General features: G+C 66.8%; 51 protein-coding genes and 1 tRNA gene (1 of these 52 running past the window's edge). 22 read left to right on the top strand and 30 right to left on the bottom strand.

The window, feature by feature from the left end:
• The 4 genes from AOZ53_RS19490 to AOZ53_RS19475 form a co-directional block, all read left to right on the top strand.
• Positions 1-91, top strand: the final stretch of a protein-coding gene (locus AOZ53_RS19490; RefSeq protein ID WP_054429115.1) for a cytochrome C assembly family protein. It extends 752 nt beyond the left edge of the window; only the last 91 of its 843 coding nucleotides appear in the window; its start codon lies off the left edge, out of view; its stop codon occupies positions 89-91.
• A gap of 1 nt (position 92) precedes the next feature.
• On the top strand, positions 93-359 hold the full coding sequence (locus AOZ53_RS19485) for a PP0621 family protein (protein WP_054429116.1): 267 nt from the start codon (positions 93-95) through the stop codon (positions 357-359).
• 107 nt (positions 360-466) lie between these two features.
• Positions 467-1,045, top strand: a complete 579-nt coding sequence (ampD, locus tag AOZ53_RS19480; protein ID WP_054429117.1) for a 1,6-anhydro-N-acetylmuramyl-L-alanine amidase AmpD — start codon at positions 467-469, stop codon at positions 1,043-1,045.
• 17 nt (positions 1,046-1,062) lie between these two features.
• Positions 1,063-1,683, top strand: coding sequence for a glutathione S-transferase family protein (locus AOZ53_RS19475; RefSeq protein WP_054488983.1), 621 nt, complete (start codon positions 1,063-1,065; stop codon positions 1,681-1,683).
• A gap of 58 nt (positions 1,684-1,741) precedes the next feature.
• Here AOZ53_RS19475 and AOZ53_RS19470 read toward each other — a convergent pair whose 3' ends face one another.
• From AOZ53_RS19470 to AOZ53_RS19445, 6 genes are all read right to left on the bottom strand, one after another.
• Complete coding sequence (locus tag AOZ53_RS19470; RefSeq protein WP_054475699.1) at positions 1,742-2,293, bottom strand: hypothetical protein; 552 nt, start codon at positions 2,291-2,293, stop codon at positions 1,742-1,744.
• 43 nt (positions 2,294-2,336) lie between these two features.
• Positions 2,337-2,873, bottom strand: coding sequence for a hypothetical protein (locus tag AOZ53_RS19465; protein ID WP_054488981.1), 537 nt, complete (start codon positions 2,871-2,873; stop codon positions 2,337-2,339).
• 38 nt (positions 2,874-2,911) lie between these two features.
• Positions 2,912-4,933: a hypothetical protein gene (locus AOZ53_RS19460; RefSeq protein WP_156333442.1), complete on the bottom strand. Its 2,022-nt coding sequence runs from the start codon at positions 4,931-4,933 to the stop codon at positions 2,912-2,914.
• 189 nt (positions 4,934-5,122) lie between these two features.
• Positions 5,123-6,082, bottom strand: coding sequence for a tripartite tricarboxylate transporter substrate binding protein (locus AOZ53_RS19455; RefSeq protein ID WP_054429121.1), 960 nt, complete (start codon positions 6,080-6,082; stop codon positions 5,123-5,125).
• 107 nt (positions 6,083-6,189) lie between these two features.
• On the bottom strand, positions 6,190-7,221 hold the full coding sequence (locus tag AOZ53_RS19450) for an NAD-dependent epimerase/dehydratase family protein (protein WP_054488979.1): 1,032 nt from the start codon (positions 7,219-7,221) through the stop codon (positions 6,190-6,192).
• Positions 7,222-7,226: 5 nt separating this feature from the next.
• The gene (locus AOZ53_RS19445) at positions 7,227-8,702 is read right to left on the bottom strand and encodes an aldehyde dehydrogenase (protein ID WP_054488977.1); all 1,476 of its coding nucleotides are present in this window, start codon (positions 8,700-8,702) and stop codon (positions 7,227-7,229) included.
• 96 nt (positions 8,703-8,798) lie between these two features.
• Between AOZ53_RS19445 and AOZ53_RS19440 the strand changes: the two genes are divergently transcribed.
• Positions 8,799-9,734 (top strand): LysR family transcriptional regulator, encoded by a 936-nt coding sequence (locus AOZ53_RS19440; RefSeq protein WP_082385687.1) that lies wholly within the window; start codon positions 8,799-8,801, stop codon positions 9,732-9,734.
• 30 nt (positions 9,735-9,764) lie between these two features.
• Here the strand turns inward: AOZ53_RS19440 and AOZ53_RS19435 are convergent, their stop codons facing one another.
• The 10 genes from AOZ53_RS19435 to AOZ53_RS19390 form a co-directional block, all read right to left on the bottom strand.
• Positions 9,765-11,123 (bottom strand): TolC family outer membrane protein, encoded by a 1,359-nt coding sequence (locus tag AOZ53_RS19435; protein ID WP_054488975.1) that lies wholly within the window; start codon positions 11,121-11,123, stop codon positions 9,765-9,767.
• Positions 11,120-12,472: an HlyD family type I secretion periplasmic adaptor subunit gene (locus AOZ53_RS19430; RefSeq protein WP_054488973.1), complete on the bottom strand. Its 1,353-nt coding sequence runs from the start codon at positions 12,470-12,472 to the stop codon at positions 11,120-11,122. Before AOZ53_RS19430 ends, AOZ53_RS19435 begins: the two co-directional genes overlap by 4 nt.
• Complete coding sequence (locus tag AOZ53_RS19425) at positions 12,469-14,358, bottom strand: type I secretion system permease/ATPase (RefSeq protein WP_054488971.1); 1,890 nt, start codon at positions 14,356-14,358, stop codon at positions 12,469-12,471. Before AOZ53_RS19425 ends, AOZ53_RS19430 begins: the two co-directional genes overlap by 4 nt.
• 131 nt (positions 14,359-14,489) lie before the next feature.
• Positions 14,490-15,098: a heme acquisition protein HasA gene (locus tag AOZ53_RS19420; protein WP_054429128.1), complete on the bottom strand. Its 609-nt coding sequence runs from the start codon at positions 15,096-15,098 to the stop codon at positions 14,490-14,492.
• A gap of 138 nt (positions 15,099-15,236) precedes the next feature.
• The gene (locus AOZ53_RS19415; protein WP_231690646.1) at positions 15,237-18,461 is read right to left on the bottom strand and encodes a TonB-dependent hemoglobin/transferrin/lactoferrin family receptor; all 3,225 of its coding nucleotides are present in this window, start codon (positions 18,459-18,461) and stop codon (positions 15,237-15,239) included.
• Between the two features lie 197 nt (positions 18,462-18,658).
• On the bottom strand, positions 18,659-20,014 hold the full coding sequence (locus AOZ53_RS19410; RefSeq protein WP_054488967.1) for a type II toxin-antitoxin system HipA family toxin: 1,356 nt from the start codon (positions 20,012-20,014) through the stop codon (positions 18,659-18,661).
• 3 nt (positions 20,015-20,017) lie between these two features.
• On the bottom strand, positions 20,018-20,278 hold the full coding sequence (locus AOZ53_RS19405) for a helix-turn-helix domain-containing protein (protein ID WP_054488965.1): 261 nt from the start codon (positions 20,276-20,278) through the stop codon (positions 20,018-20,020).
• Positions 20,279-20,413: 135 nt separating this feature from the next.
• Complete coding sequence (locus AOZ53_RS19400) at positions 20,414-21,433, bottom strand: FecR family protein (RefSeq protein WP_054488963.1); 1,020 nt, start codon at positions 21,431-21,433, stop codon at positions 20,414-20,416.
• 85 nt (positions 21,434-21,518) lie between these two features.
• Complete coding sequence (locus AOZ53_RS19395; protein ID WP_054429131.1) at positions 21,519-22,028, bottom strand: RNA polymerase sigma factor; 510 nt, start codon at positions 22,026-22,028, stop codon at positions 21,519-21,521.
• 212 nt (positions 22,029-22,240) lie between these two features.
• On the bottom strand, positions 22,241-23,071 hold the full coding sequence (locus AOZ53_RS19390) for an IclR family transcriptional regulator (protein WP_054488961.1): 831 nt from the start codon (positions 23,069-23,071) through the stop codon (positions 22,241-22,243).
• Positions 23,072-23,336: 265 nt separating this feature from the next.
• Here AOZ53_RS19390 and AOZ53_RS19385 point away from each other — a divergent pair, with 265 nt between their 5' ends.
• From AOZ53_RS19385 to AOZ53_RS19350, 8 genes are all read left to right on the top strand, one after another.
• A complete protein-coding gene (locus tag AOZ53_RS19385) occupies positions 23,337-24,353 on the top strand; it encodes a 2-dehydro-3-deoxygalactonokinase (protein WP_054429133.1) in 1,017 nt (338 codons plus the stop codon).
• Complete coding sequence (locus AOZ53_RS19380; RefSeq protein WP_054488959.1) at positions 24,350-25,003, top strand: 2-dehydro-3-deoxy-6-phosphogalactonate aldolase; 654 nt, start codon at positions 24,350-24,352, stop codon at positions 25,001-25,003. Before AOZ53_RS19385 ends, AOZ53_RS19380 begins: the two co-directional genes overlap by 4 nt.
• Positions 25,000-26,148 (top strand): galactonate dehydratase, encoded by a 1,149-nt coding sequence (gene dgoD / locus AOZ53_RS19375; protein ID WP_006391563.1) that lies wholly within the window; start codon positions 25,000-25,002, stop codon positions 26,146-26,148. The genes AOZ53_RS19380 and dgoD overlap by 4 nt, the downstream gene beginning before the upstream one ends.
• A gap of 32 nt (positions 26,149-26,180) precedes the next feature.
• Positions 26,181-27,491, top strand: a complete 1,311-nt coding sequence (locus AOZ53_RS19370) for an MFS transporter (protein WP_054488957.1) — start codon at positions 26,181-26,183, stop codon at positions 27,489-27,491.
• 234 nt (positions 27,492-27,725) lie between these two features.
• On the top strand, positions 27,726-28,436 hold the full coding sequence (locus AOZ53_RS19365; protein WP_054488955.1) for an ABC transporter ATP-binding protein: 711 nt from the start codon (positions 27,726-27,728) through the stop codon (positions 28,434-28,436).
• Positions 28,433-29,821 carry an ABC transporter permease subunit gene (locus AOZ53_RS19360; protein ID WP_054488953.1) on the top strand — a complete coding sequence of 463 codons (1,389 nt, stop codon included), beginning with the start codon at positions 28,433-28,435 and terminating at the stop codon, positions 29,819-29,821. Before AOZ53_RS19365 ends, AOZ53_RS19360 begins: the two co-directional genes overlap by 4 nt.
• A gap of 10 nt (positions 29,822-29,831) precedes the next feature.
• Positions 29,832-31,292, top strand: coding sequence for an ABC transporter permease subunit (locus AOZ53_RS19355; protein ID WP_054488951.1), 1,461 nt, complete (start codon positions 29,832-29,834; stop codon positions 31,290-31,292).
• A gap of 40 nt (positions 31,293-31,332) precedes the next feature.
• Entirely contained in the window at positions 31,333-33,516 is a 2,184-nt protein-coding gene (locus tag AOZ53_RS19350) for a TonB-dependent receptor (RefSeq protein ID WP_054488949.1), read from the top strand.
• Here AOZ53_RS19350 and AOZ53_RS19345 read toward each other — a convergent pair whose 3' ends face one another.
• The 3 genes from AOZ53_RS19345 to AOZ53_RS19335 form a co-directional block, all read right to left on the bottom strand.
• The gene (locus tag AOZ53_RS19345; protein ID WP_054429140.1) at positions 33,517-34,716 is read right to left on the bottom strand and encodes an MFS transporter; all 1,200 of its coding nucleotides are present in this window, start codon (positions 34,714-34,716) and stop codon (positions 33,517-33,519) included.
• A 389-nt stretch (positions 34,717-35,105) separates the two neighbouring features.
• The gene (htpG, locus tag AOZ53_RS19340) at positions 35,106-36,995 is read right to left on the bottom strand and encodes a molecular chaperone HtpG (protein WP_054488947.1); all 1,890 of its coding nucleotides are present in this window, start codon (positions 36,993-36,995) and stop codon (positions 35,106-35,108) included.
• 184 nt (positions 36,996-37,179) lie between these two features.
• Positions 37,180-38,622, bottom strand: coding sequence for a DKNYY domain-containing protein (locus tag AOZ53_RS19335; protein WP_231690645.1), 1,443 nt, complete (start codon positions 38,620-38,622; stop codon positions 37,180-37,182).
• A 112-nt stretch (positions 38,623-38,734) separates the two neighbouring features.
• Between AOZ53_RS19335 and AOZ53_RS19330 the strand changes: the two genes are divergently transcribed.
• The 3 genes from AOZ53_RS19330 to AOZ53_RS19320 all read left to right on the top strand — a co-directional run bounded on the left by AOZ53_RS19330 (position 38,735) and on the right by AOZ53_RS19320 (position 41,003).
• Positions 38,735-40,126 carry a nucleobase:cation symporter-2 family protein gene (locus tag AOZ53_RS19330; protein ID WP_054488945.1) on the top strand — a complete coding sequence of 464 codons (1,392 nt, stop codon included), beginning with the start codon at positions 38,735-38,737 and terminating at the stop codon, positions 40,124-40,126.
• Between the two features lie 118 nt (positions 40,127-40,244).
• Positions 40,245-40,329, top strand: a tRNA-Leu gene (locus tag AOZ53_RS19325).
• Between the two features lie 206 nt (positions 40,330-40,535).
• Positions 40,536-41,003: a hypothetical protein gene (locus AOZ53_RS19320; protein WP_054488943.1), complete on the top strand. Its 468-nt coding sequence runs from the start codon at positions 40,536-40,538 to the stop codon at positions 41,001-41,003.
• Between the two features lie 31 nt (positions 41,004-41,034).
• Here AOZ53_RS19320 and AOZ53_RS19315 read toward each other — a convergent pair whose 3' ends face one another.
• On the bottom strand, positions 41,035-41,358 hold the full coding sequence (locus tag AOZ53_RS19315; RefSeq protein WP_054475664.1) for a YXWGXW repeat-containing protein: 324 nt from the start codon (positions 41,356-41,358) through the stop codon (positions 41,035-41,037).
• A 294-nt stretch (positions 41,359-41,652) separates the two neighbouring features.
• Between AOZ53_RS19315 and AOZ53_RS19310 the strand changes: the two genes are divergently transcribed.
• From AOZ53_RS19310 to AOZ53_RS19300, 3 genes are all read left to right on the top strand, one after another.
• Complete coding sequence (locus tag AOZ53_RS19310) at positions 41,653-42,669, top strand: amino acid ABC transporter substrate-binding protein (RefSeq protein WP_054429151.1); 1,017 nt, start codon at positions 41,653-41,655, stop codon at positions 42,667-42,669.
• Positions 42,670-42,897: 228 nt separating this feature from the next.
• A complete protein-coding gene (locus AOZ53_RS33550) occupies positions 42,898-43,689 on the top strand; it encodes an HNH endonuclease (RefSeq protein WP_197286502.1) in 792 nt (263 codons plus the stop codon).
• A gap of 215 nt (positions 43,690-43,904) precedes the next feature.
• The gene (locus tag AOZ53_RS19300; RefSeq protein WP_006385706.1) at positions 43,905-44,186 is read left to right on the top strand and encodes a peptidylprolyl isomerase; all 282 of its coding nucleotides are present in this window, start codon (positions 43,905-43,907) and stop codon (positions 44,184-44,186) included.
• A 110-nt stretch (positions 44,187-44,296) separates the two neighbouring features.
• Here the strand turns inward: AOZ53_RS19300 and AOZ53_RS19295 are convergent, their stop codons facing one another.
• The 5 genes from AOZ53_RS19295 to AOZ53_RS19275 all read right to left on the bottom strand — a co-directional run bounded on the left by AOZ53_RS19295 (position 44,297) and on the right by AOZ53_RS19275 (position 50,025).
• Positions 44,297-45,475, bottom strand: a complete 1,179-nt coding sequence (locus AOZ53_RS19295) for a hypothetical protein (RefSeq protein ID WP_156333441.1) — start codon at positions 45,473-45,475, stop codon at positions 44,297-44,299.
• A 94-nt stretch (positions 45,476-45,569) separates the two neighbouring features.
• Positions 45,570-46,340: an ATP-binding cassette domain-containing protein gene (locus AOZ53_RS19290; protein WP_049076483.1), complete on the bottom strand. Its 771-nt coding sequence runs from the start codon at positions 46,338-46,340 to the stop codon at positions 45,570-45,572.
• A gap of 45 nt (positions 46,341-46,385) precedes the next feature.
• Positions 46,386-47,345: a sugar ABC transporter substrate-binding protein gene (locus AOZ53_RS19285; RefSeq protein WP_054488937.1), complete on the bottom strand. Its 960-nt coding sequence runs from the start codon at positions 47,343-47,345 to the stop codon at positions 46,386-46,388.
• Positions 47,346-47,359: 14 nt separating this feature from the next.
• Positions 47,360-48,304 (bottom strand): ABC transporter permease, encoded by a 945-nt coding sequence (locus AOZ53_RS19280; RefSeq protein WP_054429155.1) that lies wholly within the window; start codon positions 48,302-48,304, stop codon positions 47,360-47,362.
• A 149-nt stretch (positions 48,305-48,453) separates the two neighbouring features.
• Positions 48,454-50,025 (bottom strand): xylulokinase, encoded by a 1,572-nt coding sequence (locus AOZ53_RS19275; protein WP_231690644.1) that lies wholly within the window; start codon positions 50,023-50,025, stop codon positions 48,454-48,456.
• 270 nt (positions 50,026-50,295) lie between these two features.
• On the opposite strand from AOZ53_RS19275, the gene AOZ53_RS19270 reads away from it, so the two are divergent.
• The 3 genes from AOZ53_RS19270 to AOZ53_RS19260 are packed head-to-tail and all read left to right on the top strand — an operon-like array spanning position 50,296 to position 53,336.
• Positions 50,296-51,231, top strand: a complete 936-nt coding sequence (locus tag AOZ53_RS19270; RefSeq protein ID WP_054475654.1) for a 3,5-dioxohexanoate:acetyl-CoA acetone transferase — start codon at positions 50,296-50,298, stop codon at positions 51,229-51,231.
• A 53-nt stretch (positions 51,232-51,284) separates the two neighbouring features.
• The gene (locus AOZ53_RS19265; RefSeq protein WP_054475652.1) at positions 51,285-52,484 is read left to right on the top strand and encodes an ABC transporter substrate-binding protein; all 1,200 of its coding nucleotides are present in this window, start codon (positions 51,285-51,287) and stop codon (positions 52,482-52,484) included.
• Positions 52,485-52,517: 33 nt separating this feature from the next.
• Complete coding sequence (locus tag AOZ53_RS19260) at positions 52,518-53,336, top strand: SDR family oxidoreductase (RefSeq protein WP_082385684.1); 819 nt, start codon at positions 52,518-52,520, stop codon at positions 53,334-53,336.
• 3 nt (positions 53,337-53,339) lie between these two features.
• On the opposite strand, the gene AOZ53_RS19255 is transcribed toward AOZ53_RS19260, so the two are convergent.
• The 5 genes from AOZ53_RS19255 to AOZ53_RS19240 form a co-directional block, all read right to left on the bottom strand.
• Positions 53,340-54,269, bottom strand: coding sequence for a LysR family transcriptional regulator (locus tag AOZ53_RS19255; RefSeq protein WP_054488933.1), 930 nt, complete (start codon positions 54,267-54,269; stop codon positions 53,340-53,342).
• A gap of 123 nt (positions 54,270-54,392) precedes the next feature.
• Positions 54,393-54,989, bottom strand: coding sequence for a tail assembly protein (locus tag AOZ53_RS19250; RefSeq protein WP_054488931.1), 597 nt, complete (start codon positions 54,987-54,989; stop codon positions 54,393-54,395).
• Positions 54,986-55,219: a hypothetical protein gene (locus AOZ53_RS19245; protein WP_054488929.1), complete on the bottom strand. Its 234-nt coding sequence runs from the start codon at positions 55,217-55,219 to the stop codon at positions 54,986-54,988. The genes AOZ53_RS19250 and AOZ53_RS19245 overlap by 4 nt, the downstream gene beginning before the upstream one ends.
• Positions 55,200-55,571 carry a hypothetical protein gene (locus AOZ53_RS34255; RefSeq protein WP_156333440.1) on the bottom strand — a complete coding sequence of 124 codons (372 nt, stop codon included), beginning with the start codon at positions 55,569-55,571 and terminating at the stop codon, positions 55,200-55,202. Before AOZ53_RS34255 ends, AOZ53_RS19245 begins: the two co-directional genes overlap by 20 nt.
• 5 nt (positions 55,572-55,576) lie before the next feature.
• On the bottom strand, positions 55,577-57,671 hold a 2,095-nt coding region (locus AOZ53_RS19240), incomplete at its 5' end, for a phage tail tip fiber protein (RefSeq protein ID WP_156333439.1).

Below are 57,671 nucleotides of genomic sequence, written 5' to 3'. Positions count from 1 at the left end.
CCTGCGCTGGACCCTGACCGGGTTCGGCTTCCTGATCCTGGCCTACACCGGCAGCCGGTTCGTGCTGGAAGTCATTCTGCATCGAGGCTGACGTGGGCAAGCTGCTGTTCTGGATCGTCATCATCATCGGCGTGCTGTTCGTGGCGCGCATCGCCGGCCGCATGGCCGCCGCCCGCCAGGACGGCCCCGCGGGCGCCAGCCCCCAGGGCAAGACCGGCCAGCCCGCCGCCCGCGCCCCGGAAGCCATGGTCCGCTGCGCCCACTGCGGCATCCACCTGCCGCGCTCGGAAGCCCTGCTGCAGGGCGGCCAGACCTGGTGCAGCCAGGAACACGCCCGGCTCGGCCCGGCGACCAAATAACCCGCGCCGCGGCGAGCCGCCCTCGCGGGAATAAGCGCCGGGGCATCACTATGTCCCTTTTTCCAGGCACGGCATAATGCATGTTGGATACAACCTGCTTCCTTCCCATGCCCTTGCTCCTGGATCGACATGGCTGGCTGGCGCCGGCCCCTGGTGTTTCCCGTCTGCCCTCCCCCAACTGCGACGCCCGTCCCCGTGACGCGCAGGTCTCGCTGCTGGTGCTGCACAACATCAGCCTGCCGCCGGGCCAGTTCGGCGGCCCCGAGGTCGCCGGCCTGTTCCTGAACACGCTGGACTACGCCTCGCACCCCTGGCTCGAACGCCTGCGCGGCCTGCGCGTATCGGCCCACTTCTTCATCCGCCGCGACGGCCGCATCGTGCAGTTCGTCTCCACCGAGGCGCGCGCCTGGCATGCCGGCGTCTCGCGCTTCGCCGGCCGCGAGCGCTGCAACGACTTCTCCCTCGGCATCGAGCTGGAAGGCACCGATACCCTGCCCTACACTGACGAGCAATACACCGCGCTGCGCCGGCTGACCCCGGCGTTGCGCGCGCGCTACCCCCTGGCGGCCGCCTGGGGCCACGAACACATCGCCCCCGGCCGCAAGACCGACCCGGGGCCCGCATTCAACTGGACGCGCTTCGGGCGCGACAGCGGCTTTGCGCGGCGGCAGTTGCCGCCCGCCTGACCCTTAAAGGACCGGTTATGTTGAAGATCTGGGGACGGCTGACGTCCGTCAATGTGCAGAAAGTGATGCTGGCCGTGCGCGAACTGGCGCTGCCGCATGCCTTCATCGAGGCCGGCGGTCCGTTCGGCGTGGTCGACACGCCCGAGTACGCCAGGATCAACCCCAACCGCACCGTGCCCGCCATCGACGACGGCGGCTTCGTGCTGTGGGAATCGAACGCCATCGTGCGCTACCTGGCCGCCCGCTACGGCGCCGGCACCCTGTGGCCCGAGGACGTCTGCCTGCGCGCCGACGCCGACCGCTGGATGGACTGGCAGACCACCGAATGGCAGGGCGCCATGGTCCCGGCCTTCCTGGGCCTGATCCGCACCCCCGAAGCCAAGCGCGACCACGCCGCCATCGAGCTGTCGGTCAAGCGCAGCAACGCCCGCGCCCAGATCCTGGACCAGGCCCTGCAAGGCCGCGAATTCATCGCCGGCCGCCACCTGACCACCGGCGACATCGCCCTGGTGTGCTCGGCGCACCGCTGGCTGGCGCTGCCGATCGAGCGGCCGGACACCCCGGCGCTGTCGGCATGGTACCGGCGCGTGATGATGCGGCCGGCGACGCAGGGGGTGTTGACGTTGCCGTTGGAGTAAGGGGAAAGCGCCGCGACATCTCCGGACGAACAGAATCGCGGCGCGGAACCGTCCTGTCTCACTTCCTCCGGTCTTTGAGCCAGGCCCTGACACGGCGCACCGACATCGTGACCTTGACGGACAACATGGCGGCGCTGAACAACCATCCCAAAGCCCCGCCAGCCAATGCTGCCCACGACAATATCGGCTTGGTATCGGGATCATCCAGGCTGCTCCAACCTATCCACGCAAGCGCTGGGCAAACGAAGATCAGGCACAAGACCGGCACGAAATAGGACATGTCCACGCTTATCAAAACAAATCGCCGTCTGAACCCCGGCGTGCAGTGGAGCGTGGAGACCGGCAGGTCCTTGACGAGCTTTTTGTGTTGAACGTGAGTCACGGCGACCAGAAGGATCCCCAGCGCCAGCGACAGCCATAAGAAGCCGGCGCGAAACAGAGCCGGAATGGTCAGAATCGCCGTACCGGTCGACGCCGCAGTCAGCCTCTGGATCGCCCTCATGGTTGCTTCGTCGACGATGTAGCCGGGCTTGTTCCAGCCCATTCTGCCGTAGTAGATGATGGTGCCGTCTTCCAGGGTTTCGAACAGCCCTCTCGGTCCCAAGTTCATGTCCCATCTCGATGGACAATTCGTCCGCACGGTCGTGGCACGACTATCTCCCGCGCCCGCCGACCCGCGCCTTGATCTTGGCAAACAGGAAGGCGAAATTTACTGCCCACGCCGCAAACGCGACGATGACGACCGACCATATCAAGGCCGGGCTCAATCGGGATGCGCCATCAAGCTTGGAAAATGCCAGGGCGGCGACAGCGGGCAGCAGAAAGATGTTAGGCACGATCAAGGCATAAGACATGCTTCTGCCGATCAACATCACCCTCTTACTGAACCGGGGCCGTGGATATAGCGAAACCGGCAGTGTCTTGATGAGCCTGTTGTGCCGAACATGAAAGGAAGCGGCCGCCACTGCTGCAAGCAGCATCGCCGTCCAGCGATACCCCGCGGTGAACGCAGGAGAGATGCCAAAGGCCGAAGCCGCAAATAACTCCACGTACAAACGCCGGATGGAACGCATGGCGGCCTCGTCCACGTGGTATCCGAGCGCATGACCATCCCGTCTACCGTAATAGTAGATAGTCGTGCCGTCTTCCTTGGTCTCGAACAAGCCGGTGTATGTAAAACCCGAACGCATCACTATCTCCGAAAACCGTGCATCCCAAGTGTCTTCGCTTAACCGAAGAACAGGTTGCCACTGTCGAGATAGGGGTAATTGGTTCCAACCACCCCAGGTATCATCCATCCGTATGGAGTGGAAGGATCGGCGTAATTCGTATACTCAATGAAGAGATCCGCGGTTCCGTCGCCGGTCCTGTCTCCCTCCAATCGTACGGTGGATGCCCACCACCAACCGCTATCATCATGGTGAGTAACGGGCCACTCATGTCCGTGATGATCCTCGGTCACATATCGAAGCTCTCCAGCATGCCCGGTGAACTTGCTTGTTCCGATGAACCGCAGGGCCTGATGTCCCTCGGTATTCAGGTCGCCATCCAGATTTGAAAAGTCCAGCACGTCCGGTTCGATCCGCAGCCCCCCGACTCCCCCCAGATAAGCAGGGTGGTAGTACTTGAGGCTGAAGTCCCGCGCTTCGCGAACCGTGGTCAGTCCATGGATGAACTTCGTCGTGATTTCCCCCGTGCCGGGATCCGCGAAATCGCCATCGTTGAAGACGATGCGATTGCCGCCACCGTGCACGACGAAGGTGTCGTTGCCGCCACGGCCAGTGAACGTCATTCCCCCGAGCACGTCGCCGATAAAAGTGTCGTCATAGTCGCTGCCGATGACATAGTCGATATTGCGGAATTCTCCACCGCACCAAGGACCGATAGAGCCAGATTTCAATCCCACCAGGGCGTACCCACGAAGTTTCACCAGGGCGTTATCGTGGGTGAGGAAATAGTGATTGATTTCGTAGTCCTTGAGTCCAAAGGCGCTGGCCCGATCCGCAATCCACTTGTCCATGCGATCGTTGCCATACACGGCGATGTCGACGCCCCATTTGTTCAAGGAGAAGTCGAGGACGTTGTAGCCATCCGGATTGCCGACAACTTTGTTGGACCAGTCATAGTCGTCTCCAGGCATGAACCAGTTGACTGCATTGCCCCCCACCATTTCACTCGGCGTCTCGTCGCCGATGAACAGGTAGGACTTCCCCTCCTCCCCCACGAATGACTTCACGCCATTCTCCGGCTCGATGTCGGCATAGTGCACAATCTCTGGCGGCGTCCGCAGTACTGGACCATTACCGTTGGCCTCAATACCTGGGTCATTGCCACTCACGATCCTGTCTGCGACGTCCGCAAGAATTGCGGGCAGGATCACCGCAGCATCTGGATAGTCATCCGGATGCGCGCCTATTTCCTTCATAGCCAAATAAAGCTGGTAATCGGAAAAAATCGTAACGCCATCATTGAAGGGCGGTACCTCGCCTTGCGCCGGCGAGCCAGCCTCAACGTTTGCTGGAGGCGCCTGATGATCGCCTTCATCAGGTGATGGCGTTGTCGCCGTGGGGGTTTCCCCTGCGGCCGATATATGCTTTTCGGCACCAGCAAGGGCATCGTTGATGAGCTTGGCGGCCTCCCCTTTCAGTCCAAGCGTATCCAACAGCGTCGAAACGCCGATGTTGATGGCAATGGTCGCAACGGCGGCGGGCCCCTCGATAGCAATGAGCGCACCGGCCAATCCGGCCAGCGCACCGGCGATCATCGCGCTGACCGCTACGGATGCCACCTCCGAGCCCACTGCAACTTTGGGATCCGTGCCAGAGGCGATATCTTTTTGGATTGCGCTCCAACTGAAGACGCTCTGCATAAAGTAAGCATGGGTACGCGCCATCGCCTTGAGAATCTTGAAGGAGGACTCGTCCAGACTGCTTTTCAGCAAGTCTTGCATGTACCCCAACACTTTTCCCGTCTCCGGAATCAGCGCATTGACCAACGGCTCGACCATCCCGCGCGTCGTCTTCGGATCGTGGTAATACCTGGATTCCTCGCTGTAGTGCGAAAAGTAATACGCTTCCTTTTGGTTGAGAATCTGCGCGATGTACCAAGCGGGAACGATCCGTGGCGTCGAGAAGTAGGACCATCCGATACCGTCCCAGAGGCCTGATCCCAGCCCGCCGCCCCCCAAACCTGACGGCTCCGGAGGCCAACTTCCATAAACGGTGATGCTGCCAAGCGTGGGCGTAGCCATGATGCGGCTCCTGATCGCAGATCAATCAATAGCCACCCACCACCACGCAGGCGACCGTCTATAGACATAAACGGTTGAGCCGCGATTTACAGTAAAAAAAAGCCGCAATTCAGACCAGTTCTCCGGCACCGGCCCGCGTCCCGCGATTCGAAGCATGTCGCCGCCCTCGCGGCGACGGCGTCAAGCGCCCTACTCCACCCAGGGCGTGCTCGCCCAGATCTGCCGCAGCCGCCCATCATCCTGCTTCAGGCGTTCCTGCCACTGCGGCCCATCGAGATAATCCATCTCGGTGAACTGCTGCTTCATCTGCGCCTGGAATTCCGGATTGGCGGCGACCTTGCCCAAGGCCTGGCGCAACTTCTCGGCGACATCCGCCGGCAAGCCCTTGGGCGCGACAATGCCGCGCTCGGAGGCGAACACCAGGTTTACGCCCAGCTCCTTGAAGGTCGGCACATCCGGTCCCAGCGGCGAACGCGTCTCGCTGGCCTGCGCCAGCACGCGCATGTTCTTGCCGTGATAGGGCATGACTTCGCCCAGGTTCAGGCCGCCGATCACGGTATGCCCGCCCAGCACCGAACTGCGCAGCGGCCCCGCGCCGTTGTAGGGCACGTGGTTGAGCTTGGTACCGGTCAGGTTCTGGAACAGCACCAGCGCCAGATGGTCGTCGGTGCCCACGCCGGTCGAGCCGTAGCTGATCGCGCCCGGTTTCTCGCGCGCCGCCTTGATCAGGGCATCCAGCGTCTGGTACGGACTGTCGGCCGCGACGCTGAAAGCGCTGGGGTCGCGCACCAGATTGGCCAGGTACGTGAAGTCGGCGGTGGTGAAGCCGGCCTTGCGCTCGATCGGCAGCGACACCAGCCCGGGCATGTTGGTCATCGCCAGCGTATAGCCATCGGGCTTGGCGCGCGCCACGTACGACAGCGCGATGGCGCTGGACGCGCCCGGCTTGTTCTGCACCACGATGGTGGCGCCCAGCTCCTTTTCCAGGAACACGGCCAGCGAGCGCGCCGTCAGGTCGGTGCCGCCGCCGGGCGCGAAGCCCACCACCAGTTCGATGGGATGGTCGGGCCAGGCCCAGGCCGGCCACGCGGCGCACAGCGCGGCCACGGACAGCGCGGCGCGAGCGGCCGCCTTGCGTGTAAAGAACATGGTTGTCTCCTGTGTGGGTACTGCTGTTGTTATGCGTTGTGATGGGCCGGGCATGCCGGCCAGTCACGCGGGACGGCTGCGACGGCCGCCCCGGGTCAAACTGTTCCCTAGCCGCCCTGGCCTCGTTCCTGCGCCTCGCGCCACGCCAGCAGGCGCGTCACGCCTTCGGCCATGCCCACTTGCGGCTGCCAGCCGATCTGTTGTCCCGCCAGATCGTGCGGGATGTGGAAAGCCCCGCCCGAGGTCAGGCGCACCGTGCCAGGCGGGTCCGGCCGGATCTCCGGCTCCAGCTCGCTCTTGCAGTAGTCCAGCACCAGCCGCACCAGTTCACCGGTGGTGATGGGCGCGGGGCCGGATACGTTCACGGCCACATCGGTGGCGTCGCTCTGGAACGCGGCGACATTGGCGCGCGCCACGTCCGACACATGCACGAAGTGCTTGGTATCGCTGCCGTCGCCGGGCAGCACGGGACGCTCGCCCTGGCGCACGCGGTCGTAGGTCTCCATGATGTACAGCGAATTGGCGGCGCGGTAGTGCTGGCGTTCGCCGTACACGGTGGAATAGCGCAGCACCACGTAGTCCAGCCCGGCCTTCTGGTGGTACTGGCGGCACAGCTGTTCGCCCATGATCTTGGAAGCGCCGTACAGGATCGCGGCGGGCGGCGCGCCGACAGAATGGAACGGGCCGTTCTCGGCCAGCGCGCCGGCAATGCCGCTGCCATAGCCGTAGACGGCGTTGGACGAGGCGAACACGAACTTCTTCACCTTGTTGGCGCGGCAGGCTTCCAGCATGTTCTGCGCGCCGCGGATGTTCACGTCCACCGCCTGCCAGGGCGTCTGCGCGAAACCCAGCGTCATGTAGGCGGCCAGGTGCAGCACGCCGTCCACGCCTTCGGTCGCGGCCAGCAGGTCGGGCAGGCGCATCAGGTCCCCGCGCACCACTTTCACGCGCGGATTGCCCTGCAGGTGGGCGATGGCCTCGGGCGTGCCAAACGCGAAGTTGTCCAGCAGGATCACTTCGCGCACGCCGGCGGCCAGCAGCGCGTCGGCGGTGTGCGAGCCCACCAGGCTGGCGGCGCCGGCGATCAGGATGCGGGCATCGGCCAGCGGCAGCGCCGCGCTTTTCTTGTCGGTCGTCATGTGATTCACAGTCCCATCGGTTGATTGTGCATGCCCCAGTACAGGCTCTTGACCTGGCTGTAGAGGCGCAGGCCATGCAGGCCCTTCTCGCGGCCGATGCCGCTGGCCTTGAAGCCGCCGAACGGCGTGGCGATGTGCGATTGCTTGTAGGTGTTGATCCAGACGGAGCCCGCCTCGATCTCGCGCGCCACGCGCCAGGCGCGGGCGTAGTCGCCGGTCCACATGCCCGCGGCCAGGCCGAAGGGCGTGTCGTTGGCCTGCTGGATCACGTCGTCCTCGTCGTCGAACGGCAGCGCCACCAGCACCGGCCCGAAGATCTCTTCCTGGCAGACGCGCGCGCCGTTGCCCAGGCCGTCAATCACGGTGGGCAGGTAGAACCAGCCGTTGGCCAGCTCGGCGCGGTCCGGCGCGGCGCCGCCGACCAGCACGCGGCCGCCCTCGGCCCGGCCGATGTCGACATAGCCGGCGACCTTGTCGCGATGCGCGCGCGACACCAGCGGCCCCATCTGCGTGGCCGGGTCATCGGGCAGCCCCACGCGCACCTGGCGCGTGCGCGCCACCAGCGCCTCCATGAAACGCCCATAGATCGATTTCTGCACGAACAGGCGCGAACCCGCCACGCAGCTCTGCCCGGCCGAGCCAAAGATGCCCGACACCACGCCGGCCACGGCGCGGTCCAGGTCGGCGTCGTCGAACACGATGTGCGGCGACTTGCCGCCCAGCTCCAGGCCGACGGGAATCAAGCGCTGGCCGGCAATGCCGCCGATGGCGCGGCCGGTCTCGGTGCCGCCGGTGAATGACACCATGCGCACGCCGGGATGCCTGACCAGCGCGGCGCCGACGTCTTCGCCGTGACCCGGCAACACCGTCAGCAGCCCTTCGGGCAAGCCGGCCTCGGCGCAGATGCGGGCCAGTTCCAGCGCCAGCTGCGGCGTCTCCTCGGACGGCTTGAGCAGCACCGCGTTGCCGGCCGCCAGCGCCGGCGCGGCCTTCTGCGCCTCGTTCATGATGGGCGAGTTCCAAGGCGTGATGGCCGCGATCACGCCGAACGGCTCGGCCAGCGCCATCGAGAAATACTCGCCGCGCGGCGAGGTCATCTCGTTCTGCCAGGTCTCGCACACCGCGGCGTAATAGCGGAAATGCCCGGCCGCGCTGTCGACCATGTTCAGGCATTCCTTCCACGGTTTGCCGCTGTCGATCATCTGCAGCCGCGCCAGCGGCTCGCGCTCGGCGGCCAGGCGCCGGCCGATCTCGTACAGCGTGGCGGCGCGCTGGTCGGGACGCAGCTTGCGCCACGGCTGGCGCTGGAACGCGTCCCAGGCGATGGCGACGGCGGCATCCACGTCGCGCGGCAAGGCGCGCGTGACGATGCCGGCAACGCTGCCGTCGGCGGGATTGATGGAGGTGATGACGGCGTCGCCGTCTTGGCTGTGGCGCCAGTCGGCGCCCAGCCGGAAGGGCTTGTGGCTCGATGCATTCATAACGTCGTGGAATCCGGAGACTGCGGTAGACGCATCATCGGCCGGCCGACTATTAGGAACAATTCGATATTTTTCTTATATTCTTAGCTCATGGCTATGAATATCAAGTACCGGCCGCTCAAGGCCTTCCTGCTGGCGGTCGACACCGGTTCGTTCACGCACGCCGCCAACCAACTGGGCGTGACGCAGCCCTCGTTCACCGCGCTGATCCAGGACCTGGAGGACGTGCTGGGCCTGCGCCTGTTCGAACGCACCACCCGCAGCATCAGCCTGACCTCGGCCGGACAGGATTTCCATGCCCGCGTGCAGCGGCCCATCGCCGACCTGGAGGAAGCCTATCGCGGCCTGGCCGACCTGGCGGCGGTGCGGCGCGGCAACGTCACCCTGGGCGCCCTGCCCTCGACCGCGCTGGCGCTGCTGCCCGTGGCGGTCGGCGCGCTACGCCAGCGCCATCCGGCCTTGAAGGTGCGCGTGGTCGAGGCGCACAACGACGAACTGGTGGCCATGCTGCGCACCAACCAGATCGAGTTCGCCGTCGGCGCGCTGGCCGAGCCGGCGCCGGACCTGTCTTTCACGCCTCTGGCCCAGGATTGCTTCTGCGCCATCTACCCCGCCGGCCATGCCCTGGGAAAAAAGCGCGGACCGCTGCATTGGCGCGACGTACTGCGCTATGACCTGATCCTGCTGTCGCAGGGCTCGAACGCGCGCCAGCAGTTCGACCGCGCGGTGCGTGAAGAGACCGGCGCGCCGGCCACCGCGCTGCGCTACGACGTGACCAACATGGGCACCGCCGCCGGCATGGTGCGCCAGGGCCTGGGCGTGAGCGTGCTGCCGCGCCTGGCGCTGCCGGAATTGAACCTGGCGGGGCTGCGCGCGGCGGCGCTGTGCGATGCCTCGGCTCGCCGCGCTATCGGCCTGCTGCACCGGCGCGACCGCTCGCTGTCGCCGGCCGCGCAGGCGCTGGCGGTGCAGTTGGAAACGGCCATGGACGAGATCGCCCGGCGGCTGCTGCCGCTGCCGCCACTGAAGTGACCCGGCCACGGCTTCCCTCCAAACGCCGACTCATCCCGCCGCGAACAGTGCGCCGATGCGCGCCACATCGTCGTCGCTCAACACCCCCGCCTGCCACCGCAGCGTTAGCCACGCCAGCAGGTTGTCGTAGCGCGCCCGGTCCAGGTCGCGCAGCGCCTCGAAACGCTGGCGTTCCGCATCCAGCACATCCAGGTTGGTGCGCTCGCCGCCCAGCACGCTTTGCCGCGTGGCCTGCACGCGCTGCGCGGCCGCCTCGGCGGCCTGCCGGTAGGCGCTGATGCGCTCACGGCTGCCGGCAAAGGTGTGGAACTGCCGCGCCAGGTCATTCAGCAGCGCCCATGTCGCGGCCTCGAGCTTGTGCTGCGCTTCTTCCTGCTCGGCCAGCGCCTGGCCGCTGGCCGCCGAGGTCCGCCCGCCGGAATACAGCGGAATGCTGACCTCGATGCCCACCGAACCGGTGTCATAGCGCTGGCCGATCTGGTTGTCGCCGTTGGAATTGGTCAACTGCTTGCGCGCCACCAGGCGCGCTGTCGGCAGATGCCCGGCGCGGGCAGCCTGATAGCGCTGGCGGCTGGCTTCCACCAGGTGGCGCTGGGCCAGCAGTTCCGGATTGCCGTCCAGCGCCAGTTGGCGCCATGCCGGCAAGTCACGCCCATCGACGGCCAGGGCGGCCAGGGCCGCCTCCCGCAAGGGCGCCAACGGGCTGTCGGCCAACGCCGGGCCGACGATCGCCCCCAGCGCATTGCGGGCGTCGCGCAACTGGTCCTGCGCCTCGATCTCCTGCGCCTGCACCACGTGGGCGCGGGCCTCGATCTCCAGTTGATCCGTGCGCGTGCCCTGCCCCGCCGCCACGAAGCGCGCGCTGCGGCGCGCGTCCTCCCGCAACGAACGGCCCTGTGACTGCGTCAACGCCAGGGCTTGCTGCGCATAGAGCACGGCGGTGTAGGCCTGCAATACCCGCACGGCCAGCGCCTGCCGCGCGCGCTCCAACGTCAATCCCCCCGCCTCGGCGCGTTCGCGTCCGGCGCGGTATTGCGCGAACGCCGCCGCGTCGAACAACGGCTGGCTCAGCGTGAAACCCGAGGCATAGCTGGCGTAGCGCGAGCGTTGCTCCAGCGCGCCCCACCGGGTCTGCTGGCGCGATGTCGTGTCGTTGCGGGCGCGGCTGTAGTGGTAACCCAGGTTCGGCAACAGGCCGCTGCGCCCCAGCGCCGCTTCCTCGGCGTCGGCCCGCTCGCGCGCCCGCGCCGCCTGCCAGGTGGGGTCGGACGCCAGCGCCATCGTGTACGCCTGCTGGAAATCCAGCGCCTGCGCCGCGCTCATCCCGGGCAGGAGCAGCGCCACCATCACGACCCAGGCCGCCGGCAACCGGTACTGGCAACGGCTCATGCGTCACCCCACGCCAGCCGCGCGCGGTCGAGCAGGGGCTTGAACAGGTAGTTCAACAGCGACCGCTCGCCCGTGCGCACGAACACCTCGACCGGCATGCCCGCGCGCAACGGCGCATCGCCAATGCGGCGCAACTGGCCCGGCGCCACGTCGGCGCGCAGGCGATAGTAGGGCCGGCCGTTATGTTCGTCCTCGAAGCGGTCCGCCGACACCAGCGTCACCGCGCCCTCCAGCCGCGGCGTGCTGCTGGCGTCGAAGGCGGTGAACATCAGCTCCACCGGCAGGCCCGCATGCACCTTGTCGATGGACTCCACCGGCAGGCGCCCCTCGACCACCAAGGGTTCGTCCTCGGGCACGATCTCCATCAGGCGCGAGCCCGGCTGCACCACGCCGCCGACGGTGTGCGTGGCCAGGGCCACCACGGTGCCGCTGGCCGGCGCGCGGATCTCGCTGTGCGCCAGGTCGAACTCCGCCGTCGCCAGCTTCTGCGTCAACTGTTCGCGCTGCACGCGCGTTTCCGCCAGGTCGGTGCGCACCTCGCGCTGGAACGCGTCGCGGCGCTGCTGGCCGCGCAGCGCCAGTTCCGCGATCTGCTGGCGGGTCTGGCCCAGGGCGCCCAGGTCCGCCGCCATGTCGCCGTCCAGTTGCGCGAGGCTGCGCTCCAGCTCCAGCACGCGATTGCGCGGCACGTAGCCTTCGCGCGCCAGATCGCGCAGGTTGCCCAGTTGTTCCCGCAACAACGTGCGTTGCGTGCGCTTGTGCGCCAACGTCGATTCCAGCCCGCCGGCCAGGGCCCGGCTGCCGGCCAGCGTCGCCTCGATGCCGGCCAGTTCCCCCGCCAGCGCCGCGCGGCGGCTGGCAAAGAGCTGGCGCTCCATCGCGTAGGCGGCCGCCGCTTCGGCATTCGCGTGCGTGTCGGGCGGCGCAAGATCATCCCGGCCATCGCGCTCGGCCAGCAAGCGCGCTTCGCGCGCGATGACGGCCGCCTGCTGCGCGCGCAGGCTCTGCGCCTCGCCACGCACCCGCGTATCGTCCAGCCGCACCAGCGTCTGACCGGCCCGGACCGGGTCGCCTTCGGCCACCAGCAGCGCGCTCACCACGCCGCCCTCGATACTGTCCACCGCGCGCCGCTCGCCCGTCACGACGACGATGCCGGGCATCGCCACGCCGTTGTCCAGCGGCGCCCACGCCGCCCAGGCCAGGAAGCCGCCAAAACCCACCGCCAGCACCCACCAGCCGAAACGGGCCGACCAGCCGCCCTGCTCGTCACCATCGACCGCGCCGGCATCATCCTTGTCCAGTTCGGGCCGCAACACCACCACACGATTGCCCTCGGCGCGCCCCGTCATGCCTTGCCTCCGAAGTAGTGTCCGGGAAAGGCGCCGCCCGCCAGGGGATACACCTGCGCCGCCGTTGCGGAAGGACGCGGCGGCGACGCGGCCCCGGTCGGACGCCCGCCCGCCGCGGCAGGCGCGGCGGACTGAGATGCCGCCCTGGCGTTCCCCCCGGCCGCGCCCTCCGGCGGCGGCCGCAGCACCTCATGGGTCGCCCCGAAGCGCTGCGCCTGGCCATCTCGCAGCAACAGCAGGTGGGTCGTCGCCGCCAGCACCTTGGGCCGGTGCGTCACCAGCACCACCGTCGCGCCCATCTCGCGCAGGCGGCCCAGCGCGTCGAGCAAGGCCTGCTCGCCGACATCATCCAGACTGGCGTTAGGCTCATCCAGCACCACCAGTCGCGGCGTCCCATACAACGCCCGCGCCAGCGCGATGCGCTGGCGTTGCCCGCCCGACAATCCCTGGCCGCCAGTGCCGAGCGGCGTGTCATAGCCGCGCGGCAGGGCCAGGATCATGTCGTGCGCGCCGGCCAGCCGGGCGGCATCGATCACCCGCCGGGCCAACACCTCGCCATCGCTGTCCGGCCCGGGAAAACGCGCGATGTTCTCGGCCACCGTCCCGGAGAACAACTCCACGTCCTGCGGCACATACCCCAGCCACTCGCCCAGCCGCGCGCGCTCCCATTGCCGCAGATCGGCGCCATCCAGCCGCGCCGTGCCCAGGCGGGCCGGCCACACGCCCGCCACCAATCGGGCCAAGGTCGATTTGCCCGCGCCCGACGGGCCGACCACGCCCAGCACCTGCCCCGGCTCCAGCGCGAACGACACATTCACCAGCGTCGGCTGCGCCGCGCCCGGCGGCGTCACCGTCACCCCTTCCAGCCGCAGCGCGCCCTTCGGCTCGGGCAACGTCAGGCCCGCGGCGTGCTTTGGATACGTCGCCAGCAGGTCCTGCAGGCGCCGCCACGCCAGGCGCGTGCCCGCCCATTGCCGCCACGCGCCGATCACCTGATCGATCGGACTGAGCACGCGTCCCATCAGGATCGACCCCGCGATCATCATGCCGGCGCTGACATGGCTCTGCAGCACCAGCCACGCCCCCAGGCCCAGCACCAGCGATTGCAACGCCATCCGCACCGTCTTCGACAGGCTCGCGATCATCGCTGAACGCTGGCTGGCCATGCCCTGACGCCGCACATAGCCCACATGCAGCCGCTGCCAGCGCGCCCGCAACCGATCCAGCATGCCCATGGCCTGGATGGCCTCGGCGTTGCGCAGCTGTCCTTCGGCCTCGACCCCCGCTCGCACCGACAGCCCGCCCGCCTCGGCCAGCAGCTTGCGCGACACCTGCTCGTTGAGCCAGGCCAGCGCCACCAGCACCACCGCGCCCGCCAACGCCAGCGTTCCCACCCACGGATGGAACAGGAACATCACCAGCAGGAACAACGGAAACCACGGCGCATCGAAGAACGCGAACACCGCGCTGCCCGTCAGGAACTGGCGCAAGGTATTCAGGTCATTGACCGCCTGGGAGGCATTGGCCGGCACGCCCGCCAGGCCGCGCTCGAACGCCGCCCCGTGCACACGCCCCGCCAACGCCGCGTCAAAGCGCGCGCCGATCTGGATGATGACCACGCTGCGCGCGTAATCCAGCGCCCCCATCAGCGCCAGCAGGCCGACGATCATCAGGCTCAGCATGACCAGCGTGAAGACGTTGCCGGACGCCAGCACGCGGTCATAGACCTGCAGCATGTACAGCGACGGCGCCAGCATCAGCAGGTTGGCGGCAACGCTGAAGGCCGCCACGCTGTACCAGCCCGTGCGAAAGCGCGCCAGGAGCGATTTGATCTCTAGGGCGTCCCCGTCCTGTGCCGCGCCCGCGCGCGTCTGGGTTTGCTGCATCGGTTTTCCTTGTCCGGATGACTGCCGGAACACGCAGAATGAAGAAACAAAAAGACGGTCGCGGCAGGGGATAGGCCCGCCGCGACCGCAGCCCACGCGCCCGAGACAGCGCGGGAAAAATCGCGGATGGGCTACGCCGCCAGGGCCAGGTCGGTCTCGGTGGCGAAGTTGTGGCCGACGAGGTCGGCGATGGACATGCTGATGTCCATGTCGTTCTGCGCCAGGGCGCCGAACAGACCGCCATGGGACATGACACCGGCCTTGGCATCGTCCAAGCCATCGACATGGCCGTTCATCAGTCCCCATACGATGTCGTGCACATCGTTGGCACGGCCGTCCGAAACATCACCATAGACCGGCAGGTCGAACGTAAACGTGATGAGCGGATCGACTGCATGCCCGGTCTGATCCACCCCACCGCTCAAGGTAATGGAGTCCAGTACGCCCCAGACGGTGTGGGGCGTCGCGCCTTCGACCTTGGGGCCACTGTACGGCGGGAAGTAGTAGTTCAGCTCACCCGAGGCAACGAAGGCATAGTGGGCAACGTTTTTGCTGGCATAGCCATAGTCGGTGCCGCTGAAGGGGCCGCCACCGAAGAAGCCTCCAAAGTTCTTGCCGACGGTGTGTTCACCGGCGACGCCGTCGTTCTCGAAGACCATCAACATGGATTCCAACGAATCCTCCATCGAGACGCCTTGAGGAAGGTGACTTTCGTCGATAAAGCTGATCGATACAGACATTTTCATGCTCCATTAACTACGGATTCAGTCGAGTAACCCCGACTCCCTTGGCGCCGCGTCACGCAGGCGCCAAGCATGCGAACCATTCGCATGTTCTTTCGAAGAACCGCCATACGCCGGTCCTGGTCAATGCTTGCCCTAGAAGCGCACCTCCATGCCCAACGTGACGGTGCGCCCGGGCGCGAACGTGCGCGCCAGCGCGTCGGAATAGCCTTCCACGTACATGCGATTGGTGATGTTCTCGACCGCCGCCATAAACTTGACGTTGTCATTGGCCTGATAACTGGCATACCAGTCCCAGGTGGTGTACTTGAACCAGACCTGCGCGCCGCCAGTGTCGCGGTTGTACCAACCCTCGCCGCTGTAGTTGAGGCGCACACCCGTATCCAGCTTGCGCTCCAACAGGCGCGCGCCAATCAACACCATGCCCTTATCGACCGGCTTGGCGATGGCGCTGTTGAAAACGAAATTGCCGCATGAGGTCCAGGCATCGGCCCAGGCCTGCCAGGAGTCGTACCCCGCCTCAAGCGCTTCATCGTGCGGCTTCGGATAGCTGCCATCCGACTTGGGCACGTCATACTTGTTTGGCCCTGATCCCAGCGGATACACGTTTTCGCAGAACTTGTTCGGTCTCCCGAGGTAATGCGTGTAACTCACGGCGCCATAGACAAAACCGGCGTCATAGCGCCCTTCCAATTCGAGACCGCGAAACCGGGTGCGAGTGAGGTTGTTGGTAAAGAAGGTCGTGCCCAGTAGCGGGAAGTAGGTCCCCGGGCTGGTCTCGCTTCCCGGCAGCAGACCCATCATCGAGGAAAACAGATAGTTGTCCGCCCGCGTGTCGAAATAACCGGCCTTGAGCGACAGATCGTCGCCCTGCGCCACGACGTCCTTGAAGATGGCATTGACGCCCACTTCCCAGGTTTGCGCGGTCTCAGGTTTCAGGAAGGGGTTGGGTACGATCGTTTCGAAGCCTTCCGTGGGATGACCGCCGGCCATCATCAGTTCATTGATGGCTGGCGGACGCCACGACTTGCCCCAACTGCCATACAACTCCAGCCAGCGGGCGGGGCGGATGGCGGCGGACAGCGACGGCAGCAGCTTGCCGCCGCTGCGGTCGACGTCGTACTCGTACGTGGTGGGCTGATCGTCCCACCAAACGTCTATAAATTGATCCTCAAACTTTCTGCGCGAGAGGTTAATGGGTCTCCGAGTCGGTACTTTGCTGTACATGATCTCGCCCGTGTTCGGGTCACGCCTAAGGGGGTATATAAATCGGCCTGGCTTCTTTGGGTCCGGCACACGGTCGTGCAGAGCTTTGTAGTAGCTATAAGCAGGATTGGAATCCCACCATGCTTTCAAGGCTGCCAGGTCACCGCTTCTCGCCATGCGGCAGCCTTCCCCATAAACCTCAGCCTTGTCCACCTCACCAGGGAGATTGTGCGTATAGCTGCAAAGGTTTTTTTCGGCCGTCCTCAACGAAGTTTGGTGATACGGCGCGGTTCCAGGCATATGTGTCTTGCCTTTGACCCAGTAGCGTTCATAGCGCAAACCCGCTGAGACCGTATAGAAATCGTCTTCCAGCTTCAAATTGGCGAAGATGCTTCCCATGTTGCGGCGTCCTCTCGGGTTGAGAGAGTCCTTACCATCCGCGCCAAAAGGCCTGACTTCACGCCCCTGGTTATTCCAGCGTTGGCTCGAAGTTGCACTATCAGAGAAATACTCGATACCGTAGTGGGCACTGAGCAGCGAGTTCGTACCCAGCAGGAAGCGCGAGGTATTGTCCACCTGCACGCCATGGGTCCGGGTGCGCAAGCGGGTTTCCTTACCGACGCCGTAGTGGCTGCAAATGTCCGTCGTATAGTCGGAGACGTACCCCCCATTATCGGTTTCACATTTGCCGGTGCCGTCGGACTTCCAGTGCTCGAAATGAATGGCCTCTCGAATCGCCACAGGATCGGTTATCCAAGAGCCTCCTCCCGGAGTTAAGACTTTCGGATAATTCGGTTCCGTGTAGTTGCTGACACGGGTATCGACGGCATAGAGCTTCACGTTCAAGTCTAGCCACGGGTTGTCCGCCGGCTTGAGCTTGTAGTCCAGCGCGAAGCTGTCGGACTGCGCCTTGGACGCTCCCAGCGTTCGCCAGGGGGAGCCGCTGTTATCTGGACTCGCCAGCACGGATTCCGCAGTGTACGAATAGTTCACCCGCGTGCCGACATAACTCAATTGCAGGGACGATGCATCATTCAACTTCCAGCGCGCCTTGAACAGGCTGGAATCCTGCTCCTGAGCGGCGAATTTCACATCGTTGAATTCCACCTTGCTGCGCCGGCCGTCGCTGTCACGCACCACTTCCTTGTTCCAGTCGGATTGCCCGCCCCGCAACCCAAACCGATAATCCCCGATAGATCGCCGCGACACCGCCGCCATCACTTCCAGGTTCTCACCCGCGCGCGCCGCGCCCGCCGCGCTGCCGATGAAATTGGTACCGTTCCCCTGATAGCCCATCCCGGACGTGCCCCGCAGCTTCAAGCCGATATCCCTGCCCTCGCGCAGCACATCCCCAAAATCCAGCGTGCGGAAATCCACGCTCCCCGCCATCGCGCCGGTGCCATGCACCCCATGCACCACGCCTCGCTCCACCACGGCCTCGGACAGGAGTTCCGAATCGACATACATTTCTCCATTGCGTTGCATGTGCCCGTTCTGTACGAAATCCTGGCGCATGCCGTCGATCATCATGTTGACGCGGCCGAAGTCCTGCATGCCACGGATGTTGATCGACAGGCCGGGGTTCTGGCGGTTGACGGCGCTGGCGACGCCGGGGGTGTCCTGGATGAGTTCGGCGGCGTGGCGGACCGGCACTCGGTCCATTTCTTCACGCGTGATGATGCTGACGGCGCGAGGGGATTGATAGACGCGCTCGTTGACATCGTTGCCGCGAACCACAACGGGCGCCATCGAGTACACCCGCGCACGCGCGCCGGGACCGTTGTCGACCAGTTGCACATTCGGACGGACAGCGCCCGCGGTCCGGCGATAGCGGTAGCCGATGGGACTGTTTCCCAACAACCTGGTCAGGCCGGTCTCGATGTTGAAGCTGCCCTTCAGCGCGACACTGGTATAGGCCGAGAGATCGACGTCGTTCATGTACAGGTCAACGCCGGACTGGCGCGCGAATGCCAGTACGGCCTGCGCCATCGCTTGCGCCGGGATGTCGAAGACAAACGTCCGCTGACGCTCATCGTCCTTCCGATCAGCAGGCGCCGAGATGCCTGAGGCACGCTCCTGCGTTTGCGCGACTGACACGCAAGGTAGGACTAATGCGCCTGCGGCCAGCATGCGACCCGCAGCACGGAACTTCACCTGTCTTCTCTTCACTTTCGTCTCTGGTTGCCACCGATGCAAACGCGCATCATTACCATTAACGGTTGAGAATCGAACTACAGTAAAAAAAGTTCGGAAAAGACAGTCGCCAGAGGGAGAGCGGCGCGGAGGCGTCCTGACTTCGTCTTACTCAGGGCCGAGCATCCGAGCCAAGCGTATCTCGCGGCGGCCGGTGATTACCCGGCCAGTTTTTCCGCCGCGGCCTGCAGCCCGCCGAGAATGCTGTCCGCGAGCGCTTCGGGGAATCCGGTTGGAATCAGTTCGCTGACGGTGTGTATCACCTGCTCGGTCCGGGCGACCAGGTCGTCGATCACGAAACGCGCGTCGCGCCCGTCCGGCGTGACGACGCCATGCTCGGCGCCCAGCGCCAGCCAGTGTCTGCGTTGAATGTCCTGCATCTTCCAGTGCGGATTCCTGGTGCGCACGGCCATGGCCATTCTTGCCTTGAACGGCGACAGCTGATTCGCGCGCGCTCCCATGACCGGGTAGGCGGACAGCACATCGTAGAGCGGCGCAAGCTCGTAGGCGCCGCCCGGGCGCAGGAAGATGCTGAAATTCTTGGCGTGCCCATCCGTGGCGCGCAGCATCCAGAAGATAACCTGTGCCTGAAAGAAGATCCGCCGATCACGGTCAGGGTCCAGGGACGTGGACAGCAGCCTCATGATGGGCCCCATGCCCGGCCCGCCATCCGCCTCGTATTTAAGATGCGGCGGTGTGCCCGTCGCCTGGCACATGTCTTCCTGCGGCAGCCGCAGCAGCCAAGGTTGCCCCGTCGACCGACGGGCCCAGCGCCGGTCGAAGCGCTCGACGGCCAGCACTTTCATGTCCTCGAACAACAGCGGTTGCGTGCGGGCCACCGGCAGGCCGTAGGCGCGCAGGATCTCCGAGCATAACCATTCGTTCTCGACCGACTCGCTCATGTCGTACTGAAGATTGCCGACCCGGCCCAAGGGCATTTTGAGGATGTGCGAGGTCGGGGTCGCGCCATGTGGCAGACACCATCGACCATCGAACCATAGCAAAGCCGTCTTTTCCTGGGCGCCCGCGATGGAAATGCGGAAATCGTCGATATCGGCGGCGCCGGCGCCGCCGAAGGGCGTCGGCGCAAGGGTGTTGCGCAGTACCTGTGCCACTTCGGCCTCGCTAAGCAGCGTCGCACTCAGTTCGCGCGCGTCCTGGGGCGGAGCGGCATCAGGCAGCACCTGCAATGCGCCCGCGCAATCGCGGCCCACTTCGGCAAGCAGCGTGAATGCATCGGTTGCGGTCGCATGGAATCGCCGCGCGACACGCTCACGGATTTGCCGGCTGTCGGGCAGCAGGTTCTCGAAGTAGGTGCGAACCGCATCCCCTCGATGCGGCGGGTTGCCCGGCGTGAAGGGAAGCGACAGCGATAGCGGCCTGCCCTGATCGGCGCTGACCCAGGCGTCGGCATATTGCAGGATGTCGCCGGCGCGGGGCTGCACGCTCCAGGTGCCGACCATGACGCCGTTCATCCAGAGGTGCAGGGACTGTATGTGCGAACGACGCCCCATGGCTCACCATTCCTGATCGGACACCTGCCGGCTTGCCAGCGGTTCCTCGGGTTCGCGCAGCACCAGTTCCACGCCCAGGATGCTCAAGAATTGCAGGAGCCGATCCGCACCGACCTTTTCCGCATTGCGCTCCAAGGCGGAAAGGGTCTGTTGCGTGATACCCAGCCGCAAAGCAGCGGCGGCCTGGGTCAGCCCGGCCTTTTTTCGGAATGCCTGAAGCAATGCCGGCAATTGCTCCGCGGTGCGTACGGTGTAGTCGGCCATACACGTCTCACGCTGTTTTTCAGGTTTACAAAGCATAGGCTGTAAATGGTTCATACACAATATAGGCTGTATTTCGCATATACAAATCATGATTTGTTTTTTGAATTTACAGCATCTGATTTGTATTTCGAAAATTCAGTACAGCACCGTCACCCCCGGCAACCGCAGCTGCGCAAGCTGCATCTCGCCACAGAGCGTGGCCAGTGCGCCGTCGAGGTTATCCAGATGGAACAGCGCGTTCACCGACCTGCGCGCCGCGGCGCGGTTCGCCAGGATCAGCCGGCCCGGTCGGAAATCGCCGATGCGCCGCAGGACCTGCTCCAGCGGTTCGCCTTCGAAGATGAGATAGCCGTCGGCCCAGGCGGCCCCGCGCGCGGGCGCGACGGCGCTGCGCGCAACGCCACCGGCATGGCTGAAAGTGGCGCTGTCGCCCGAGCCCAGTGTCAGGCTCGCCTCGCCTGACGAGGGCGGCCGGTCCAGCGCGAGGTCTACGCGATGCTGCAACACACCGACCCAGCCATGGCTGGCATCCTGGCGCCGCACGGCGTAGCGCGTGCCCAGCGCGGTCATGCTGGCGCCCGCGCTCGTCACCACGAAACGGCGCGGCTCGGCCGCTCCGGTGGGCGCTGGCGAAAACACCGCTTCGCCGCGCAGCAGGCGCACCCGGCGGGCCATGGCGTCGTATTCCACATCCAGCGCGCTGTTGCTGCCCAGCAGCACGAGGCTGCCGTCGGGCAACACGAAAGATCGGACTTCGCCGACGCCGCTGCGGTAGTCGGCCAACCAGGGCGCGACGATGTCCGGACCATTGACCGCGCCGGCCGCCACCAGCGCCAAGGCCGTCAGCGCCAGTGCGCGTCGCGATGGCAGCAGACGGCCGGCCCGCCGCCACGACGCGACACAGGCGCGCCAGGGATCGCGCCCAGACCGAGACGCCGGCTGCGCGCAGACCGCCGCGTCGCGGCAGGCGCCTGCCAGGGCCCAGACCATTTCGGCATCGGCCAGGGCCGGGCCATGGCGCGCGTCGCGCGCCAACCAACGATCGAGGCGGCGCTGTTCGGCCGGCGCGAGCGCGCCCGCCTCCAGGCGCACGGCCCACCGGCTGGCCTGGCGGCGCAGGCGCCGTTGGCGGCCGAAGCGGTTCAGCGGATACATGATGGGATCTTCATGAAAGGAATAAACGGCCCGGACGCGAAAGACAGTAAAAAAAGCGCCCAAAGCGCGTATTCATTGCGCGGGCTCATGGATCGTTCCCCAGGCGTTCGCGCATCAGTTCAAGCGCCATGGCCAGGTGCTTCTGCACCGAGCTGGGAGAGATGTCCAGATAGCGCGCGGCCTGCGCATGGCTCAGGCCCTCGACGCGGCAGAGCTTGAAGATCTGGCGCGTGCGTGGCGGCAGTTCAGCCAGGGTCGCGGTCAACCGCGCCAGTTGCCGGCGGACGTGCACGTGCACGTCGGGCGCGGTGCGCGGATCGCGCACGCCTTCCAGTACGTCATCCGACGCCATGTCGGTGCGGGATTGATGATGATTGCGGCGATGGTCGATGAGCAGGCGATTGGCGATGGCGTAGAGATAGGCCAGCGCGGTGTCGTCCAGCGGGACGTCTTCCTGGTGGGCAAGGAGGCGGGCGAAGCAGTCCTGCACCAGGTCGGCGCTGAGTTCGGCTTCGCCGGTCTTCAGGAACAGGTAACGACGCAGCCGCTCGGCATAGGCCGCATACAGGCGCTCGACATCAGGTTGGGGCGCCACGTGCTCGTCGCCGGAAATCTACTCAATCGTGATGAGCGTCAGGGATGGTTGAGCAAGAGACTAGCACCGATAGGGCGCCCTGCCGGTGGCGGCGGCATATGAATTGGTCGGAGATTTGACCTGGACCGGCGTAGCCGTCCGGCGCCCCGCGTCAGGGCCCCGGCGTCGCGCGCCATGCGCGGATCGCTCGCGGTATTTACCGATGTGTTGCCCTACTGGTCGGCGTCGCGCGGCTTGGCGGGACCGCCCTGCACCTTCCAGCCCAGTTCGGCCGAGATGCGCGCCGCCGCGTCGCGCACCACGGCGACCATGTCCTGCATGCGTTCCAGCGACATGTAGGGCACCGTGCTGGACACGCTGATGGCGGCGACGATGCCGCTGGAGGCGTCGCGCACCGGCGCGGCCACGCAGCGGATCGACGGTTCGTTGTCTTCCAGGTCGAAGGCGTAGCCGTGGGCGGCGTAGTCGCGCATGCGGTCGCGGAAGGCCTCCCAGGTCTGGCGGCCGCCAGGCGCGCGCGAGGACACCGGTGCGCCGACGCGATGCAGCGCCTTCCATTGCGGTTCGTCGGCATCGAGCAGCAGCGCCTTGCCGACGCCGGTGGCGGCCAAGGGCATGCGATGGCCGACGCGCGAGCGCATCTCCAATCCCTTCTTGCCGGGAATCTTTTCCAGGTACAGCACTTCGTCGTTGTCGCGCACGGCCAGGTGGATGGTGTCGCCGGTCTCGGCGGCGAGGCTGTCCAGATAGGGCCGCGCCAAGGTCGCCATGGGGAAGGCTTCGCGCGCCTGGAAGCCGAGTTCGATCAGTTTCGGGCCGAGCACGTAGCCGACGCCGGGCAGCGAGCGCAGGTAACGCTCCTGCACCAGGCAGCTGGCGAGCCGGTGCGTGGTGCTGCGCGCCACGCCGATATGGGCGCAGATGTCCTTGAGATCGCGCGCGCCCGCGGCGACGGCCTGGATCACGCCCAATCCGCGCATCAGGGTCTGCGTGCCGGCGGGGGCCGCGGCGTCGGGATCGTAGGCGGGGGAAGAATCGGACATGGAGGAACAGGTGCTGGAAATCGGGAACGGGGAACGGGAAGCGAGAGACGGGAAGCGAGAGACCAATCCCTGTATATGGGATTTAATTCTATATTTTGAGATTTTTCAAGCGCTGATCTAGAATTTTTCCCAACCCGCCCCCGCGCCGTCCTTGGCGCCGTCGCGGGCCTGACGACAACAAGGTCGACCAGCTCCTGCCGCGCGCGAACGCCTCCCCGCGCCCTCGCCCGCAGCGCGCCGCCGGCCCGAGACGAGACAGATTCTGATGACAACCGGATTGCCTGCCCGCGCGGCCCTGATAGCGCTGGATTGGGGCACCTCTTCGCTGCGCGCCTATCGCCTCGATGGCGCCGGCCGCACGCTGGATACCCGCCATCTGCCGTGGGGCATCATGCGCCTGCCGCAGCCCTTGCAGGACGGCGCCGCCACGCCCAGCGGCCAATCAGGCTTCGAACTGGCCTTCGAGCAGGCCTGCGGCGACTGGCTGCGGGCCGAGCCGCACCTGCCCGTGATCGCCTGCGGCATGGTCGGCAGCGCGCAGGGCTGGCAAGAGGCCGCCTACCTGGATGTGCCGGTCGACCTGGAACGCATCGGCACGCTGCTGACGCGCGTCGAGCGCAATGGCGCGACGCCGGTGCACATCGTGCCCGGCCTGATCCAGCGCCACGGCCTGCCCAATGTGATGCGCGGCGAAGAGACCCAGGTCTTCGGCGTGCTGTTCGACCAGGGCAACGATCCCGCCGACAGCGTGCTGATCGGCCTGCCGGGCACGCACTCCAAGTGGGTCAACGCGCGCCGCGGCCAGGTCACACATTTCGATACCTTCATGACCGGCGAGGTCTATGCCGCGCTGCGCGGCCACACCATCCTGGGCCGCACCATGGTCGAGGCGCCGACCTCCGACATGGCGGCGTTCGAGCGCGGCGTGAAAGTGGCTGGCGTGCCGGCCGGACGCGCCGGCGTGCTGTCGACGATCTTCAGCACCCGCGCGCTGGGGCTGACCGGCGAACTGGCCGGCGTGTCGCAGGCCGATTACCTGTCGGGCCTGCTGATCGGCCATGAAATCTGCGCGCTGGCCGACATGCTGCGGCTGCAGGGCGAACTGCCGCGCATCGTGCTGTGCGGCGACGACGCGCTGTGCCAGCGCTACATCGTGGCGCTGCGGCACTACGGCCTGGGCACGCCGCAACTGGCGCAACACGCCACCGAACGCGGCCTGTGGCACCTGGCGGTTTCCGCCGGACTGGTGCCCGCCCCCTCTTCTTCCGAGACCACATCATGACCCATACCGGACTGCAAACCGCCATGGCCCATTGCGGCCTGATCGCCATCCTGCGCGGCGTCACGCCCGCCGAGGCCGTGCCTGTCGCGCAAGCGCTGTACGAGGCGGGCTTTCGCCTGATCGAAGTGCCGCTGAATTCGCCGGATCCGCTGGCCAGCATCCGCGCCATGCGCGACGCGCTGCCGGCCGACTGCCTGGTGGGCGCCGGCACGGTGCTGAACCCCGATGACGTGGCGCGCATCAAGGACGCCGGCGGCGAGCTGATTGTCATGCCGCACAGCGACCTGGCCGTGGTGCGCGCGGCCAAGGCCGCGGGCCTGGCGTCGTGCCCCGGCGTGGCCACGCCGACCGAAGCCTTCGCCGCGCTGGCGGCCGGCGCCGACGTGCTCAAGATGTTCCCCGCCGAACAGCTCGGCCCGGCCGTGCTCAAGGCCTGGCGCGCGGTGATGCGCCCGCCGATCGCGCTGGTGCCGGTCGGCGGCATCACGCCCGACAACCTTTCCACCTACGCCCAGGCGGGCGCCAGCGGCTTCGGCCTGGGCTCCGCCTTGTACAAACCCGGCCTCACGGCCAACGAAGTCGGCCAGAACGCGCGCGCTTTCATCGCCGCCTGGCAACGCGCCTATCCCGCCCAGGAGACCCAAGCATGAAGATCACCAAGCTCACTACCTACATCGTGCCGCCGCGGTGGTGCTTCCTGAAGATCGAAACCGACGCCGGCATCGTCGGCTGGGGTGAACCGGTCGTCGAGGGCCGCGCCCACTCGGTGGCCGCCGCCGTCGAAGAACTGTCGGACTACCTGATCGGCAAGGACCCGCGCAACATCGAGGACCACTGGACCGTGCTGTACCGCGGCGGCTTCTACCGCGGCGGCGCCATCCACATGAGCGCGCTGGCCGGCATCGACCAGGCGCTGTGGGACATCAAGGGCAAGGACCTGGGCGTGCCCGTGTCGCAACTGCTGGGCGGCAACGTGCGCGACCGCATCCGCGTGTATTCGTGGATCGGCGGCGACCGGCCGGCCGACACCGCCGCGGCCGCCAAGGGCGCGGTCGAGCGCGGCTTCACCGCCGTCAAGATGAACGGCACCGAGGAACTGCAGTACATCGATTCGTTCGACAAGGTCGAGAAGTGCCTGGAGAACGTGGCCGCCGTGCGCGACGCGGTCGGCCCCAACGTCGGCATCGGCGTGGACTTCCACGGCCGCGTGCACAAGCCGATGGCCAAGGTGCTGATGAAGGAACTGGACCCGTTCAAGCTGATGTTCATCGAAGAGCCGGTGCTCAGCGAACACTACGAAGCGCTGAAGGAACTGGCGCCGCTGACGTCCACGCCGATCGCGCTGGGCGAGCGCCTGTTCTCGCGCTGGGACTTCAAGCGCGTGCTGGCCGACGGCTACGTCGACATCATCCAGCCGGATCCGTCGCACGCCGGCGGCATCACCGAGACGCGCAAGATCGCCGCCATGGCCGAGGCCTACGACGTGGCGCTGGCGCTGCACTGCCCGCTGGGCCCGATCGCGCTGGCCACCTGCCTGCAGATCGACGCCGGTTGCTACAACGCCTTCATCCAGGAACAGAGCCTGGGCATCCACTACAACGCCGCCAACGACCTGCTGGACTACGTCAGCAACCGCGAGGTGTTCGCCTACGAGAACGGCATGGTCGCGATTCCCCAGGGCCCCGGCCTGGGCATCGAGGTCAACGAGGAATACGTGAAAGAACGCGCGGCGGTGGGCCACCGCTGGCGCAACCCCATCTGGCGCCACGCCGACGGCAGCTTCGCCGAGTGGTAAGCCGGTAGAAAAAAGCGAAAGAGGAGACCCCCTTGACCACCGCCACCCACCCGGGCCTGCAAAGCGCCCAGCGGCCGACGCGCAGCCGCTATCTCATCATGGTGATGCTGTTCATCACCGTCGTCATCAACTACCTGGACCGCAGCAACCTGTCCATCGCCGCGCCCGCCCTCAAGGACGAGTTCGGCCTGGACACGGTGCACGAAGGGCTGATCCTGTCGGCCTTCGGCTGGACCTATGCCGCCATGCAGATCCCCGGCGGCTGGCTGGTGGACCGCGTGTCGCCGCGCGTGCTGTACGCGGCCGCGCTGATCCTGTGGTCGGCGGCGACGTTCTTCATGGGCTTTGCCGGCAGCTTCGTGATCCTGTTCGTGCTGCGCCTGGCCGTGGGCGCGCTGGAAGCCCCGGCCTATCCGATCAATAACCGCGTCGTCACGACCTGGTTCCCGGAAAAGGAACGGGCCACCGCCATCGGCTTCTACACCTCGGGCCAGTTCGTCGGCCTGGCGTTCCTGACGCCGGTGCTGGCCTGGCTGCAGCACCACTACGGCTGGCACATGGTGTTCGTCAGCACCGGCCTGCTGGGCATCATCTGGGGCGTGCTGTGGTACATGATCTACCGTGAACCGCGCCAGTTCAAGGGCGCCAACGCGGCCGAGATCGAGCTGATCCAGAAAGGCGGCGGCGTGGTCGACCTGGACAAGCGCGTCACCGAGAAGAAGGCGCCGTTCAACTGGAACGACCTGGGCCTGGTGATGAGCCAGCGCAAGCTGTGGGGCGTGTACCTGGGCCAGTTCTGCCTGACGTCGACGCTGTGGTTCTTCCTGACGTGGTTCCCCACCTATCTGGTGAAGTACCGCGGCATGGACTTCATCAAGTCGGGCTTCCTGGCGTCGGTGCCGTTCCTGGCGGCGTTCATCGGCGTGCTGTGCTCGGGCGTGCTGTCGGACTTCCTGGTCCGCCGCGGCGCCACCGTGGGCCTGGCGCGCAAGCTGCCGATCATCCTGGGGCTGCTGATCTCGACGTCGATGATCGGCGCCAACTTCACCGACTCGACGCCGTGGGTGATCTTCTTCCTGGCGGTGGCGTTCTTCGGCAACGGCCTGGCGTCGATCACCTGGTCCCTGGTGTCGGCGCTGGCGCCGGTGCGGCTGCTGGGGCTGACCGGCGGGGTGTTCAACTTCGTCGGCAACCTGTCGTCGATCTGCACCCCGATCGTGATCGGCTTCCTGGTGTCGAAGGACAGCTTCGCGCCGGCCATCGTGTATGTGTCGTCGCTGGCGCTGCTGGGCGCGCTGTCGTACATCCTGCTGGTGGGCAAGGTGGAGCGGATCGAGGCCTGATCCGCGCGGCATCGCCGCCGCACCGCCACCGCAACGAAGGGCGCCCACGTGGGCGCCCTTCTGCTTTGTATCGTCGATTCGAGCAGAGTTCCGCGCGACGGATGGCGATATAATCACGTTATGTTATATCATAACTATTGTAGCCATTCCCAACTCGGCCGGCAACATGCCCGGCCGGCCCGCCCCGCCCCTCCCATTGACTCCCCCGCATCTTCGGACGAAGAAGGACTCGCAGTGCTCGAAGCCATCGGCCTGACCAAACGCTACGGCGACCAGATCGCGCTCCACCCGCTGGACCTGCGCATCGAGCCGGGCGAAATCTATTGCCTGCTGGGCGCCAACGGCGCCGGCAAGACCACCACCATCAACCTGTTCCTGAACTTCATCGACGCCGACGGCGGCCAGGCCCAGATCCACGGCCTGGACGTGGCGCGCGAACCGCTGGCCAGCAAGCGCCACGTGGCCTACATCCCCGAGCAGGTCAATCTGTACGGCACGCTCAGCGGACTGGAAAACCTGCGCTATTTCGCCGCGCTGGCCCTGGGCGAGGCGCCGCCGCGCGCGCGCCTGCTGGAACTGCTGGCCGAGGTCGGCCTCGATCCGGCCGCGGCCGACAAGCGCGTCGCCGCCTATTCCAAGGGCATGCGGCAGAAGGTCTGGATCGCCGTGGCGCTGGCCAAGGACGCGCGCGCGCTGCTGCTGGACGAGCCCACCTCCGGACTGGACCCGTCCGCCGCCGCCGAATTCACCCGTCTGCTGCAACGCGCCAGCGAACGCGGCGTGGCCATCCTCGCCACCACCCACGACCTGTTCCACGCCCGCCAGACCGCCACCCGCGTCGGCATCATGAAGCGCGGCCGGCTGGTCGAGAGCCTGGACAGCCGGCAGATCGACGACACCGACCTGCAGGCGCTGTACCTGGCGCACATGAGGACCGGCGCATGATTCTGCTGATCGCCCTCAAGGACCTGCGCGAACGCCTGCGCGACGGCCGCTTGTACTGGGCCGGGGGCATCGTCGCGGTGCTGCTGCTGACCGCGCTGGCGGTGGGCTACCTGCACCAGCAGGAAGCGCGCGCCGAACAGGCCGCGGCCCAGAACACCGACTACGCCGACTGGCTCAAGCAAGGCGCGCGCCATCCGCACGACGCCGCCCACCAGGGCATGCACGTCTTCAAGCCCGACACCACGCTGGCGCTGCTGGATCCGGGCATCAATCCGTATATCGGCAGCACCGTATGGCTGCAGGCGCACCGCCAGAGCGAGGTCAAGTTCCGCCCGGCGCAGGACGCCACCGGGCTGCAGCGCTTTGGCGACTTGTCGGCCGCCTGGATCCTGCAGGCGCTGGGGCCGCTGCTGGTGATCGTGCTGGGCTTCAACGCGTTTTCGGGCGAACGCGAGCAAGGCATCCTGCGCCAGACCCTGAGCCTGGGCATCGCCCCGTGGCGCCTGCTGTGGGGCAAGGCCACCGCCCTGGCCATGAGCCTGGGCCTGCTGCTGGCGCCGGCCGCGCTGGCGGCCGGCGTGGCGGTGTGGCTGGCCGGCGGCCGCGCCGACGCGCTGTGGCGCTTCGCCGTGCTGGCGGGCGGCTACGCGATGTACCTGGCCGTCTTCATCTTCGTCACGCTGGGCGTATCGGCGGCGGCGCGCTCGTCGCGCGTGGCGATCACGGTGCTGCTGGCGCTCTGGATCGCCAATACGGTGATCGCGCCGCGCGTGATGGCCGAACTGTCGCGCGGCCTCTATCCCAGCCCGACTCGCCTGGAATTCAACCAGGCGCTGCAGGACGACCTCAAGGCCACCTCCGACCGCGTCTGGATGCAGGCCTTCGGCACCACCGAGCGCTGGAGCCGCGACGTGCCGCTGAACAAGTGGGGCCTGGCGCTCAAGCTCGACGACCAGTCCAGCTACGCCGTCTACGACCGTCACTTCGGCCGCCTGTGGGACACCTGGGAACGGCAGCAGACCGTGCAGGAAGCGGCCGGCTGGCTGATGCCGCTGCTGGCGGTGCGGGCGCTGTCCGCCGCCATGGCCGGCACCGACTTCGCCCACCACCGCGACTTCACCACCGCCGCCGAACAGCAGCGCCGCGTGATCCAGGACATCGTCAGCGCCGACCTGGTGGCGCACGCCGACACGCAGGAACACCTGCATTTCTCGTATCAGGCCAGCCCCTCGCTGTGGGCGCGCGTGCCGCCTTTCAAGTACCAGCCGCCCGCGGCCGGCTGGGCGCTGCACCAGGCGCGCCTGAGCCTCTTCATGCTGGGCGCCGCGCTGCTGCTGAGCCTGCTCTTTGCCTGGCGCGCCGTGGCCCGCCAGACCGCCCTGTAGGAGACCCCTGGTGCACGATACGCAATTTCGCCGCTTCGGGATGGTCCTGCGGCACGAACTCCGCCTGCTGACGCGCGAACGCGCGCTGTGGCTGTGCGGCCTGCTGTTCCTGCTGCTGGTGGGCTACGCGGTCTTCAACGGGCTGCTGCAGACGTCGTTGCGCGACGAGGCCCAGGCCGCGCTGGCGCGCGCCGACGCGCAGAACCGCGCCAGCCAGCTGGCGCAGCTGCAACGCATCATGGACGGCAGCGAAACCCCGACGCCGTTCGGCAACCCGGCCAGCCCCGCCAACATGGGCGGCGGCCTGGGCGCGCACTACGCCATCATGCCGAGCGTGCCGCTGGCGCCGGTGGCGCTGGGCCAGACCGACCTGTTCCCGTCGCAGTTCAAGGTGACCTACGACAGCAAGGTCAACTTCATCCACAACAACGACATCGAGAACCCCTGGCACCTGCTGAGCGGGCATTTCGACCTGGCGTTCGTGGTGGTCTACCTGCTGCCGCTGCTGATCTTCGCGCTCGGCCACAACCTGCTGTCCGGCGAGAAGGAAGACGGCACGTTGCGCCTGCTGCTGTCGCAGCCGCTGGCGCTGTTGACGCTGATCAGCGGCAAGATCGCGCTGCGCGCGGCCGTGCTGCTGAGCGCAGCGGTGCTGCTGCCGGTGGCGGCCCTGCTGATCGCCCGCCCCCAGGCCTTGCAGGCCGCCAGCGCCACGCTGTGGTGGGCCCTGCTGGTCGGCGCCTACGCGCTGTTCTGGTTCTCCGCCGTGGTGGCGGTCAACGCCTTCGGCAAATCCTCGGCCGCCAACGCCATGATCCTGATGGTCGGCTGGGTCCTGCTGGTGCTGGTGGTGCCGGTGCTGCTCAACCTGGTGGCCGCCTACGCCAGCCCCGCGCCGTCGCGCGCCGAACTGGCCACGCGCACCCGCGTGGCGACGGCGCTGGCGATGCGCGACCACGCCGCCCTGCTCTCGACCGACTACGGCCACATGGACAAGCCGGATGCGCTGATTCCGCGCGACGGCCATCTGGAAATCACCGGCCGTCCGCTGGGCCATGCGCGGGTCGAGCGCCAGGTGGACGCGGCGATGCAGCCCGAACTGGACCGCTTCGACGCGCAGATGGCGCGCCAGCAGGCGCTGGTGGCGCGCTACAGCGTGCTGTCGCCGGCGGCGGTGGCGTTCGAAGGCATCACCGCGCTGGCGGGCACCGGACAACGCCGCCACGCCGACTTCATGCGCCAGATCGACGCCTATCACCGGGCCTGGAAGGATTTCTTCCTGCCCCGCATCGAGGCCAGCCGCGCCATCGCGCCGGAGGACTTTGCCGCCATGCCGGTCTTCCACTGGCAGGAAGAGGATCCCGCCGCCGTCCGCGCGCGGGCCGTGCGCGCGCTGCTGCAGCTGCTGGCGCCCGCCGCGTTGCTGCTGGCCCTGGCCGGTTGGCGCCTGCGCCGCTACCGCGTGGTCTAGACACAGGTTTTTCACCCCCATCAAGTTTCGGGAAAGCGTCATGAGAAGAGTCGTATCCACCGCCGCGCTCGCGGCATGCACCGCCGTGCCCAACGTCCAGGCCCAGGAAGTCCAGGCGCGCGAGGCCGAACTGCCCAGCATCCGCGTCGAGGCTGCCAGCGACGCGGACAGCCTGCACCTGGACAGCCGCAGCAGCAGCGCGTCGCGCCTGGGCCTGACCGTGCGCGAAACGCCGGCGTCGGTCGAGATCGTGTCGCAGCAGGCCATGCGCGAACGCGGCGCCACCACCCTCAGCGAAGCCCTGCGCGGCGCCACCGGCCTGGCCGGCGGCGGTCCGCCGTCCTCGCCCACCACGCTGTCCTCGCGCGGCTTCACCGACATCCTGTATCTATACGACGGCCTGCGCATGTCGGGCGCCGGCTCGACCAACCGGGTCGAGGACACCTGGAACTACGAGCGCATCGAAGTCCTGAAAGGCCCGGCCTCGGTGCTGCAGGGCGACAGCGCCATCGGCGGCATCGTCAACTTCCAGACCAAGCGCCCCGACCGCGACAACCCCTCGCGCGAAGCGATGTTCTCGTATGGCAGCTACGGCAGCACCCGCACCGGCATCGGCCTGGGCGACAACTTCGGCGAGACCGGCGCCTACCGCATCGACTACAGCCACAACGACAGCCGCGTCGGCACCATCGACCGCAACAGCAACAAGCTGGACCACCTGACCACCGGCGTCGCCTTCGACGTCGCGCCCGCCACCCGCCTGGACCTGTCGTTCGACTACTCGCGCGACACCGGCCACGCCTATTGGGGCACGCCGCTGATCCCGCGCAGCCTGGCCAAGGACCCCACAGGCGTGGTCAGCACGCCCGACGGCCGCGTGCTCGACCGCGCCCTGGCCGGCAAGAACTACAACGTGCTCGACGACCGCAACGAGGCCGAAGCCTATTGGGTGCGGGCGCGGGTCACCCACCAGCTGACGCCGTCATGGACGCTGCGCAACGAACTGGCGATGAACAAGGTCGACCGGCTGTGGAAGAACTCGGAATCGGCCACCTTCAGCGCCCCCGGCTCGATCGATCGTGACCAGACCATCATCACGCACCACCAGCGCTACCTGATCGACCGTTTCGACGCGACCCACAACGGCACCATCGGCGGCCTGTCGAACAAGTTCGTGATCGGCGGCGAGCTCAGCAAGACCACGCTCGACAGCGAACGGCGCTTCTCGAATCGCTCGGCCAGCACCGGCGACGCCCTGCGCGTGTCGCTGTGGAATCCGGACGTGGGCTATTTCAACGACGACCCCGCGCTGATGAGCGGCCCCGGCAACCGCACCGACTTCACCACCGACGTGCGCGGCGCCGCGCTGTTCCTGGAAGACTCGCTCAAGCTGACCGAGCGCTGGACCGTGGTCGGCGGCTACCGCTACGACCGCATCCGCGTCGAGCGCAGCGTCACCGACCTGAACGCCGGCACCCGCAGCGCCTTCAGCACCCGCTACAACGCCAACTCCATGCGCCTGGGCACCGTGTATGACGTGACGCCGTCGTCCTCGGTCTACGCGCAGTACACCAACGCCACCATCCCGGTGGGCTCGCTGTTCCTCTTGTCGCAGTCCAACGCCTCGTTCCCGCTGGCCAAGGGCGAGCAATGGGAAGCCGGCTTCAAGCAGAGCCTGGGCGACGTCGAATGGACCGCGGCGGTCTATCACATCAAGCTGGAGAACGTGCTGACGCGCGACGCCAATGACCCGCGCGTGACCGTCAACAACGGCCGCCAATCGTCGCGCGGGGTGGAGCTGTCGGCCGACTGGCGCGTCACGCCGCAGCTGACCGTGTCCGGCAACATCGCGGCGCTGAACGCCCGCTTCGATTCGCTGACCGAGGCCGACGGCACCTCGCGCGTGGGCAACACCCCGCCCAACGTGCCCGAGCGCGTCGCCAACCTGTACGCCAACTACCGGCTCAAGGAACTGCCGATGAACTTCTTCGTCGGCCTGAACCACACCGGCAAGATCTATACCGACAACGCCAACCAGATCCGCATCAACGGCCACACCACCGTGGATGCGGCCGTCAGCTACCGCCTGCGGCCGGCGCTGATCACCTTCCGCGTGCGCAACCTGACCGACAAGCTCTACGCCTACTACGGCGGTCGCGCCACCAGCCAGGTGCTGCTGGCGCCGGGTCGCACCTACGAGTTGGGCGTGACGTTCGAGTTCTGATCAGCAGCCCTGCACCGCCAGCTTGCGCTGGCGCTGGTTGGCGGCGCGCTGCCACAGCACCAGCCCCAGCCCGGCGGCGGCGATGACCGCGCCGGCGATCGGCACCGCGGCGTAGCCCAGGCCGGCGGAAATCACGCCGCCACCGGCCGCCGCGCCCACGGCGTTGCCCAGGTTGAACGCGCCCACGTTCACCGACGAGGCCAGGCCGGGCGCGTCGGTGGCGGCGCGCATCACCCGCATCTGCAGCGGCGGCACCACGGCGAAGGTGCCGAAGCCGAAGATCAGCAGGCCGATCGCGGCGCCCACCGGGGTCTGCGCCAGCCACGGGAAGGCCAGCAGGTCGGCGATCACCAGCACCAGGAAGGCGATCAGGCTGCCATCCAGCGACCGATCGGCGAAACGGCCGCCGGCGGTGTTGCCGATGGTGAAGCCGATGCCGATCAGCACCAGCATCGCGGTCACGAAGTTGGGCGAGGCGCCGGTCAACTCGGCCAGCGTCGGCGCCACGTAGGTGTACAGCGTGAACATCGCGCCCGCGCCCAGCACCGTGGTCAACAGGGCAACCAGCACCACCGGGGTCTTGAGCACCGCCAGTTCGTGGCGGATGTCCGGACGCCGCCCGGCTTCGCCCGCCGGCAACGCGAACCACAGCGACAGCATCGCCAGCAGGCCCAGGACCGAGGTCGCGGCGAACGACATGCGCCAGCCGATCACCTGGCCCAGCCAGGTCGCCGCCGGCACGCCGCCGACGTTGGCGATGGTCAGCCCCAGGAACATCGTCGCCACCGCGCTGGCCTGCTTGTGGCGCGGCACCACGCTGGCGGCCACCAGCGAACCCAGGCCGAAGAAGGCGCCGTGGTTCAGGCTGGTCACCAGGCGCGCCAGCAGCAGCGTGGTGTAGTTGGGCGACAGCGCCGACAGCAGGTTGCCGATGGTGAAGATCGCCATCAGCACGATCAGCGCCTTGCGGCGCGACCAGCGCGACAGCGCCAGCGTCATCAGCGGCGCGCCGAGCATCACGCCGATCGCGTAGGCGCTGATCAGCATGCCGGCGCTGGGGATGGACACGCCCACGCCGTCGGCGATCACGGGCAGCAGGCCCATGGGCGAGAATTCGGTGACGCCGATGCCGAAGGCGCCGACGGCCAGCGCCAGCAATGGCAGGCCGGCTTTCACCGGCGGGGTTTCATGGGTAGACATACGGGTTCCTTGGTATGGATGCGCCGACCAGGGAATCCAGGGGCGTCGCGGCGAAGGCCGGGGCGTAGGACGGGTCTGATCGGAAGACAGGCGGCCAGTATGACGGGTATACCCTTACAGAAAAAGCAACTAAACGGGGAAAGACTTTTGACCTGGAGTCATGAATGACGTGGGGGGGTCGAGAGAGGGGAGAAATTCCCGCTCGGTAATTTTTTCGACGGAAATCGCGTTGTTCATCAAAAAAATTACCGAGCGGGAATATGGGCCTAGGATAAAAGGGACGGGCTCAACGATCCCATCCTCAACGAGGTAGTACGGCCCCAGCCGCCCCTCGCCAATGAAAAAGGCGCCCTCGCGGGCGCCCTTTTCTTGCCTTCGTGTACCGCCGCTTACTTCAGCAGCAGCGCATTCAGCCGCTTCACGAACGCCGCCGGGTCGGCGATTTGCGCGCCTTCGGCCAGCAGGGCCTGGTCGAGCAGCAGGCGGGCCCACTGGTCGAACTCGCCGTCGTCGGCGGCGCGGATGCGGGCCAGCAGCGGGTGTTCCGGGTTGATCTCCAGCACCGGCTTGACGTTGGGCGCTTCCTGGCCGGCGGCCTTCAGCATGCGCAGCAGGTGCGGGCTGAGTTCGTTCTGGCCCACCACCACGCACGCCGGCGAATCCACCAGGCGCAGCGTCACGCGCACTTCCTTGACCTGGTCTTCCAGGGTCTTCTGCAGACGCTCGACCAGCGGCTTGAAGTCCTCGGCCACTTCGGCCTGGTGCTTCTTTTCTTCCTCGTCGGCCAGCTCGGCCAGGTCGAGGCCGCCCTTGGCCACCGAGACCAGCGACTTGCCGTCGAATTCACGCAGGTACGACAGCATCCACTCGTCGACGCGGTCGGACAGCAGCAGCACCTCGATGCCCTTCTTGCGGAAGATCTCCAGGTGCGGGCTGTTGCTGGCGGCGGCGAAGGTGTCGGCCGTGACGTAGTAGATCTTGTCCTGGCCTTCCTTCATGCGCGCCACGTAGTCGGCGAACGACACGGTCTGGGCCTGGTCGCCGGTGTGGGTCGAGGCGAAGCGCATCAGCTTGGCGATGCGTTCCAGGTTGGCGTGGTCTTCGCCCGCGCCTTCCTTGAGCACCTGGCCAAATTCCGACCAGAACGCGGCGTACTCTTCCGGCTTGTTCTCGGCCAGGTCTTCCAGCAGCGACAGGATGCGCTTGGCCGAGCCTTCGCGGATGGCGCGCACGTCGCGGCTTTCCTGCAGTATCTCGCGCGACACGTTCAGCGGCAGGTCGGCCGAGTCGATCACGCCGCGCACGAAGCGCAGGTACGACGGCAGCAGCTGGTCGGCGTCGTCCATGATGAAGACGCGCTTGACGTACAGCTTGACGCCACGACGGCCGTCGCGGTCCCACAGGTCCATCGGCGCGTGCTTGGGCACGTACAGCAGCTGGGTGTATTCGCTGCGGCCTTCGACGCGGTTGTGAGTCCAGGCGAGCGGGTCGTCATAGTCGTGCGACACCGTCTTGTAGAACTCGCGGTACTGTTCCTCGGTGACGTCGGCCTTGTTGCGGGCCCACAGGGCGTTGGCCTGGTTGACCGTTTCCAGCTCGTCCTGCTTGACCTGTTCGCCCTTCTCCGCGTCCCATTCTTCCTTGGCCATGCGGATCGGCAGCGAGATGTGGTCGGAGTAGCGGCGCAGGATCTCGCGCAGCTTCCAGCCGTTGAGCAGCTCGTCTTCGTCGGCGCGCAGGTGCAGCGTGACGTCGGTGCCGCGCGTGGCCTTGTCGGCGGCTGCGATGGTGAATTCGCCCTGGCCGTCGGACTCCCAGCGGATGGCGTCGGTGGCGCCGGCGCGGCGGCTGACCACCGTGACCTTGTCGGCCACGATGAACGAGGAATAGAAGCCCACGCCGAACTGGCCGATCAGTTGCGCATCCTTCTGCTTGTCGCCGGTCAGCTGCGAGAAGAACTCGCGCGTGCCCGAACGGGCGATGGTGCCCAGGTTGGCCACGGCCTCTTCGCGCGACAGGCCGATACCGTTGTCGGAAATGGTGATCGTGCGCGCTTCCTTGTCGTAGCCGACGGTGATGGCCAGCTCGCCATCGCCTTCCAGCAGCGCCGGGTTGTCGATGGCTTCGAAGCGCAGCTTGTCGCAGGCATCAGACGCGTTCGACACCAGCTCGCGCAGGAAGATTTCCTTGTTGCTGTACAGCGAATGGATCATCAGGTGCAGCAGTTGCTTCACCTCGGCCTGGAATCCCAGGGTTTCGGACGTGGCAGTTTGGCTCATCGTTGTATGAAAAGTCGGAAAATTAGGGACAAAGGAAAGCCGGATGGCAGGGCGCGCGGCCCGGGCGGTCTCCGGGAAACCCTATTGTGATGGGGGCCATCTGAAATATTTCAAGACCGGCCCCTGCGGCGGCCGTTCCGGCGCCGCCGCGGGCAAGCGAGGACACCCCGCTCCGCCCCGGGCATCAATCAAAAATGGACAGGACGCCGCTGCGATAACGCGTCTTGGCCTCCAGCACCTCTTCAAATTCGGGCACCGCCAGCTTCCCGCTGCGGACCAGCTTGCGGATGTCGTCCGCCGTGATCTGCCGGGTTGCCTGCGAGCGGAGCAGAAAATCCGCCGCGGCGGGATCGAGGATCTGGTAGATCGGACTGAATATCAGCTGCGACGCCCCCAGCTCGTCGAGATAATAGAGCGTGTCGCCATTGCGCCAGACCGAGCCGAAGCCGTGATAGACGTCGCCGAGCTTGGTCCAATCCCCCGCCGGCGCGTCCTTGAACCGCAGGATCAGCGTGGACCGGGACACCAGCCCGCCGCCGCCGCGGGAGCGGTTCCAGACCTCCTTGCCCTTCAGGAACAGCACCTGACGGCCATCCCGGAAAACATACGGCGACAGCGCCGTGAAGCCACCCGCCGCGAACGGATCGTCGCCGGCCCGCTCCACCACGCCCTTCTCGCTGTTGTAGAAATAGATGCCGTCCCGGCTCGCGAACAGCGCATGGAGCACGTGCCGGCCCTGTTCGTTCACCAGCCGGTAGGGCGCATGCGCCGGGTCGAACGCCAGCGCCCCCAGGTACACCATGCCATTGCGCGGGTCATGAAGATAAGGCTGGTTGTAGAGATTGCCGACCGTGAAGGTGTACAGCGCCGGATCATCCGACAACGGCAGCAGCGTCTCCCGGTAATAGACCCGGTGGCCATCGGCGAAGAAATCGTCGCCCGGCCGCGCCTCGCCGCCCTGGATCGCGGCGATGCGGCGCAATTGCGCCGGGTCCGCTTGCGGCATGTCGCGACCCTTGTAGAACACGCGCGCGCCATCCGTGGCCAACTGGCGGTCGAGCAGCGGCCGGTAGGGCTGGCCGCTGGCCGGCAAAACCAGGAACGGGTACAGGTAGGTCTGCGGCTTGTCGCCCCGGCCGGCCCGATACAGGATGTTCTGCCAGATCTCATCCAGCCGACCCAGCTCGCGATTGAGTCCGGAAGAAGAATCACAGAAGTAGGTCAGCGCGCCGTCGCTGAAATAGCTGTTGCCCAGGTAGCGCGTGGTGTCCGCACGCATTTGCGGCAGGACGCGGTTGCCGCAATACACATGGCTTGCATCTCGCGCCGCCTGGCGGCTATCGAAGCGGCCCTTGTCGAAGGTCTGGAAACTGGCCGGATCGGCGCCCCCCATGCGGTAGTAGCCGTTGCTGGGCACGGCCGCGTAGACCTCGCCCTGATAGCGCTTGTAGATGCTGTTGCCATAGGACTCGCCATGATCGATGGCGGCGAAATCGTCGCCGCTATCGATCAGCCAGAACAGCAGCAGCATCGACAGGAGCAGGGCCAGCAAGACCACGACGATCACGATCCCTCTGGTGCGTTTATGCATCGGTTCCCGGTTCGGCGGCCCCTGGTTGGCGGACAAGAATTCTATCAAGCCCCCTGTCGCCCCCCCTGGCAGACGCGCTGCGCCCGGGGACCTTCCCCGCTAAAATGCCGCACTTTCCTCCCATCCCACCCCCGGCCGGCTCCCTGCCATGCAACCCGCCTCCCTGACCCAACCTACCTCCCACGGCGCGTCCGACGACGCCGAACCCCGCCACGACCTGGTCTACGGCCCCGACGATCGTCCCGCCGCCCCGGTCGCCTTCGTCGCCGCCCTGCAGCATTTGCTGGCCATCCTGGTGCCCATCGTCACCCCCGGCCTGCTGATCTGCCAGGCCCTGGGCGTGAGCAGCCGCGACACCACCCTGATCGTGTCCATGTCGCTGGTCATCTCCGGCATCGCCACCTACGTGCAGTGCAAGCGCTTCGGTCCGCTGGGCGCGGGCCTCCTGATCGTGCAGGGCACCAGTTTCAACTTCGTCGGCCCGCTGATCGCCGGCGGCTCGGTCATGGTCAAACAGGGCACGCCGGTCGAGGCCGTGATGGCCGCGATCTTCGGCGTCGTCATCGCCGGTTCCTTCGTCGAAATGGGCATTAGCCGCATCCTGCCCTTCGTCAAGCGCCTGATCACCCCGCTGGTCACCGGCATCGTCGTGCTGCTGATCGGCCTGACGCTGATCAAGGTCGGCCTCATCAGCATGGGCGGCGGTTTCGGCGCCATGGCCAGCGGCACCTTCGCCAGCGCCGAGAACCTGACGCTATCGGGCCTGGTGCTGGGCACCATCATCCTGCTGAACCGCGTGCCGGTGGTGTGGATCCGCAGCACCGCGCTGGTGCTGGCGCTGGCCGTCGGCTACATCGCCGCCGCCTACATGGGCCGCCTGGACTTCACCGGCGCGCGCGAAGCCGCGCTGTTCCAGGTGCCGATGCCGCTGCACTTCGGCCTGGGCTTCTCCTGGGCACTGTTCGTGCCGATGCTGATCATCTACCTGGTCACCTCGCTGGAAGCCATCGGCGACGTCACCGCCACCAGCAAGGTCTCCAAGCAGCCGGTCGAAGGCCCGCTGTGGATGCAGCGCATCAAGGGCGGCGTGCTGGTCAACGGCGCCAACTCGCTGCTGGCCGGCGTGTTCAACACCTTCCCCAGCTCGGTCTTCGCCCAGAACAACGGCGTCATCCAGCTGACCGGCATCGCCAGCCGCCACGTCGGCGTGTGGATCGCCGGCATGCTGGTCCTGCTGGGCCTGTTCCCCACCGTCGCCGGCGTGCTGCAGGCCGTGCCGGAACCCGTGCTGGGCGGCGCCGCCATGGTCATGTTCGGCGCCGTGGCCGCCTCGGGCATCAACATCCTGGCCGGCATCCACCTGGACCGCCGCGCCCTGCTGATCATCGCCGTGTCGCTGGCCCTGGGCCTGGGCGTGTCGCAGGTGCCCGAGATCCTGTCGCACCTGCCGCACTCGGTGAAGAGCGTGCTGGAATCGGGCGTGGCCACCGGCGGCATCTGCGCGCTGGTCATGAACTGGTTCCTGCCGGAAAAGAAGTGAGCACGCAGGCCGGCGCGCCCCGCGCCGGCCCCTTGCCTGACAATTTTCCCCAGACCGCATATAATCGCGGTCTTCGCTTTACCCGCGACCGTCGCCTGGACGGTCCCGCGACCAGCCTGCCCGGGTGGTGAAATTGGTAGACGCAGGGGACTCAAAATCCCCCGCCGCAAGGCGTGCCGGTTCGATTCCGGCCCCGGGCACCAGATTGAAAAAGCCGCTCCTGCGACGCAGAGCGGCTTTTTGTTTGCGCGGCGCTATGCGTGCGCCGTGTCCTTGCCCTTGGCGACGGCGGTGAGCGATACGCCCAATGCGTCCATGACCCGGCGCAGCGTCAGGTAGCTGGAATTTGCTCCCCAGAGAGCAATACAGCCAGCAGAGTAAGCTCCCAGACAAACACGGAGACCTCGACATGGACATCTACGAGCGCACTTTCGACTGGGTGCCCGCGGCCGAAGGGCGGGCCCGATTCGCCGGGGGTATCCGCGGCTGGGACGAACGCGGACACGACACCTATGCGGTCGAAGTGGATGGCAAGGTCATGTATGGCGAGATCGCCAGGACCTTTCTTCCCAACCAGAACGACTTCAACATCCAGATCGTGTCGTTCGGCTATGGCGTGCGCGAACACGTTGGCATGCCGCGGCCGGCAGGCCATGACTCACACGCCCGGGGCGTTTCCGATGGGGAGACGCTGCAACGTGTGCAATCGGTCCTGGCGCGGCTGATCCTGGCCGGCCTGTGTTTCGAGGACCGACCCCGTGTCCTGCTTGAATATCCCCACGCCCGCTTCCAGGGCAGACTGATCTTCGCCGAAGGCTCGGCGGCCGGCGCGCCGGCGCGAGAGCTCACGATCCGCGCGGAGCCCCGCTCCGCCTGAGCGTGACCATTCCCTCACGCCAGGCGCGATCTCAATGGCGCCCCCAGCGCCCCTCGTAATACACCCAATGCCCATGCCGCTGGCGCCACTCCGGCCCGTGATACACGTAGCCCGGCCGCGCCGGCATCCACACGCCGCCGACCCACGCGTGGCGCCCGCCGACCCATTCCCAATGGCCCGGCGCCCACACGTAGCCCACGCGCGGCGGCGGCACGACTTCCACGCGGGGAGGCGGCGGCGCCACGTCGATGCTGATGGCCACGCCGGCCTGCGCGACGCCGGGCACAGAGAGCGCCCCCAGGGACAGGACCACCGCGGCACCCGCGGTCATCGCGGCTTTGACTAGATTCTTCATGATGCATCTCCCTCGCAGTCGCGTCCGCCAATGCGGACGCGGTGAGGCCAGTGTGCGCGGAAGGGATTATCGAAATGGTTACGCACCATGGGCAGATGGTTTCAGTGGATTTCGCACCGTGGCGACGCTTCCGCCACGCGCCCCACCCAGGGCCATCCGGCCCCGTAAATTCCGCACAGTGGATTTAAGGGGAATTCCCCGATTCTCCGCCTCAGGCCCGGCCGATACCATTCGCCGCATTTCCGCCTGTCGGCGGACATAGACCCATAAGTTGCGCGCCCGCGCGGAGACACCATGAAAGCACTGACTACCGTCGCGGCAGGCGCCGCGCTCCTTCTCTCGTCGTGGGGCGCCAGCGCGGGCGTGACGTTCGAGAACGTCAAGAACAAAGGCTTCGTGCAGTGCGGCGTGTCCACCGGCGTGGCCGGCTTCTCGGTCAATGACAGCAAGGGCGGCTGGATGGGCCTGGACGTGGACCTGTGCCGCGCGCTGGCCGTGACCATGTTCGGCGATGCCTCCAAGTCCAAGATCATGGCCGTCAGCGCGGTGCAGCGCTTCACCGCCCTGCAGTCCGGCGAAGTCGACGTCCTGCCGCGCAACACCACCCTGGTCATGACGCGCGACACCACCCTGGGCCTGATCGGCGTAGGCGTGAACTACTACGACAGTCAGGGCATCATGGTGAACAAGTCCCTGAACGTGAAAAGCGCCAAGGAGCTGGACGGCGCCACCGTCTGCGTGCAGCCCGGCACCACCACCGAACTGAATCTGTCCGACTGGTTCCGCTCGCAGAACATCGCCTTCAAGCCGGTGGTGGTCGAGCGCATGGATGAAATCGTCCGCGCCTTCGCGGTGGGCCGCTGCGACGCCTTCACCGGCGACAAGTCGCAACTGGCCGCCGCCCGCACCAATCTCGAAAACCCCGAGAAATACGACATCCTGCCGGAGAACTTCTCCAAGGAACCGCTGGGCCCCATGGTGCGCCAGGGCGACGAGCAATGGTTCAACGTGGTCCGCTGGACCATGTTCGCGATGCTGGAGGCCGAGGAATACGGTGTCACCTCGAAGAACGTGGACGAGATGCTCAAGAGCACCAACCCCAACGTGCAACGCCTGCTGGGCGTGACGCCGGGGATGGGCAAGAACCTGGGCGTGGATGACAAGTGGGCCTACAACGTCATCAAGCAGATCGGCAATTACGGCGAGAGCTTCGAGAAGAATCTTGGCGAGACCAGCCCGCTGAAGCTGGCGCGGGGGTTGAATGCGTCGTATCGGAATGGCGGGCTGATGTATGGATGGCCGGTGCGGTGACGCGGCATACCTGAATGGAGAAACGGGCGCTTGAGGCGCCCGTTTTACATGGGTGTTCACATTTCACGCCTAAAAAAGGGCCCAAGCGAAGCGGAATCGCCGCTACACCTACTCATGACAGATTTCTAACTAGGACCGAGTAACATGCACCCAACAGCACAACATCGGACTGCAGGAAATCTGCAATTGGTAGTGCCCATCGAAATCTAGGCTTTCCGAATACAGCTATTGCGCCTGATCTTTACTCGAGGCCAATTCGAAAAGACCGCCACTTTCCCTGACGTTTCAAAAAAAATGCGTAATCCACCCTGGACGCGCGACGAACTGATCCTCGCGTTGGATTTGTACATGAAGCGCCGATCCAATCTTCCAAGCCATGGCAGCGTTGAAGTCTCCGACCTCTCGACGCTGCTGAACAGAATGGCAGAATCTTTGGGGAAGTCAGCAGCGACCACATATCGCAACACCAACGGCGTGTACATGAAGCTGATGAACTTTCGCCGTCTCGACCCGTTATATCTGGAGAGCGGAAAGAAGGGGCTAGCCCGAGGGAATAAAGACGAACAGGTTGTCTGGGATCTCTTTTCGTCTAATACGAGTCAGCTGGCCTTGGTCAGTAACGCGATACGAAAAGCCAGCAGCTATAAAGACTTGCCGCGGCTAGAAGACGACGAGGCTTACGAAGCCCCTGAGGGGCGCATATTGACTCGCATGCACCGCTATCGCGAGCGCGATAGCGAATTGGTTAAAAAAGCGAAACAAGCTGCACAAAAGCAGCACGGACGCCTTGCCTGTGAAGCTTGTGGTTTCGACTTCAAGGAAACCTATGGCGTTCGTGGCGAAGGCTTTATCGAGGTACACCATACAAAGCCGCTGCATACGGTGGCTGAAGATCACAAGACTAGTGTCTCCGACCTGGCTCTTCTTTGTGCAAATTGTCATAGGATGGTTCACGCAACCCGCCAATGGCTCAGCGTACCGGAGGTTCGAGCGCTATTACGGTCAAATCTCTCACCCTGAAGACACAGACAAGAAGCCCGCGCCTCTCGCAACGTCATAAGTTCCGCCCGTCAACTTCAACAACACGGCAGTTACCGTTTGACGTAAAGGAAGTGGGCTAAACAAAGCGCCTTTAGGCACCGCATGCCCCCGCCCGTTTATGATGGCGTCGTAGCAAGTCCGCCCAAATGCGTTACTCTCCCCACCCCAATCATTCCCCCCGCAAGGAGCCCAACATGGCACAAGCCTCCGCCCGCCACATCCTGGTTTCGACCGAAGCCAAGGCCAACGAACTGAAGACCGCCATCGAAAACGGCGCCGACTTCGCCCAGCTGGCCAAGGAAAACTCGAGCTGCCCGTCCAGCCGCGACGGCGGCAACCTGGGCACGTTCGGCCCGGGCCAGATGGTCAAGGAATTCGACACCGTGGTGTTCAGCGCCCCCGTCGGCGAAGTCCAGGGCCCGGTGAAGACCCAGTTCGGTTATCACCTGGTCGAAGTGACCAGCCGCAAGGACTGAGTCCTCGCCCCAGCAGGTCCAGAGACCGCCGCCGGCGCAATGCCGGCGGCGGTTTTTTTTGAAAGCCGCCAGACGGCCTGCGGCGCAGGCGGGAACCCGCCCCCTCCCTCTTACAGCAGATACAACCGGAACGGATACGCGTAGTAGATCTGCTCGGTGCGGTTCACCTTGCCCTCGAACTCCTGGTAGATCCGCTTGCGGGCGCGATACAGCGCCTCCATGGGCGCCTCGCCCTGGCGGGTGCCGCCGAAGAAGTAGCGCAGCATCAGGGTCGAGGAATTGCCGGACTCGTTGCTGATGATGGGGGCCAGGTAGTGATGGGCGCCGCAACGGCGCGCGGCGTCGACGAAGGCCTTGCTCATGCCGAGCTGGCTGGCGTCGAAATAGACCAGGTCGAAGGCGGCGCCCTGCAGGTCCTTGGGGTACATGTCGTCCTCGCCCAGGCCGATGGCGTCGTTCTCGTCTTTTTCCGGCCGCCCCCAGGTGGGACTGACGACGCCTTCGCCGCTGATCAGCAGGAAATCGTAGCGGCTGCGCGCGAACATGTCGGGCGTGGCGGTGGTGGTGAGCTGGAAGGTCGAGCTGGGGTAGAGGCGGCGCACGTCGCCGGTGCCGTCGTCGGGATCGGTCTCGGGATCCCGCAGGATCAGGCCGCGGGCTTCAGGGCCGAAGGCGGCGGCGCGGGGACGTGCGCCGGCGGCCGCAGCCGCCGCGGGCGCGGCGGGCGACAGACGAGATTCGGGCGCGGCATTGCCCTCGGGCGTCCCGGCCGCCGCCGCGAAGCGGAACGCGACCGGCTTCTGCACGAACAACGGCGTGCCGTCGACCGGCAGCAGATCGAGCGCGAAGTGCATGGAGGTCGGCTGGATCTCGAAGATGACGCACGGCGCCTTGCGCAGCGACGGCAGCAGCGGTCCCAGCAGTTCGTGCGACAGGATCGCCATGCGGGCGTCGAAGCGGCCGTCGAGCCGCCGGTTCTCTTCCAGCATGTCGTAGACGCGGCGGAATTCCTTGGACAGGATCCCGGCCGACCGCTCGGGGATGACGGTCTGCGTGGTCGCGTCGTAGTCCGATTGCAGCGTCAGGCGGTCGTCCTGCTGTTGCAGCAGGATACGCATGCAACGGGCCGGCGAAACAGCGGTGACGGTGACGTCAGGGGCGCCCGCCGCCACCGCGGCGGCGACGCCCCGCAGCGCCAGGGCGCAAGTCAGCAGCAAGACGCCCGCGGCACGCGAGCGCAGCGGGCGTCGAGGCGGGCGGCCGACGCGAAAGACGGCGTAGGGAGTCATTGATGCGGCATTCGGGAACGAGACACGCCAATGCTACGCAGGATCCGTGTGAAGGTCTGTGAAGTTTGCACCTGACTTTGTCCGCCCCGGACGATCAGGCCTTGCCCGTCATCACCATGTGCGCCAGCGCGTCGGCGTCCAGGCCCGCCACGTCGCGCTCGACGACCTTGACGCCGCTCTTGAGAATCGCGACGCGGTCGGCCAGCGCGACCACGTCGGCCATGTTGTGGCTGATCAGGATGACGGTGCGCCCTTCCTCGCGCAGCTTGCGCACCAGGTTCAGGACCAGCGCGGTTTCCTTGACGCCGAGCGCGGCGGTGGGCTCGTCCATGATGACGACGCGCGCATCCCAGCGCAGCGCCCGCGCGATGGCCACGGCCTGGCGCTGGCCGCCCGACATGCGTTCGACCGGGCGGTCCATGTCGTCGATCGGCACCGACAGGCGTTGCAGGTAGCCGCGCGCCTCCTGCGCCATGCGGCGCTTGTCGAGCACGCGCAGCGGGCCGATGCGGCGCACCAGTTCGGCGCCCATGAAGACGTTTTCCCAGATGGACAGGCGCGGCGCCAGCGCCAGGTCCTGGTAGATGGTGGCGATGCCCTGCGCCAGCGCGTCATGCGGCGAGCCGAACACCACCGGCTTGCCATCCAGGCTCAACTCGCCGCCCGTGGGCGCCTGGGCGCCCGAGATGATGCGGATCAGCGTGGACTTGCCCGCGCCGTTGTCGCCGCAGATGGCCATGACGCGGCCCGCCGGCACCTCCAGGTCGACGCCCTTCAGGGCCTCGACGGCGCCGTAGGACTTGCGGACTTGGCGGAGCGATAGCGCGGCGGGCGGAGCGGCGGTCATGGTGGCGGAAGCGGACATGAAGGATGCGGCGGCAGGCGACGCGGCACGCCGCCTGCCGTGGGCCTATTTGGCGGGGGTCAGGAATTGCTGCACGTTGCTGGCATCGACCAGCACCGAGTCCATGAATAGGTAGGGGCCGGACGCGATCTTGTCCTTGGGCTCTTTCTTGACGACGATGCGGTCAATCGCGTCGATGGCGGTGACGCCCAGTTGCTCGAACGGAATCATCATGGTGGCGGTGATGAGGCTGCCGGGATCGGCGATGCGGCGATAGGTCTCCGGGCCGCCGTCGACCGACACCAGCGTGATGTCGCCCTTCTTCATGCCTTGCGCCTGCAGCAGGTCGTCAATCACGTAGGCCTGGCCGTCGAACGAGGCCCAGACGCCCTTGAACTGCCCCTGGTTGCGCAGGAACAGCGCCTGCATGCCGTTGCGCACGTCGTCGCGCCAGCTTTGCGTGCGCGCCATGCTGAACTTGGCCAGGTCCTTGACGGCGGTGTTTTCCGACAGCACCGCGTCGAGCATCTTGCCGCGGATGCGGGTGCCGGAATTGCCGTCGAAGCGGGCCGACAGGATGTTGCCCTGGTAGCCCATCTTGCCCAGCAGGTACAGCACCGATTGCGCGCCGGTGGCGTATTCATTGACCTCGACGTCGAACAGCATGTGCGGGCTGGCGCCGGACATGACGCCGACCACGGCGATGCCCTTTTCCTTAGCGGCCTGCAGCTGGGCGTCGGTCTCGACCGGCTTGCCCATGGCGATGACGATGGCATCGACCTTCTTGTTGACCAGCGTGTCGAGCTGCTCGGCCAGCTTGGGCAGCGAGCCCTCGGCGTTCAGCTGCGTCACGGTCCAGCCCTTGGCGCGGGCGGCTTGCGCGGCCGCGTTGGCGGCGCGCGCATGGGTTTCCGAGGACATCTGGAAGGCCACCACGCCGACGTCGAACGCGTGCGCGGCGCTAGCGGCCAGCGCCTGTGCGGCGAATGCGCCCAGCAGCAGCGTGCGCTTGAAGAATCGGTTCATGCTGTTTCCCCTTCCTATCCGAATTTGAAGGCCGCTTTCTTGAGCACGGCCGATGACACCGCGACGGACGCGACGATGATGAAGCCAAGGACGATGTCCTGCACGTAATAGGCCGCGCCCATCAGCACCAGGCCGTTGCCCAGGACCTTGAGGATCAGCGCGGCCACCAGCGTGCCGGGAATGTTGGCATGGCCGGGATTGAACATGGTCATGCCCAGCAGCACGGCGGCGATGGCGTACAGGAAATAGTCGCCGGCCATGTTGGGCGCGGCGGACGACAGGCTGGAAGTCAGCAGCACGGCGGCCAGGCCGGCGCACAGGCCGGACAGCGCCAGGCCGATGCTTTTCATGGCGCGGATGTTGATGCCTGCCAGGCGGGCGGACTCGCCAGCCTCGCCGGTGGCGGTCATGCGGGCGCCGGTGCGGGTCCACTTGACCAGGAAGAAGGCGAACAGCACCGCGCCCACCATCCACAGCACCAGCGCGGGAATGCCGAAAGGCTTGCCGCGCGCCAGGTCGGTGAAGGCGGCGGGCCAGCGGCCCACGTACGAGACGCCGTCCGTCAGCATGAAGGCGAAGCCGCGCGCCATGGCGGCCATGCCGAGCGTGGCGATCAGGGAGGGAACCCGCAGCCGGGTGACGGCAAAGCCATTGAAGAGGCCGCAGAACAGGCCGACGCCCAGGCCGGCGGCGATGGCCAGCAACACGGGCTGGCCGGTGTGCACCAGGGCGCCGGTGACCACGGCGGCCAGGCTGGCCACGTCGGCCACGGACAGGTCCAGTTCCGCGGTCACCAGCGCCAGCGTGAAGCCGATGGCGATGATGGCCAGGAAGCTGGTTTCCTTGGCGATGTTCAGCAGATTGCCGGGCGCGGCGAAGTTCGGGGCGGCTATCGCGAAAAAGCCCACCAGGACCAATCCCGCAATTGCCGTGCCGTACTTTTCCAGGATGCCGCGCATCGCCTCGCCCTTGCTGCATGTGATTGATGGCGCGCGCGCCTTGCCGCGCCTCGCCTGCCGGCCGGATCGTCGTCCAGGCCTGTGGCGTCGTAGTGTATACCCGGCACACGCGCGCCGGCACCGGGGCGCGCCGGATCGCGCCTAGGGTTTTACCCCAGCCGCAGGGCCGCCAATGCGTGCGACACGGGCGCCAGCGCGGCCTCGGCGGCGCGGAATTGAGCGTACAGCCGCCGATAGGCGGCGACGCGCTCGGGCCGAGGCTCGTAGCGCCGGGCGACGCGCGCCAGCGCGTCCTGCGCCGCCGCGAAGCTGGCGTAACGCCCCACCCCGGTCCAGGCCGCGGCCGCCGCGCCAAGAATGCCGGGCTGGTCGGCCTGGCCGACGATGACGGGACGCTCGCAGATATCGGCCTTGGCCTGGCACCACCGCGAATTGGACGCGGCGCCGCCGCCGAAACGGATTTCGGCCACGGGCTGCCCCAGCGCGGCCTCGGCGCGCTCCAGCACGATGCGGTTCAGGAACGCCACGCCTTCCAGCACGGCCCAGGCCAGGTCGCCCGGACCATGGCGGCGGTTCAGGCCGACAAAGGCGCCGCGCAGGTGCGGATCCCAGTAAGGCACGCGCTCGCCCTGCAGGTATGGCAGGAACAGGGCCGGCTGCGGATCGCGCGGCGCGCCAAGCAGGGCATCCATCGCCGGGCCGACGCCGGCCATGCCTTCAGCGCCCAGGCGGCCCAGCAAGGGCAACAGCCAGGCAATGGTGTCGGCGCCATTCTGGCCCGGCCCGCCGACCTGGTGATGGCCGCCGCCCCAATCCACGGTCATCAGGCCCTCGGCACGCACCGGCTCGGCGCCCACCGCGCCGAACACTTCGGTGGTGCCCGAGATGTTGTAGGCGTATCCCGGGCGCAGCGCGCCCAGGCCGGCGACGGCGGCCCAGGTGTCGTTGGCGCAGGCGATCACGGGACGGCCGGCCAGGCGGGCCAGCGCGCCCGGCAGCCCGGGCCGCACCGGGCCGACGATGTCCAGGGGATCGAGCAGGTCGGGCAACCAGGCGGGACCGGCGCCGATGGCGGTCAGCAGGTCGCCGGCAGGCGCCGCCGCGGCCGGCACATCCGCGACGGGCGGAGACGCCTGCCCGGCGGCTACCGGGCCAAGCGCCGCCGAAGCCGCCAGGCGCGCCAGCGAGACCGTGTCGCTGGCCGCCCGGCCGGTCAGGCGCAGGTTGAGGTAATCCTTGGGATCCAGCACCGTCCGCACACGGGCCGCGTGCGCCGGTTCCTTGCGCAGCAACCAGGCGATGCGGGCCCAGGGATGGAAGGCGTTGATCTGTCCGCTTTCCGGATGGCCGGCCGGCAGCGACGACAGCCATTCGGGCAGGTCCACCGCCGCCCGCGTATCGCGCCAGGTGATGGCCGGCCGGATGGCCGCGCCCTGCGCGTCCACGAACACCTGCGTGCGCGTGACGCCGCAGATGGCAATGGCCTGGACCGCATCGAAAGCCGCCGCGCCGGCCTGCGCCACCAGGGTGTCCGCCAGCGCCTGCAGGCCGCGCCACCACGCGTCGGCGTCGATCTCATCCCAACCGGGCTGAAGCGCAACACCCGCCGGGCTGTCGATGAAGCAGGAATGGGCGATGCCGCCCTCCCCGTCGACCAGCGCCGCGCGAAAGCGCGTGCCGCCCAGGTCCACCGCGAGGACGTAGTTCACAGAAGCATTCATGACATCGATCGAAAAGGCAAAGGGACGGGCGCGCCGGAACCGGCATATTACGAAAACGCCCCTTCCGGCGCATCAATGGAATCGATGGCACGGCCCCCTGCCCCCAATCCCGCACCTTCCCATCGCCGGCCCTCCCTACGCTGCGCCGCAGCACCGGATTCCCTATCAATTGATAATTTCTGTTCAGGTGACAGCGGCCGGCGGCGTGCGACAGAATGGCCTGCGCCTGGCGGGAGACAGCCGGGCCCCACATCCAAGAGGTCCAGGCCCATGAAGCCATCCAGGAACAAGGTCATCATCACCTGCGCCATCACCGGCTCGGTCCATACGCCGTCGATGTCGCCGCACCTGCCCGTCACGCCCGACGAGATCGCCCGCTCCGCCATCGAGGCGGCCGAGGCCGGCGCCGCCATCGTGCACTTGCACGCGCGCCAGCCGGACACGGGCCAGCCAACACAGGACCCGGCGCTATACGCGCAGTTCCTGCCGCGCATCAAGGCCGCGTCCGATGTGGTGATCAACATCACCACGGGCGGGTCGCCGGTGCTGCCGCTGGCCGACCGCATGGCGCCGGCGCTGCGCTTCAAGCCGGAAGTCGCGTCACTGAACATGGGTTCGATGAACTTCGGCATGTACGAACTGCTGGAGCGCTTCAAGACGTTCTCGCACACCTGGGAACGCCCCTACCTGGAAGGCAGCAACGACCTGATCTTCAAGAACACCTTCAAGGACATCGAGCACATCCTGACGGCCTGCGGCGACAACGGCACGCGCTTCGAGATCGAGTGCTACGACATCGGCCACCTGTACACCGCGGCCCATTTCGTCGACCGCAAGCTGCTCAAGCCGCCTTTCCTGATCCAGTCCGTGTTCGGCATCCGTGGCGGTATCGGCACGCACCCCGAAGACGTGATGATGATGAAGCGCACCGCCGACCGCCTGTTCGGCGCCGACTACACCTGGTCGGTGCTGGCGGCCGGACGCAAGCAGACGCCGCTGGCGACGATGGCGGCCACGATGGGCGGCAACGTGCGCGTGGGGCTGGAGGATTCGTTGTGGGACGGGCCGGGGGAACTGGCGCGCTCCAACGCCGACCAGGTGCGGCGCATCCGCCGCATCCTGGAGGACCTGTCGCTGCAGATCGCCACGCCCGACGAGGCGCGCGCGACCCTGCAACTGAAGGGCGGCCGCGACGTCGCGTTCTGAGCGGCGGCGGGGCCACCCACCACAACAAGATCCGCGGGATCGAGGAGACAACCATGAAAAAGACACTGTGCGCGGCCGCGCTGGCCGCCGTGCTGGGCTGGACGGGCGCGGCGCGAGCCGATGACGGCGTGATCCGCATCGGCTTCATCACCGACATGTCGGGCCTGTCGGCGGACGCCGACGGCCCAGGCGGCGCCGAGGCCATCAAGATGGCGGTGGCCGACCTGGGCGGCGTGGTGGCGGGCAAGAAGGTCGAGGTGCTGGTGGCCGACCACCAGAACCGCGCAGACATCGCCTCGTCGCGGGCGCGCGAGTGGCTCGACCAGAAGGGCGTGACCATGCTGATCGCTGGCGCCAACTCGGCGGCGGCGCTGGCCATGGCCAAGGTGGCCGAAGAGAAGAAGACGCCATTCTTCGTGGTGAGCGCCGGCGCCTCGGAACTGACCAATTCGCAATGCACGCCCTACACCGTGCACTATGTCTACGACACGGTGTCGCTGGCGCGCGGCACGGCGCGGGCGATGCTCAAGGAAGGCAACAAGGACTGGTTCTTCCTGACGGTGGATCACGCTTTCGGGCAGGCGCTGGAACGGGACGCTTCGACCGTCGTGCAGGCCGAGGGCGGAACGGTCAAAGGGCGCGTGCGCCATCCGCTGAACACGGCGGACTTCTCGTCCTTCATCCTGCAGGCGCAGGCCTCGGGCGCCTCGGTGCTGGGGCTGGCCAACTCCGCCAGCGACACCAGCAATGCCGTCAAGGCGGCGGCCGAGTTCGGCCTGACGCCGAAGATGAAGATCGCCGGCCTGCTGGTGCTGATCACCGACATCCACGCGCTCGGCCTGCCGGCCGCGCAGGGCATGTACCTGACCACGGCCTGGTATTGGGACCAGGACGACGCGTCGCGCCAGTGGGCGGCGCGCTTCGAGGAGAAAATGAAGAAGAAGCCGTCGATGCTGCAGGCCGGCGACTACTCGGCCACCACCACCTACCTGAAGGCCGTGGCCGCCACCGGCAGTACCGATGGCGACACGGTGATGAAGTGGCTGAAGGCCAACCCGGTGAACGATTTCTTCGTGAAAGACGGCAGGATCCGCGCCGACGGCCTGATGGTGCATGACATGTTCCTGATGCAGGTGAAGACGCCGGCGGAATCGAAAGGCCCGTGGGACTACTACAAGCTGGTGGCGCGCGCGCCGGGCGACCAGATCTATACCTCGCCGGCCGAATCGACCTGCCGCCTGATGAAGCCCTGATCCTGCCCGGATCGCCATGAGCAAGGAACCTGCATGACTGTCAAAAATCCCATCCCGGCGGACATCGGCGCCCTGCCCGTGGACCTGGCCGGCAAACGCGTCATCGTCACGGCCGGCGCGGCCGGCATCGGCGCCGCCATCGCCGGCGCTTTCGCGGCGCGTGGCGCGCGGGTGCATGTATGCGATGTGGACGAGCGCGCGCTGGTGGCCTGCCCGCATCCCTGGTCGCGCGCCGACGTGAGCCGGCGCGACGAGATCGACCGCTACATGGGCGAAGCGCTGTCGCACCTGGGCGGACTCGACGTCCTGGTGAACAATGCCGGCATCGCCGGGCCGACCGCCGGCATCGGCGACATCGCCCCGCAAGACCTGGACGCCACGCTGGACATCAACCTGGCCGCGCAGTTCCACACCGTGCGGCACGCGCTGCCGGCGCTGCGCGAAGCGGGCGGCGGCAGCATCATCAACATCAGCTCGGTCGCCGGCCGCATGGGCGTGCCGATGCGCACGCCCTATGCCGCCACCAAGTGGGGCGTGGTCGGCCTGACCCGTTCGCTGGCGGTCGAGCTGGGCGGCTACGGCATCCGCGTCAACGCACTGCTGCCCGGCCTGGTGGCCGGCCCCCGCATCGACCGGGTCATCGAGGCCCGCGCCCGCAACATGGGCGTGACGGTGGCCGAGGAGACCCGGCTGGAGCTGGCCGGCGTCAGCCTGGGGCAATTCGTGCGCGCGGCGGACATCGCCAACATGGCGCTGTTCCTGGCCAGCCCGTTCGGGGCGATGGTCAGCGGCCAGGCCATCAGCATCGACGGCGATCTGCAATCGCTGCCCTGGCAGCCACCCACGGACTAGCCCCTACGCCAACAGCTGGACGGTCCGCGCATACACGCCCTGCTGCCGCTGCCGGGCGGCCGCGTGCAAGGCCTGGAGCAGGTGCTCGACTGACTCCCGGCTGGCGGCCTCGTTGCGCGCGATCAACACGAAATCGAACCATTGGCGCGAGGCCAGCGGCAGCGCCACCAGGTCGGGATAGGCCGCCGTGATGTCGGAGGCCGACAGCGCGTTGACCATGCTGACGCCCCGCACCGCGCACACCGTGCCGGCGAGCAGCGACATATGCGCCCGCATGCCGGAACGCAACTGCATCGACTCGGCGATGTCGCCCTGCGGCATGACGTAGTCGGACCACAAGGGCTGCACGTAGCTGTCGGGACGGATGTCGGCCACCGCCACCACCTCGCCACGCGCCAGGGCATGCTCGCGATGCACGATCGCCATGACCTCGGTGCGCAGGAACGGCCGGAACATCAGCCGGGAATTCTCCTGCGCCACCGCGCCCAACCCGAAATCCGCGCGCATGGTGTCGACGGCGCTGATCGCCTGTACCGACGACTCCAGGTCGATCGAGAACGGCCGCGTGCCGTGGGCGTCGAGATAGCGGCGCACCGCGTCCGGCGCATAGGACAGGGCCAGCGCGGGCGAGCTGGCGATACGCAGGCCGCGACCGCCGAACTGCTCGATGCTGTGCAGCGCCTCGTCGATGCGCACCAATTCGTCCAGCACGAACTTGGCCTCGCCGTACAGATACTGCCCCGCCTCGGTGGGCCGCAGCGTCTTGTGGGACCGGTCGAACAACTGCACGCCGGTCGCCTGTTCGAGCCGCGAGATGGCGTGGCTGACGGCCGGCTGGGTCAGGTGCATGGCCTGCGCGGCCTGCCGGGTGGACCCGGTCATGACGACGGTGTAGAAGATGCGCAGGTCGTGGATGTTGAAGTTGCGCTTCATGCGGTATCGCGGCTCCCCTGTTGGCGCGGAGGCTCGCTCCGCCCGATGCCTGATTCTAGGTCGAGAACGCCGCCAGGAGCAGGCGGACCGGACGGGCAACCGTCCGGCATCCGCGAATCGCCGTCACGCCTGGTCTTCGGAGTAGATACCCGCCGAGATGGTGGCGCTGCCCACGAACATCTCGCCATACAGCACCGGCACGGGGTTGCCCTGCGCCGTGGTGTTGACCGGGCCGTTGAAGTTGTACGACGCGCCGTTGTCGGGCCCGTCCTTGACGCTCAGGGCCCGTTGCTGTGGCGTGAGCAACTGCACCACGCCGCCCAGCGTCATCGCCAGGCCCATGGTCATCAGCGAGGTGCTGGCGCCCGCCCACAACGCGACGTTGACGCCGGGGATGAAGGACGCGACGATCATCGCCACGCCCACCACCACCTGCATCAGGCCGCCGCGCTTGGCGCCGGTGGGCATGGGCGCGATGCGGATGTCTTCACGGCCGGCCGGCCGCGCCAATTCGCTTTCGTCCAGGTTGCGGCGGCCAAGGAAGCAGGCGTAGCGCACGCCCCTGGATTCGCTGTCGAGCAGGCGGGCTTCGAAGCCGGGCAGCAATACGCACAGCGCGCGTACCGCTTCGGCGGTGCTGGAAACGGCCAGCTGGTGCAGCCGGCCGAACTCCGCGCCCAGCCGGCCGTAGAGGCGGACGGTGGTGAGGGGTTGGGTCATGCCTGGCTCCCCGGCAGTCCTTGCGGCCCGGCCGCGGCGTCGGCCGGCTTCGGGTAGCGCTGCTTGACGTCGCGGCATTGCGCCACCCAGCTCGTCACCTCGTCGGGCAGCGCCTGGCCCGACGCCTGCAGGTGCGCGGCGAACTTCATGATCGCGTCGAGCTGGTCGCCGATGGCGGGATAGGCGCGGGCGCGCAGCGGCGCGTAGGGTTCATAGTGGCGGATTTTCAACGGTGAACTCCTTGTTCAGATAGGGCCAGGCTTCGACGGTGACCTGGAATGTGCCGGGAGATCCAAACTCCAGATCGACTTCGGCCTCGGTGCACGGGTACACAGCACGGCCGATCCGGATCGTGCACGGGACAGGCAACGCCGACAATGTGTGGCGCGTCAGGATGGAGGGCGATTCCGGCCGTGATGCGAGGGCTTTCTCCCGAACATATTGCAGATCGGGATTGCCCTCTCCCTCGACAAAGGGATCTCCCGTCACCGCCGAAGTCGCCTCCACGCTTTCGCGCGGTCCACGCATGACGCCGACAATCCGACCCGTCGAGTCGTAAAACGATGCGATGTACATATTCATTCCTCTCACCTTTTCACCATCAGCGCCACGATCCGGATCTTTGCGCCATTGCTCACGGAACTCGATGAATTCACGACGATGGTGTTGTTGCCGCGTATCGCATTCCCAACGGTTACCGCGGTAAGCGGCATGCTCGTATATTCCCAAGGCTGACTCCCGTCCCCGCTGCCACTCTGCCAGGCTGAATGGGAACCCGTGGCTTCCTCCATCAAGGCGCCATTGACATAGATGCGCAAATTGGATGCCATGCCGCTGTAGCCGGACCGGTACGCAATCACCACAACAGGACCATCTACGTTGCTATTGATGACGAGGGTCCCGGCTCCAGGCCCGGACCACGACACGGGAATCGTCACAGCATTCCCAGCGATCGACAGCGTATCCACCTGCGCTTCGTGAATGTTGGCACGCTTGATATACGCCTGCCCCACGTTGGCAAGCTGTGCGGCAATCGTCCCGACATCGATGCGCTCGGCGCTCATCACTCCTGCGTTGATCTTCTCCGCGCTCAAGCTCCGGATCATCGCATTCGTGATCCTGCCCGTCCCGATGACCGCATCGTTGATGAACGTCTGCCCGTTATCGATCACGAACGGCGTGGTCGTCGCGCCGTTGGCCAGGTTCAGCAGCGCCAGCCGGTCGGCCAGGAAGTACACCGAGGTCTGCATCGATCCGTCGGGCTGGCTGTACGCCCCCAGCGACATGCCGGCTGCGTAGATCTGCTTGTCCTTCGTGACCTGGGCCTTGATGCTCCAGGTGGCCTTGAGCTGACCGTCCACGTCCACCAGCGCATTGCGCGTTTCCTGCACGCCGGCGGCGGCGCCGTTGGCGGTCGCCATCACCGTGTCGACGCGCGAGGACAGCGCCCCATCGGCATCGGCCCGCTTGGTCTCCTCGGCCGTGATCGCGGCGCGGGTCTCATCCAGGCCGGTGGTCAGGCCGTCGATGGTGCCGGTCAGTTCCTGGGCCAGCTCGTCGCGGCTGATCTTGCCGTTCAGGTATTCCAGGATTTCGCTGGCTTCCCAGCTGGATTCGCCCATCACGCCCTGGTCGCCCGGATACCAGGCGCCGATCTCGCCGTTCAGGGCGACGATGCGGCCCCAGAAGTAGAAGCGCTTGCCGGCCGCCAGGCCCATCAGGGTATGGGCGCTTTGCGGGAAGGCGAAGTCGCCCAGCTTGATGGCGCTGGCGCGGTCGTTGGACGCGCTGTACCAGATCTCGGTGCGCTGCGCGGTGAAACGCCCTTCCGGAAAGGCCCAGCGCAGGTCGATGCCGAACACCAGGGGTTTGGTGGCCAGCAGCGCCAGCGCCGGCGGCGGCGCGATGTCGCCTTCCAGCATCGTCTCGGTGGAATTGACCCACACCGACGAGATGTCCGACACGTTGATCGCCCGCACCCGCGCCACGTAGGCGCCGGCGCGGATGTCCGGCAATTCCAGCGTCAGCGCGCCGGTGCGGCCCGCCTCGACCCAGTCGGAATTGTCGCGCCGCCACTGCACCTGGTAGGCCACGGCCGAGGCCGCCGCGTCCCAGCTGATGACGCCGACGTGCCGCGCCAGGCCCTGGTCGATCACCGAGCGCGAGGCCAGCCGGATGTTCACAGGGGCCGGTTGCACCGACGGCGGCACGACGGTGATCGGCTTGGGATCGAGCCGCGTACCGAAGTCGACGTTGTCGAACTTGCCGGGTTCGTGCTGCACGGCGGCGATCTCGGCCACCAGGCCTTGCTTGCGCTTGACGCTCAACACGCGGAACGTCTGCGCCGACAGGGCCTCGGATTCCAGCGTCCACACGCATTCGGCTTCCGGCGCCTGCGAGAACGGCGTGGTGACCGTGATGTGCAGCACCGTGCCGGGCAGGCCGACCAGGTCGGCGGTCAGCTCGGTCGAATCCACGGTGAAGACGGTGTTGTCCACGGTCAGGCCGGTGCCCACCGCCGTCGCCACCACGCGGGTTTCCGACAGGCCGTTGGGCAGGTTGACGGTCAGGCGGTCGCCCGGCCGCACGCCGAGTTCGGCATCGACCGTGATCTTGCTGATCTCGCCTTCACGGATGCGGCCGCCGATGCGGCGGCCCGCCAGGTGCTGGTCGGCCACGCGG

Origin of the sequence: Achromobacter sp. 2789STDY5608621 (genome assembly GCF_001299375.1) — a bacterium.
In the GTDB taxonomy this organism is placed as follows: Bacteria; Pseudomonadota; Gammaproteobacteria; order Burkholderiales; family Burkholderiaceae_B; genus Achromobacter; species Achromobacter insuavis.
The sequence above is the reverse complement of the archived record's forward strand: the minus strand, read 5'-3'. Positions and strand labels throughout refer to the sequence as shown.

Coding starts and splice junctions, on each gene's coding strand:
- AOZ53_RS19425 (WP_054488971.1), bottom strand. CDS start 14,358: ATGCAGCAAACCCAGACGCGCGCGGGCGCGGCACAGGACGGGGACGCC.
- AOZ53_RS19435 (WP_054488975.1), bottom strand. CDS start 11,123: ATGAGCCGTTGCCAGTACCGGTTGCCGGCGGCCTGGGTCGTGATGGTG.
- AOZ53_RS19405 (WP_054488965.1), bottom strand. CDS start 20,278: ATGGCCGACTACACCGTACGCACCGCGGAGCAATTGCCGGCATTGCTT.
- AOZ53_RS19285 (WP_054488937.1), bottom strand. CDS start 47,345: ATGAACCGATTCTTCAAGCGCACGCTGCTGCTGGGCGCATTCGCCGCA.
- AOZ53_RS19255 (WP_054488933.1), bottom strand. CDS start 54,269: ATGAAGCGCAACTTCAACATCCACGACCTGCGCATCTTCTACACCGTC.
- htpG (WP_054488947.1), bottom strand. CDS start 36,995: ATGAGCCAAACTGCCACGTCCGAAACCCTGGGATTCCAGGCCGAGGTG.
- AOZ53_RS19310 (WP_054429151.1), top strand. CDS start 41,653: ATGAAAGCACTGACTACCGTCGCGGCAGGCGCCGCGCTCCTTCTCTCG.
- AOZ53_RS19270 (WP_054475654.1), top strand. CDS start 50,296: ATGAAGCCATCCAGGAACAAGGTCATCATCACCTGCGCCATCACCGGC.
- AOZ53_RS34255 (WP_156333440.1), bottom strand. CDS start 55,571: ATGAATATGTACATCGCATCGTTTTACGACTCGACGGGTCGGATTGTC.
- AOZ53_RS19475 (WP_054488983.1), top strand. CDS start 1,063: ATGTTGAAGATCTGGGGACGGCTGACGTCCGTCAATGTGCAGAAAGTG.
- AOZ53_RS19460 (WP_156333442.1), bottom strand. CDS start 4,933: ATGGCTACGCCCACGCTTGGCAGCATCACCGTTTATGGAAGTTGGCCT.
- AOZ53_RS19295 (WP_156333441.1), bottom strand. CDS start 45,475: ATGACTCCCTACGCCGTCTTTCGCGTCGGCCGCCCGCCTCGACGCCCG.
- AOZ53_RS19380 (WP_054488959.1), top strand. CDS start 24,350: ATGACCCATACCGGACTGCAAACCGCCATGGCCCATTGCGGCCTGATC.
- AOZ53_RS19345 (WP_054429140.1), bottom strand. CDS start 34,716: ATGTCTACCCATGAAACCCCGCCGGTGAAAGCCGGCCTGCCATTGCTG.
- ampD (WP_054429117.1), top strand. CDS start 467: ATGCCCTTGCTCCTGGATCGACATGGCTGGCTGGCGCCGGCCCCTGGT.
- AOZ53_RS19465 (WP_054488981.1), bottom strand. CDS start 2,873: ATGCGTTCGGGTTTTACATACACCGGCTTGTTCGAGACCAAGGAAGAC.
- AOZ53_RS19420 (WP_054429128.1), bottom strand. CDS start 15,098: ATGTCTGTATCGATCAGCTTTATCGACGAAAGTCACCTTCCTCAAGGC.
- AOZ53_RS19350 (WP_054488949.1), top strand. CDS start 31,333: ATGAGAAGAGTCGTATCCACCGCCGCGCTCGCGGCATGCACCGCCGTG.
- AOZ53_RS19470 (WP_054475699.1), bottom strand. CDS start 2,293: ATGAACTTGGGACCGAGAGGGCTGTTCGAAACCCTGGAAGACGGCACC.
- AOZ53_RS19265 (WP_054475652.1), top strand. CDS start 51,285: ATGAAAAAGACACTGTGCGCGGCCGCGCTGGCCGCCGTGCTGGGCTGG.
- AOZ53_RS19410 (WP_054488967.1), bottom strand. CDS start 20,014: ATGGGGCGTCGTTCGCACATACAGTCCCTGCACCTCTGGATGAACGGC.
- AOZ53_RS19445 (WP_054488977.1), bottom strand. CDS start 8,702: ATGAATGCATCGAGCCACAAGCCCTTCCGGCTGGGCGCCGACTGGCGC.
- AOZ53_RS19360 (WP_054488953.1), top strand. CDS start 28,433: ATGATTCTGCTGATCGCCCTCAAGGACCTGCGCGAACGCCTGCGCGAC.
- AOZ53_RS19250 (WP_054488931.1), bottom strand. CDS start 54,989: ATGACCCAACCCCTCACCACCGTCCGCCTCTACGGCCGGCTGGGCGCG.
- AOZ53_RS19330 (WP_054488945.1), top strand. CDS start 38,735: ATGCAACCCGCCTCCCTGACCCAACCTACCTCCCACGGCGCGTCCGAC.
- AOZ53_RS19400 (WP_054488963.1), bottom strand. CDS start 21,433: ATGTATCCGCTGAACCGCTTCGGCCGCCAACGGCGCCTGCGCCGCCAG.
- AOZ53_RS19320 (WP_054488943.1), top strand. CDS start 40,536: ATGGACATCTACGAGCGCACTTTCGACTGGGTGCCCGCGGCCGAAGGG.
- AOZ53_RS19300 (WP_006385706.1), top strand. CDS start 43,905: ATGGCACAAGCCTCCGCCCGCCACATCCTGGTTTCGACCGAAGCCAAG.
- AOZ53_RS19385 (WP_054429133.1), top strand. CDS start 23,337: ATGACAACCGGATTGCCTGCCCGCGCGGCCCTGATAGCGCTGGATTGG.
- AOZ53_RS19275 (WP_231690644.1), bottom strand. CDS start 50,025: ATGAATGCTTCTGTGAACTACGTCCTCGCGGTGGACCTGGGCGGCACG.
- dgoD (WP_006391563.1), top strand. CDS start 25,000: ATGAAGATCACCAAGCTCACTACCTACATCGTGCCGCCGCGGTGGTGC.
- AOZ53_RS19260 (WP_082385684.1), top strand. CDS start 52,518: ATGACTGTCAAAAATCCCATCCCGGCGGACATCGGCGCCCTGCCCGTG.
- AOZ53_RS19440 (WP_082385687.1), top strand. CDS start 8,799: ATGAATATCAAGTACCGGCCGCTCAAGGCCTTCCTGCTGGCGGTCGAC.
- AOZ53_RS19280 (WP_054429155.1), bottom strand. CDS start 48,304: ATGCGCGGCATCCTGGAAAAGTACGGCACGGCAATTGCGGGATTGGTC.
- AOZ53_RS19450 (WP_054488979.1), bottom strand. CDS start 7,221: ATGACGACCGACAAGAAAAGCGCGGCGCTGCCGCTGGCCGATGCCCGC.
- AOZ53_RS19315 (WP_054475664.1), bottom strand. CDS start 41,358: ATGAAGAATCTAGTCAAAGCCGCGATGACCGCGGGTGCCGCGGTGGTC.
- AOZ53_RS19290 (WP_049076483.1), bottom strand. CDS start 46,340: ATGTCCGCTTCCGCCACCATGACCGCCGCTCCGCCCGCCGCGCTATCG.
- AOZ53_RS19430 (WP_054488973.1), bottom strand. CDS start 12,472: ATGACGGGGCGCGCCGAGGGCAATCGTGTGGTGGTGTTGCGGCCCGAA.
- AOZ53_RS19390 (WP_054488961.1), bottom strand. CDS start 23,071: ATGTCCGATTCTTCCCCCGCCTACGATCCCGACGCCGCGGCCCCCGCC.
- AOZ53_RS19455 (WP_054429121.1), bottom strand. CDS start 6,082: ATGTTCTTTACACGCAAGGCGGCCGCTCGCGCCGCGCTGTCCGTGGCC.